Source organism: Thioclava atlantica, from assembly GCF_000737065.1.
Lineage (GTDB): Bacteria > Pseudomonadota > Alphaproteobacteria > Rhodobacterales > Rhodobacteraceae > Thioclava > Thioclava atlantica.
The window spans coordinates 166452-221914 of sequence record NZ_AQRC01000006.1; the positions used below are offsets into that span (position 1 = coordinate 166452).

Sequence of the window (55463 nt, forward strand, 5' to 3'; positions counted from 1 at the left end):
AATCCTGTCGCAGCCGCTCGAGCATCGCGTGGGGCATCCCGCCCGCACCCATGTAATTCTCGGCATGGATCTCGAAAAACCCCAGATCGGGTTTCGTTTCGGCGATCGCGGGGTAATGTTCGGGTTTGAACCCGAGCCCCGGTTTTGCTGGCAGTCGCATCTCGTCTCCTCCCTGAAGAGGCGGGGAGGGCCTGGCCCACCCCGCGCCTGTGATCACATCTCCTTGGGCTTCAGCGACCCCATGCCGTGCGGAGTCTCGATCGACTCGCAGGTGCCGGCGGGAACGAGTTTCCAGGCATTCGCCTGATAGTCCTTCGTCGCGGTCCCCGCGCAGGTCGTGCCCGGACCGGCCGCGCAATCGTTCTGGCCGGCGAGCGCGACGCCGTAGCACTTCTCCATATCCTTCGACATGTCGTCGGCGTGAGCCGCGCTGGCGAGCCCGAGCGCGCAGGTCAGAGCGGTGGCGATGCCAAGGGTGGTTTCGGTCTTCATTCTTGATCTCCCTGATTGGATCGGACCCGGAATGGTCCTGACTGCTCTTCGCAACGGATCGCGAATGCGTTACATGCTCACGGCAGCGTGATCGAAAAAGTTTTTCCCTCGCGCTGTAACGAATGCATGATCGGCGCCGAAAGGAAGGCGATGATGCATGATCGGAAGGCTGACTGGTCGCAGCTCTTGCGGGCTGCCAACGCAGGCGATACCCGCGCCTACGGGCTCTTCCTGCATGCGGTGACCCCGGTCCTGCGCAGTGTCGTCCGGTCCCGGGGGACGGGGCTCGGCGAGGCCGATTGCGAGGATGTTGTGCAAGAGGTGCTGCTCGCCATTCATCTGAAGCGTCACACCTGGCGCGAGGACGAGCCCGCCGCGCCCTGGTGCTACGCGATCGCGCGTCACAAGGTCGTGGATGCGTTCCGGCGGCGCGGCCGGCGCATTCATCTCCCGGTGGAGGATTTCGCCGAGGTCCTGCCCGCCGCGCCCGAGGCCGATCCTACGGAAAAGGCCGATATAGAGAGGTTTATTTCCCATCTCGAGCCGCGCGCCGCGCAATTGGTGCGCGCGATCGGGCTCGATGGGAAGAGCATCGCCGAGACCGGCGAGGAACTTGAAATGAGCGAGGGCGCCGTGCGGGTCATGCTGCATCGCAGCCTGAAGAAACTGGCGGCGCTTCGAGAGAGGCTGATCGAGATATGAAAACGGACGAGTTGCTGACACTTCTGGAACGCGACAAGCTGCGTGAGCCGCAGGCGGGTCAGGCGCTGCGCGTGTGGCTGGGGCCTGCGCTCATCCTCTCGGCCGTGGCGATGATGCTGCTTTTCGGGATCCGTTTTCCGATGCAGAAGACCCTGTTGACGCCGGAAATCGCGCCGAAATTCTATCTTCCGCTCCTCATTGGCCTGATCGCGACGCCGGTCGCATTGCGTCTGGCGCGTCCGCTTGGGCGCGTGCGGCTCGGCTGGATCTGGATTTTCCCGCTGCTCGGGATCGCCTTGCTCGGCTATGCCTATGTGACGACGCCGGCGGATGAGCGGGTGGCGGATTTCACCGGGCAGACGATTCTGCCCTGCCTCCTCTCGGTGCCGCTTTTCTCGGCCCCGATGCTCGGTGCGCTCATTCTGAGCCTGCGCAAGGGCGCGGTGATGGCGCCCGAACGCGCCGGAGCTCTTGCCGGGCTTGCGGCGGGCGGGCTCGGCACGGCGATCTATGCGCTCCATTGCACCGAGGACAGCCCGCTCTTCTATGTCACCTGGTACGGGGCCGGGATCGGGTTGACCGTCCTGATCGGGATGTTTCTGGGGCGTAAATTCCTGCGCTGGTAGGCTCTATCCCGGCCAAGAGGCGAGTTTTTCCAGGAAAGCATCATGCAGCGACGGGTTGGAGACGATCAGCCCGTCGGATTGCGGCAAGGCGCGATTGAAGCGCAGCGGCGCGCCGCGCTGGTCGGTCGCGCGAAGCCCGGCGCGCTCGGCGATGAGGCTGCCCGCGGCGATGTCCCATTCCCAGGCCTTGCGCAGCGAAATCGTCGCGTCGAACTTCCCCTCGGCCACGAGGCAGAGCCGCCAGGCGAGCGAGGGCCGGAAGCTGCGCCGATAGGCTGGCGGTCCGTCGCGCCAATGCGCAGGGTCGTCGGAGAGTTTCGAGGTCAGGACGCTCGCGCCCTCCAAAGCCGCGCGCGTGCCGGGCTGCAGCGGTTTGCCGTTGAGCAGCGCGGGACCGTCGACGGTGGCGCTGTAGGTCAGGCCATGCACCGGGAGATGCACGACGCCGGCGACGATCTCCCCCTCGCGTGCCACCGCCAGCGCATGGGAAAACCCGCCATCGCCATTGAGAAAGGCGCGCGTCCCGTCGATCGGATCAACGATGAAGGTCGCGCTTGCAGCCAGTCGCGCGGGGTCGTCGGCACTTTCCTCCGACAGCCAGCCGTAATCGGGACGGGCGCCGCGCAGCTTGTCCTCGAGGAGCGCATTCACCGCGAGATCGGCCTCCGAGACCGGGCCGGCGCCGCCGCCCTTGTCCCAGGCTTCGGGCGCCTTCTTCCAGAAGGAGAGCGCAAGCTCACCGGCCTTAACGGCGGCCTCGCTCAGCAATTCGAGATCAGTCTCCGGCAAGGGTCATCCCCTCGACGAGAAGTGAGGGCACGACATGGCTCAGATGAAGCCGCGCGTCGTTGGCCGGGCGCAGGCTGCGCAGCATGTCGCGCAGATTTCCCGCGATCGTGCATTCATTGACCGGGTAGACCGGGACGCCGTTCTCGACCCAGAAGCCGGAAGCGCCGCGCGAATAATCCCCGGTATTGGGGTTGATCGTGGCCCCGATGAAGGAGGTCACCAGCAGGCCGGTTCCCATCTCCGCGAGAAGATCGTCGCGGCTCTGCGTGCCCTGGGTGAGACGCACGTTTCCGACACCGGGCGAGGGCGGGGCGGAGGTGCCTCGGCCGGCATTGGCGGTCGATTGCAGCCCGAGCTTGCGGGCGGTGGCGAGATCGAGCGTCCAGCTGCGCAGAACGCCGTTCTCCACGATGGCGCGCGGTGCGGTGCGAAGCCCTTCCGCATCGAAGGGGCGCGAGCCGGAGGTCCGCTTGCGATGCGGCTCCTCGGTGAGCGAGAGCGCTTCGGGCAGCACCTGTTCGTCCATCGCATCGCGCAGCCAGGAGGCCCCGCGCGCGATCGCCTGCCCGTTGATCGCCGCGAGCAGATGGCCGATCAGGCTGCCCGAGACCCGCTCGTCGATCAGCACCGGATAGGCGCCGGTCTTGGGACGGCGCGGGTTCGCGCGGGCCACGGCGCGTTCGCCCGCGAGTTCGCCGACCTCGCGCGCGCTCGGCAGATCGGCCTGGAAGACGCGGCTCTCGGCGGCCCAGTCGCGTTCCATCGACAGGCCCTCGCCGGAGATCGCGACCGCCGAGACCGAGCGCGAACTGCGATCATAGCCGCCCTCGAAACCGTTCGAGGCGGCGAGATGCATTCGGCGGTAGGAATAGGCGGCGGAGGCCGATTGCACCTGCGATACCCCCGAGACGGCGAGCGCGGCGGCCTCGGCTTCGAGCGCATCGCTCTGCAGCTCGGCGGCCGAGGGCTCGCGGCCCGGATCGGCCAGCTCCATGTCGTGAGCGTCGCGGATATCCGAAAGCTGGGCGGGATCGGCGAGCCCGATGAAAGGATCCTCGGGGGCCTCGCGGGCCATCGCCACGGCGCGTTCGGCCATCTCGGTCATCGTGCGCTCCGAGATGTCGGAGGCCGAGACGCAGGCCTGCTTGCCGCCGAAAAGGACGCGCAGGCCCAGCTCGATCCCCTCGGAGCGTTCGGCCTGTTCCAGCTTGCCCTCGCGCACGTCGATCGCGACCGATCTTCCATCCACCGCGATCGCGTCCGCCGCGGGCGCGCCTGCACGCTTGGCCGCCGCCAGCAGGGCCTGCGTGAGATCGGGGAGTGACTGCTCGCTCATGTTCACCTCTTGAGAAAGAGTGAAGCCGCCCGGTCCACCCGGACGGCTTCACGCCCTGTTGGAGCTTTCTTACTGGACGCGCTGGCCGTTGACGAGGATTTCTCCGCCATCCTTGAACTCGACCTTCGATTCATAGGCGTCTTCGCCCGTCGGTTTGGCATAGAGCCCAAGCATCATGCGCGCGAACATGATCTGGTCCTGCGGCACGAGGCCCATCTCGACCAGCTTGTCCATCAACCCGTTCGCGCCGCTGAGGGTCAGGTCGATCACGCCCTTGGGCATCGGGAGCGGGCCGCCATTGCGGATCTCGAGCGAACCGGTACCGTTCAGGTCCGCCCCGACCATCGAGAGCTTGAGCCTGTTGATATCGACCGTCTTCACCTCGATTGGCGGGCTGGGCATCTTCGCCACTTCCGGCGAGAAGAGATCCGCGCCGAGCGTCATCTGGCCGCTCAGGTCGATCGCGAGCGTCGCCGGATCGCGCGGCAGTTTTCCGGTCGGGTCGAACATGTTCCAAAGATCGTCGGTGGCGGTCAGGCCATTCAGCGAGAGCTTCGCCTTGAAGGGCTGCGCCGCCTCATCCTTGGAGACCGGCATCATGAAATCCATATCGGCGGAGTCGATGGCGAGCTTGACCGGGAAGGGAAGCTCCTTCGTCGTCATCTCGAGAGCGCTGCCCTTGCTGGCCCCGGAGAAATGCATGCCCTCCTTGGAGAAGGTCATATCGAGGTTGCCGCCCTCGCCCGAGCTCTTCTGCGAGACCGGTCCGTCGGGACTGTCGATATTCACCGAATGGCTTGAGCTGGCAAATTTGATCGCCATCTCGATCTTCGCCCCGGCATTGAGCGCCTCGTCGAGCTTCTCCATCGGCACGCCGCTCGGCAGGAGGAAATTGCCGTCATAGGTGACGTCGGTGAACTCGCCGTCGAAATTGAACGTGCCGCCGGATTCGGGATCGGCCCCGGAGGCGGAGTATTTCACCAGGCCCGTCTTGACCGAGGACTTCACGCTATCCGCGTCGCCCTTCAGCATCTCGTAGCGCCCGGTCGTGTTCTCCATCGAGAGCCAGATCTTGATCGGCAGGTTCTTGTCCTGCGTGCTCGCCTGATCCATCTCGAGCGTGATCTTCGGCGCGTCGATATCGTAGATCATGTCCTCGGGCGTGCCCGAAACCACCAGCTTGGTGCCGGTCTGGGTCATCACCATGTCGAGCTCCACCGGGGGCTCGTCGGGCACATCGGCGCGGGCGATGCCGGTCATCTTCTCGGAGACGCTCGCCTCGACCGAGCCGTCGCCGCGATCGCGCAGGCGGATCTCGGGGATCGTCATGTCGAAGCTTGACCCTTCGACGGAATTGACGAGCTTCACATCCGAGATCGTGAGCACATCGCCCGCCCGGTCGCTCTTGCCGACGGTGACGTCGTAGCCATAGGTTTCGTAGCCCTTTTCCCAGGCTTGCCAGACCTGTTCGGGCGTCACATCCGCGAAGGCCGCCGTGCCCGAGAGCAATGCCGCGCAGACCGTGCCCGATGCAGCGGTTTTCAACCAAGCCATGACGAAACCTTTCCTCAAACCCGAAATCGCGCTCATCCTCCCCTTGCCATGCGTGATGGTCAAGGGCCCGGAGCGCTGATAGATCGGTTGGGGGATAGCGAATTCGGGAGGGAGACATGATCCGCCACGAGACCAGGGACCGGCTGTGGATCGTCACGATAGACCGGCCCGAGAAGGCCAATTCGCTCACGCGCGAAATGCTGGGTCAGATCGCGGATCTCGCGGACCGCGCGGCCGAAGACGGGGCGCGGGTCTTCGTTCTGACCGGCGCGGGCAAGGTGTTCTCGGCCGGGGCGGATCTCGACGAGGCGCGGGCCGGGCTGGCGACCGATCCGATCTGGGAACGGCTCTCGGGCGCGATCGCCGCGCTGCCCTGCCTGACCATCGCCGCGCTCAACGGCACGCTGGCGGGAGGCGCGATGGGGATGGTCCTCGCCTGCGATCTGCGTATCGCGGTGCCGGGCGCGAAATTCTTCTATCCGGTGATGAAGCTGGGCTTCCTGCCCCAGCCTTCCGATCCTGCGCGCATGGCCGCCCTGATCGGCCCGGCGCGCAGCAAGATGATCCTGATGGCCGGGCAGAAGATCGAGGCCGAGGAGGCGCGTCAGTGGGGCCTGATCGACCGGGTCGTCGCCCCCGAGGCGCTCGCTCAGGCGGTCGAGGATCTCGCGGCCGATGCGCTTGGCGCGACACCCACCCATGTGGCCGGGATCAAGCTTCTGGTGCCCTGACAGGAAAACGGCCCGGCGGGGTGCCGGGCCGAACGGGATTTCGAGGGTGCGTCCGCTCAGGCGTAGACGCTTTCCTTCCCGAAATGCTTGGTCAGCATGTAGTAGACCACCGCGCGATACTTGTTGCGCTCCGAACGGCCGTAGGTCTCGATCACGGAGTCGATCGCGTCCATCAGTTGAGGGCTGTCCGAGAGGCCGAGTTTCTTGACGAGGAAGTTGTTCTTCACCGTTTCAAGCTCGCCCTTGTCCGAGCCCGCCACGGTCGAGGCGTCGGCATCGTAGATCGAAGGGCCGCAGCCGATCGTGACCTTGGTCAGAAGGCCCATATCCGGATCCATGCCACATTTGTTCTTGAGATCATCGGCGTATTTCGCGATCAGCTCGTCTCTTTTTCCCATTTGTCTCACCTGTTGGAAGTCTTGCCGTCCGAAATTGAGGCTCGGGAAGCGTAAGACGAGATAGACAAATTACAAAGACAAAACTCAGCCGCTGCGGCAGGCGACGCATTGGGTGAAGGTCGGGTCGAGTTCGAGGCGCTTGAAGGGGATCGGCTCGCCGCAGCTTTCGCAATAGCCGAACTCACCCTCGGCCATGCGCGCAAGCGCGGCCTCTATCGCGGTGATCCGGCTCTGGCGGCGCGCATCGACGGCGTTCGCCATCGCCTGGTTCTGCATCGCATCCATGCGCGAGAGCCTCCCGACGCTTTGCTGGTCGAGTTCGACCGGACGGCGCGCTTCGGCGGTGCCCGCCGAGTCCGCCCGCAGATGGGCAAGCTCGCGTTCCAGTTCCGGACGGAAGAGTTCGGCCATTTGCTCCGGGTTCATCTCCGCTTCCTCCGTCTGTCGCGTTGGGCGAAGCGTAGCAAGGCAGGAGAGGTCCGACAAATGAAGAACCGCGCCCGAAGGCGCGGTCCCGGATGACGCCTTTTGGCGGGCGTCAGTAGCGGTAGTGCTCGGGCTTGAAGGGCCCTTCGACGGTGACGCCGATATAGTCGGCCTGGTCGGCGCGCAGCTCGGTCAGCTTGGCGCCGATCTTCGCCAGATGCAGCCGTGCGACCTTCTCGTCGAGATGCTTGGGCAGGATATAGACGCCCGGCGCATAGTCGTCGCCCTTGGTCCAGAGCTCAATCTGGGCCAGCACCTGGTTGGTGAAGCTCGCCGACATCACGAAGCTCGGATGGCCGGTGGCGTTGCCGAGGTTCAGCAGGCGCCCTTCGGACAGCAGGATGATCCGCGCGCCCGAGGGCATCTCGATCATGTCCACCTGGTCCTTGATGTTGGTCCATTTGTGGTTCTTGAGGCTGGCGACCTGAATTTCGTTGTCGAAATGGCCGATATTGCCGACAATCGCCATGTCCTTCATCTGGCGCATGTGCTCGATGCGGATGACGTCCTTGTTGCCGGTGGTGGTGATGAAAATGTCGGCGCTGTCGACCACGTCTTCCAGCGTGACCACCTCGAACCCGTCCATCGCCGCCTGCAGCGCGCAGATCGGATCGACCTCGGTCACCTTCACGCGCGCACCCGCGCCACGCAGCGACGCGGCCGAGCCCTTGCCCACATCGCCGTAACCGCAGACGACGGCGACCTTGCCGGCCATCATCACGTCGGTGGCGCGGCGGATGCCGTCGACGAGGCTTTCCTTGCAGCCGTACTTGTTGTCGAATTTCGACTTGGTGACGCTATCGTTCACGTTGATCGCCGGGAAGGGCAGCAGGCCCTTCTTGTGCAGGTCATAGAGACGATGCACGCCGGTCGTGGTCTCTTCCGAGACGCCCTGGATCGCGTCGCGCTGCTTGGTGAACCAGCCGGGGCTCTGGGCGAGGCGTTTCTTGATCTGTGCGAACAGCGCCTCTTCCTCTTCCGAGGTCGGGACGGCGATCAGGTCTTCCTCGCCATTCTCGACGCGCGCGCCGAGCAGGATATAGAGCGTCGCATCCCCGCCATCGTCGAGGATCATGTTGCAGGTGCCTTCCTCGAACTGGAAGATCTTGTCCGTGTAGGACCAGTATTCCTCCAGCGTCTCGCCCTTGATCGCGAAGACCGGGGTGCCGCCCGCGGCGATCGCGGCCGCCGCGTGATCCTGGGTCGAGAAGATGTTGCACGACGCCCAGCGGACATCGGCGCCGAGCGCCTTGAGCGTCTCGATCAGCACGGCGGTCTGCACCGTCATGTGCAGCGAGCCCGCAATGCGCGCGCCCTTGAGCGGCCGGCTTTTCCCGAATTCCTCGCGGCAGGCCATCAGGCCCGGCATCTCTGTTTCGGCAATGTCCAGTTCCTTGCGGCCATAATCGGCGAGCGCAATATCCTTGATGATGTAATCGGCCATGTACGGCTCCCGGATTTGATTTCGGGAGCTATGTAGCACCGGGTCCTTAACGCGGCAACAAAGCGCCAGAATCCGTTACGTCGCGGGAAGGATACCCTCGCGATGGAGCAGAGCGACGGGGTTCTGCCCCTGTTTCCAGCCCATGCCCGAGGACACGACGCAAGACACGCCGTCGGGACGCGTATAGACCGCCGTCCAGGTCCCCATCATCGAGGACGCCCAGAGTTCGACCGACCGCCGGTTGTCGATCGCCTGCTTCACGCGCGGGGATTCCGCGAAATCGTGCTTGAGGACCTCAAGCAGTTTCGGCCGGTGATCGCAAAACGGGGTCTCGGCGTTCTGCGCCTCGCCGATGGTTTCGATCTTGTCGAAGGCCGACAGGTCGCCATAGGGGATGTTCCCGCCGATATCGTCCATCGGCCGGCCGTCACCCTGATAGCCGTCGAGCATGATCTCGCGCGGCGTCCGGTCGAGTGGATTCATATCGTTGCTGACCCGTGCCAGCGAGATCGTGGCCGGGACGCTCATCGCGATAATGCCAGCCGCCAGAATGGTTTTTTTCGAGGCCTTCATCGGAGTCCTCCACGTTTGTCTGTCTTGGGAGGCAAACTCACGCCGGGTTCAAATGTTCCCTCTTGACTGCGCGTTTACACCGGGGGCGGGCTTGGGTAGTGACGTCGCAGCCATGTCCGGCGAGGGCCGCCCGGCCCTGGCGACCCGCATTTTTTCGAGGAAACAGACGGTGATCTCATGAAACGCGCCTGGCAGAGAATGCTTTCGGGACGCAGACTCGACCTGCTGGATCCGACCCCTGTCGATATCGAGATCGAGGATATCGCGCATGGGCTCGCCTTCGTTGCGCGATGGAACGGGCAGACCTTCGGCGACTGGCCCTATTCGGTGGCCGAGCACTCGCTGCTCGTCGAACAGATCTTCTCGCAACAGAACCCGAAAACCGATCCGCGCTGGAAGCTCGCGGCGCTTTTGCACGATGCGCCCGAATATGTGCTGGGGGATATGATCAGCCCGGTCAAGGCGACGATCGGCGAGGGCTATGGCGCGCTCGATGCGAAACTCATCGCGGCGGTGCATATCCGGTTCGGCCTGCCTGCCGCATTGCCCGTGAGGATCAAGCGGGCGATCAAGAAGGCCGATATCGTTTCGGCACGACTCGAGGCGGAACAGATCGCCGGATTTTCCGCCAAGGAAGCGGACAAGATATTCGGCCGGATCGACTCCGAATATGGCGAGAGTTTCAAGATCCGGTTGCGCCCGCCATCCGAAGTGCGCGCGGATTACACGGCGCGGCACGCAGCGCTTCTGACCGAGATCTGAAACGAATTATCCCCGCCAAAAGGGCGGGGATATTCAAATCTTTCGATTTGTCAGATTTTCAGATCGTCGAGCGATTTTCCGCTGTCGAGCGCTTCCTGCACCCAGCGGGGCTTGCGGCCGCGACCGGTCCAGGTCTGGCTCTGATCGTCCGGATTGGCGTATTTCGGCGCGACGATGCGGCGCGGCTTGTTCGATCCGGCGCCGGTCAGTTCCGCCAGAGAAAAGCCCATGTCGCGCGCGGCCTTTTCAAGCTTGTCGAGCGCTTCTTTCTTCTTGCGCTCTTCGAAATTGTCGATCGCCTTGTCAACTTGCTTGCGCAGGGTTTTCAGTTCTTCAAGAGACATATTTTCAAGGTTCATTCGGTCGCTCCTGATGTTTTCAGGAGCTATAATCGCATGTTTTATTAATTTTCAATCAATATTTTTAAATCAGCGCGGACTGCGCTTTGCCAGAATGCGTTGAAGCGTCCGGCGATGCATATTCAGACGGCGGGCCGTTTCCGAGACATTCCGGTCGCACAGTTCGTATACGCGCTGGATATGTTCCCACCGGACGCGGTCGGCGCTCATCGGATTTTCCGGAGGCGGCGGGGCGGTCTCGCCCTTTGCCAGAAGCGCATTGGTCACGTCGGTCGCATCGGCGGGTTTCGAGATGTAATCGGTCGCGCCCATTTTCACCGCGGCCACGGCGGTCGCGATCGCGCCATAGCCGGTCAGCACCACGATGCGCGCATCCTGGCGTTTCTCGCGCAGCGCCTCGACCACGTCGAGACCGTTGCCGTCCTCGAGACGGAGGTCGATCACTGCATAGGCAGGCGGATCGCTCTGCACGATCGCGAGCCCCGCCGCGACGGTCTCGGCGGTCTTGGGCTCGAAGCCGCGCTTTTCCATCGCGCGGGCGAGCCGCGTGAGGAAGGGTACGTCGTCATCGACGAGAAGAAGAGACTTGTCCGGCCCGATATCCGCGCTGCTATCCTCGGCCATGAAAGATCTCCGATCCGTTATTCCCCATGCGTTTTAAGCGCTGGCTTCGCCGTGGTCAAACTCAGCTTGCGCTATCGGCGCCCGCCTCATTCCACGCGTCGATGAAACAGCCGATCCGGTCCGCCATGTCTTCCGGTTTCGCATCGCGGTTGAAGTATTCGACAAAGCCGATCTTCGGAAAGACGAGATAGCTCTGCGTCGAGTGGTCGATCAGCGTGTAGGGGTCGTTCGGGTCCTGAACCTTGAAATAGGTGCGGTATTCCTGCGAGACCTTCTTGACCTGTTCGGGCGTGCCGGTGAGGCCGATCATCTTCGGATGCATCAGGTCGGTGAACTGGCGCAGCAGTTCCGGAGTGTCGCGCGCCGGGTCGATCGAGATGAAGACCGGGGTGATCGAATAGCCGTGATCTTCCAGAAGCGTGACGGCCTCGGCGTTGCGCGCATTGTCGAGCGGGCAGACATCCGGGCAATAGGTATAACCGAAATAGAGAAGGCTGGGCTCGGTGATGACATCCTTATCCGTCACCGTCTTGCCGTTCTCGTCGGTCAGTGTGAACGGCCCGCCGATCGCGCCCGCACCACCGGCCACCACGCTCGAGCGGCATTGCGCAAAGATGTCTTCGCCGGCATGGCGCGTGCTCGCAAACCAGGTGAAACCAAGACCCGCGACCACGGCAAGCGCGGCGCCGATCGCCGAAAATTTCGCGATATTCTTCATTCGTCCCTGAGCTCCCTTGCCGTGCATTGATTGCGCGAAGAGGGACGATTATCAATGATTTCGTGCCGTGCTCGGCCAAATTGTGCGCTTTTGACGCGGAGGTGACATGGCCCGAAGCCTGGAGGTCCGACCGGGACCGGCCGAGATGCATCACGACTGGGTCCGCCTGCGCACGCTGATCTTTCTGCGCTGGACCGCGATTGCGGGGCAGCTCGGCGCGATCTTCGTCACCTATTACGTCTACGATATCGCGCTCGACCTGCCGCTCTGTCTGGCGACGGTCGGGGCGTCGGTCGCGGCCAATATCGTCTCGATCCTTCTGTTTCCGGACACCAAGCGCCTCACCCAGACCGAGGCCGCGGCGATGCTCCTGTTCGACATGGCGCAGCTCGCATTGCTGCTCTCGATAACGGGCGGGATGAACAACCCCTTCGCGCTGCTGATCCTCGTGCCGGTGACGATCGGGGCGACCGCGCTCGAACGCTCCGCCACGATCTTCCTCGGCCTTGCGACAATGGTGATGATCTCGGTCGTGGCACTGGTCTACCTGCCGCTGGTCACGAAGACCGGCGAGGTGATCGCGGTCCCCGTCGTCTTCGAATTCGGCTACTGGCTGGCGATCGTCATCGGCGTGGCCTTTCTCGGGGCCTATGCGCACAAGGTCTCGAGCGAGATCCGTTCGATGGGAGAGGCGCTGAGGGCGACGCAGCTGGCCCTTGCGCGCGAGCAGAAGCTGACCGATCTGGGCGGCGTTGTGGCCGCGGCCGCGCATGAGCTGGGAACGCCGCTCGCCACCATCAAACTGGTCAGCTCGGAACTTGCCGACGAGCTCGACGACGCGCCCGAACTTCGCGAGGACGCGCTGCTGATCCGGCAGCAGGCCGAGCGGTGCCGCGACATCCTCCAGTCGATGGGCCGGGTCGGCAAGGACGACCTGCATATGCGCAGCGCGCCCTTGATCGCGGTGCTGCGCGAGGCGGCCGAACCGCATCTCGCCCGGGGGATCGACGTGCGCTTCGATGCCCATCCCGCCCCCGGCGGGAGCGAACGCCAGCCGACCGTCTATCGCTATCCGGAACTGATCCACGCCCTACGCAACTTCATCCAGAACGCGGTGGATTTCGCCCGCACCACGGTCTGGATCGAGGCCGAATGGCGCGCCGAGACGATCACCGTGAGGGTGAGCGACGACGGCAAGGGCTTTCCCGCGAACGTGCTCAGCCGGATCGGCGACCCGTTCCTGCAGCCGCGCGCCAACGCGTCCGAACGCAAGGAATACGAGGGGATGGGCCTCGGGGTCTTCATCGCGAAGACGCTCCTCGAACGTACCGGTGGCCGGCTCAGATTCGCGAATGGTGCAGGCCCGCGCGCCGTCGATCCCGACAATCCCCGGCCGACGGGGGCGATGGTGGAGGTGACATGGCCCGCCGCGCGGCTTCTTGCACGCAAGGAGGATGCGCTCGGGTTCAACCAGCCCATCGAGCTCTGAGCGGCAGCACCCGCAACGGGCTTAACGGGCCATTAACTGTTTCGAGCGCAGTCTCGGGGCGGAATAGGTTCGAGAGGTCTTGGCTATGGCGAATCCGTGGCTCGAAGCGGCGTTGATCGCGCTCACCTCGGTCGTCGCGGCGATCGTGGGATTGCTCGTCATCTGGTTCGCGATCGGGCGACGCCGGGCGCACCAGCTCGACAGGGGCGAGGCGGCGGCGCTGGAAGAGACGGTGTACCTGTTCGAGGATCAGACGCTGGTGGACGCGACGGCCCCGGCGCGCCAGCTGCTCGAGGCGACCCCGATGGGGCAGAGCGACTGGGCGCGGCTCTCGGCTTTCGTCGCGCCGCGCTTCACGAATTTCGCCGAGCGGATCGCGATGCTCGCGCAAAACGGCCGGATCGAGATGACCGAGACCGTGGACGGGCTCGGGGAGGGACGTTTGCGCCTCATCGCAGAGGATGTCGGCGGGCTGGCGCGCATCACTCTCGTCGATCCGCAGGCGGAGGGGCGCGGTGTACGCGTCGACGGGCTGTCACAACGCGCGCTCGAGGATGAACTGGAACTGATGCGGGTCACGCTCGACCGCTCGCCGGTGCTGATCTGGCGCAGCGATCCCTCGGGGTCGATCAGCTGGGCGAACCGGGCCTATCTGGTGAAATCGGGGGCGTTCGACGCGAATGAGGACGGCTTCGCCTGGCCCCTGCCATGCCTCTTTCAATGTCCAAAAGACATGGGAACGGGCCCGCACCGGCTTCAGCAGGCCGGGATGACGGGGGATGCGGGCTGGTATGAATGCCACTCGCTGCCCGTGAAGGGCGGCGCGCTCCATTTCGCGATCCCCGCAGATGCCACGGTGCGCGCGGAAAAGGCCCTGCGCGATTTCGTGCAGACCCTGACCAAGACTTTCGCCGACCTGCCGATCGGCCTGGCGATCTTCGACCGGGACCGGCAGTTGCGGCTCTTCAATCCCGCGCTGATCGACCTTCTGCAGCTCGGCCCCGAATTTCTCTCCGCGCGGCCCACGCTCTATGCCTTTCTCGACCGTCTGCGCGAAACCCGGATGATGCCCGAGCCGAAGGATTACCGCAGCTGGCGGCTTCGGATGACGGAGCTCGAGCAGGCCGCCGCCTCGGGCTTTCATGCCGAGACCTGGAACCTGTCGGGCGGGCAGACCTATCGCGTGACCGGGCGTCCGCATCCCGACGGCGCGGTGGCGTTCCTGTTCGAGGATATCTCGGCCGAAACGTCTCTGACCCGGCGCTTTCGCGGCGAGATCGAGATGGGGCAGGAGGTTCTCGACCAGATCGACGACGCGATCGCGGTATTCCACCCTTCGGGGGAGTTGGCGATGGCGAACGCGGGCTATTGCGCGCTCTGGGGCGTGGAGCCCGAAACGACGCTGGGCCGGGTGACGCTGCGCGACGCGGTCGCTCAGTGGCGGGCTCAGGCAGAGCCGAGCGTGGTCTGGGACCGGCTGCACGCTCTCACCCAGCAGATCGGGACGCGCGCCGCGCTCGACGCCGAGATCGTGCTGCGCGACGGTCGCTCGCTGCGTTGCCGGCTCTCGACGCTTACGGGCGGGGCCTTCCTTCTGCGCTTCTCCGCGCCGGCGCTGCCGCAGGGTCAGAAGGGCGTCCGCGACGGCAAGAGCCTCATTCCCTCCGGCTAAGCGCTTGCAGCGCCCGCAGGGCAGGGTAAAACTTGCCCCATGCCCGCGCGTCCTCCCTGCCTCGACCTGTCCGATCCGGATGCCACGACCCGCCTCGGCGCGCTGTTCGCGCGCCATGCCGGGCCGGGTGACGTCATCCTGCTCGAAGGGCCGATCGGCGCGGGCAAGACCCATTTCGCCCGGGCGCTGATCCAGGCGCGGCTGGGCCGTGCCGAAGACGTCCCCTCGCCGACCTTCACCCTGGTGCAGACCTACGAGGCCGATTGCGAGATCTGGCATGCCGATCTCTATCGTCTCACCCATCCCGACGAGGTGCTCGAGCTCGGTCTCGATCACGCCTTCGACACCGCGATCTGCCTGATCGAATGGCCCGACCGGCTCGGCTCGGCGGTGCCCGACGGCGCGCTCCGGCTGCGGTTTTTCCAAACCGAAGACGGGGCCGCGCGGCGGGTCTGTTTCGAGACCCTGACCCCATTGGCGGAGGCGGTGCTGGAGACGTGGAATGGCTGATCGCGCCGAAATAGAGACGTTTCTCGCCTCATCGGGCTGGGCCGGCGCCGCGCGGGCGCCGTTGGCCGGGGACGCCTCGTCGCGCAGCTATGACCGGCTTTCGCGCGGCACGGCGCGCGCGGTGCTGATGAAGGCGCCGCCCGGGACCGAGATCGCCCGCTTCGTCCGGATCGGGGCGTGGCTGGCCGAGGCGGGCTATTCGTCCCCGGCCATTCTCGCGCGCGACGATGACAAGGGGCTCCTGCTGCTCGAGGATTTCGGCGATGCGCTGATGGCGCGCCGGCTCGAGACCCATCCCGAGGACGAAGCCGGCCTTTATGCCGCGATCACCGAATTTCTCGCCGATCTGCACCGCCACACGCCGCCCGCCGATCTGTCCCGGCTCGATGGCGAGGGGCTCGCGGCGCTGCTCGATCTCGTGCCGGAGCACTATCCCCGCGCCGATCGCGGCGCGGCCCGCGAGGTCGCGCAGCGGATCGCGGACACTTTCGAGGCGCTCTCGCAAGAGCCCTTCGTGATGTGCCTGCGCGATTTCCATGCCGAGAACATCATCCTGCTCGAGCGGCCCGGCCATGCCCGTCTGGGCCTGCTCGATTTCCAGGACGCGGTGCAGGCCCATCCCGCCTATGATCTCGTCTCGGCCTTGCAGGACGCGCGGCGCGACGTCTCGCCCGAGGTCGAGGCGCGCGAACTCGCCCGCTATGCCGCGCTCTGCGGGATCGACGCGGACCGATTCTCGGCCATCTATGCCCTGATCGGGGTGCAACGCGCGCTGCGCATCATGGGGATCTTCGCGAAACTCGCCCGCGTCGATCGCAAACCGCGCTATCTGGGGTTCATGCCGCGCGTCTGGGGCTATGTTGAGCGCAATCTTGCCCATCCCGAACTGGCCGGTCTCGCGCGATGCGTCGAGGCCGCCTATCCCGCCCCGACACCTGACCTGATCGAGGAGCTTCGCCACGATGCCGACCGCACCTGACGCCCTGATGCTTTTCGCCGCGGGGTTCGGCACGCGGATGGGAGCGCTGACCAAGGACCGGCCCAAGCCGCTGATCGAGGTCGCGGGTCGGCCGCTGATCGACCATGCGCTGAACCTCGCCCGTGCGGGCGGGGCGCGCCGGATCGTGGCGAATGTCCATTACCACGCCGATCAGGTGATCGCGCATCTGGCGCAGGAGGAGGTCGCGATCTCGGACGAGCGCGGCGCGCTCCTCGAGACCGGAGGCGGGTTGCGCGCCGCGTTGCCGATGCTCGGACCGGGACCGGTGATGACCCTCAATACCGATGCGATCTGGCGCGGACCCAACGCGGTGGAGCGTCTGCGCGCGGCCTGGGAACCCGGCCGGATGGGTGCGCTCCTGATGCTCGTGGCGCCCGAAAAGGCGCTCGGGCATGCAGGGCAGGGCGATTTCACCCTCGATCCCGAGGGGCGCCTGATCCGGGGTCCGGGCTATGTCTATACCGGCGCGCAGATCATCGATCCGGCCGGAATAGAGACGATCGAGGAGGATTTCTTCTCGCTCAACCGGCTGTGGGACCGGATGATCTCGGAAGGGCGCCTGTTCGGGATCGTGCATGAGGGCCACTGGTGCGATGTCGGGCGCCCCGAGTCGATTCCGCTGGCCGAGGGGTTGCTCGATGAGCGTTGATCCCGCCTCGGTCTACGCCCTGCCGCCCGGCGTGGATTTCCCGCGCGAGCTGGTTGCGGGTCTGATCGAGCGGTTCGCGCATGAGCCGCCCGAGGCCATGGCGCGGCTGAGGCTTTACCTCAACTCGTCCCGGATGCGGCGGCGGGTGCGCGAGGCGTTCCTGGACAATGGCGCGCGCTACCTGCCGCGGCTTCTGCTGATCAGCGATCTCGGCGCCGACCCGCTCGCGGGGCTGCCGATGCCGGTCCCGGCGCTGCGGCGCAAGCTCGAGCTGACCCGTCTGGTCGAGCATCTCACCCGCGCCCTGCCCGAATTCGAGGCCGGATCGAGCCATTTCGCGCTGGCCGAGAGCCTGATGACGCTGATGGCCGAGATGCAGAGCGAAGGCGCGCATCTCGACGATCTCGACCGGCTCGAGATCGCCGAGACCCATGCGCGGCACTGGCAGGAGAGCTTGACCTTCATTCGCATCATCGCGCGCTATTTCGAAACCGATGCCGGGCTCGACAAGGAGGCCCGCCAGCGCCGTGTCGTCGAGGCGCTGATCGAGACATGGGAGACCGAGCCGCCCGCCGATCCGGTGATCGTGGCGGGCTCGACCGGGTCGCACGGGGCGACGGCCTTGTTCATGCGGGCGGTGGCGCGGCTGTCGAACGGGGCGATCGTGCTGCCGGGCTTCGACCGCGACATGAGCGATGCGGCCTGGAACAGTCTCTATTCCGGCCGATATCCGATCGAGGACCACCCGCAATTCCGCTATCGCGCGCTGCTCGACAAGCTGGAAATGAAACCCGCTTCGGTGCGGCCCTGGCGCGATGTCGCCCCGCCCGATCCCGAGCGCAACCGCCTGGTCTCGCTCGCGCTGCGGCCCGCCCCCGTCACCGATCAATGGCGGCGCGAGGGGGGGAGCCTCGGCGATCTGCGCAAGGCCGTGGCCGGGATCACGCTGATCGAGGCCCGCGATCCGCGCGAGGAGGCGCTTGCCATCGCGCTCGCCCTGCGCGAGGCGGCCGAACGGCAGATCCGGGCGGCGCTGATCACGCCGGATCGTCTGCTCGCGCGGCGGGTGACGGCGGCGCTCGACCGCTGGGGGATCGTTCCCGATGACAGCGCGGGCGAGCCGCTGCAACAGACCGCGACGGGGCGTCTTCTGCGCCATGTCGCCGACCTCTCGGACCGACCGGTGCCGATTTCCGAACTGATGGTGCTGCTCAAGCATCCGCTCGCCGCGACCGGGGCGGGCGGCGAGGCGCGCGGTCGTCACCTTCTCAATACCCGCGAGCTGGAACTGCATCTGCGGCGCAAGGGCCCGGCCTTTCCCGATGCCGCGGCGCTTGACGCCTGGGCGCAACACCGGCCTGACGAACGGGCGGGGTGGGCGGCCTGGCTCGGTGCGCTGCTCGACGCGCTCGCGACACCGCTGCCCGACAGCCTGCCCGAGCGGGTCGCGGCGCATCTGTCGCTTTGCGAACGACTCGCGGCGGGGCCGGGCGGAACCGCGGATCAAAGCACGCTCTGGACCGGCACCGGCGGGCGCGAGGCGTTGCGCCTGATGAGCGATCTTCGCGAAGAGGCCGACCATGCCGGCGCGGTCACCGCCGGGGATTACGCCGATCTGGTCAATCGCCACCTGCAGGCGGGCATGGTGCGCCAGACCGTCGCCGCCCATCCGCTGATCGCGATCTGGGGCACGCTCGAGGCGCGCGCGCAGGGCGCGGAGCTGGTGATCTGCGGCGGCCTGAACGAGGGAAGCTGGCCCGAAGGCCCCGCACCCGATCCGTGGTTCAGCCGCCAGATGCGGCTCGATGCGGGTCTGTTGCTGCCCGAAAGGCAGATCGGGCTTTCGGCGCATGACTTCCAGATGGCGGTGGCGGCGCCCGAAGTGATCCTCAGCCGCGCCGCCCGCGATGCCGAGGCGCAGACGATCCCCTCGCGCTGGCTCAACCGGCTCATGAACCTCGTGAAGGGGCTTCCGGGGCAGGGGGGCGAGGCGGCGCTGGCCGAGATGCAGGCGCGCGGCCGGCAGTGGATCGACATGGCCGCGGTGCTCGAGACGCCCAGGATCGACCTGCCCGCCGCGCAGCGACCGTCGCCGCGCCCGCCGCTCGCCGCGCGGCCGCGCGAATTGCCGGTTACCGCGATCCAGACCCTGATCCGCGATCCTTACGCGGTCTATGCGCGCCGGATCTTGCGGCTCTATCCGCTCGACCCGCTGCATCCCGAGCCCGATCCCGCGCAGCGCGGGCAGGTTCTGCATGCGATCGTCGAACGTTTCGTGAAGGAATACCCCGAAGGTGAGACGCTTGAGGCTGCCCAGGCGCGGCTGCTCGGCGTGGCCCAGGAGGTGCTCGAGGCCGAGATCCCCTGGCCCAGCACGCGCGCGATCTGGCTGGCCCGGATCCGCGGGATCGCCGCGAAATTCTGCGCCGACGAGGCCACGCGCCGGGCGCAGGGCGCGCCGGCCGTCATCGAGAAAAAAGGCTCTGTTTCACTGAAAACCGTGGAATTCACCCTCTCGGCCAAGCCCGACCGGATCGACATTTTGCACGACGGGCGGGCGCAGATCTTCGATTACAAGTCGGGCAGCCCGCCCAGCGAACCCGAGATCCTGTCCTTCGACAAGCAGATGCTGCTCGAGGCCGAGATGGTCGCGCGCGGCGCTTTCGAGGCGATCGGTCCGCGCGAGGTCGCCGCGATGACCTATATCCGGCTCGGCGGCGAGGGCGAGACGCGCGATGTGAAGGGCAAGTCGAAGGATCGCGAAGAGACCCCCGCCGAAAGCTGGGCCAAGCTCGAACGGCTGATCGCCCGATATCTGCGCCCCGATCAGGGCTTCACCGCCCGCCGGGCGATGCAGAAGGCGCGTGCGCGCAGCGATTACGACCAGCTCGCGCGGTTCGGCGAATGGGACATCACCGACCCTGCCTGCCCGGAGGACCTCGAATGACGGCTGATCTTGCAAGTCAAAGGCAGATCCGCGCCTCGGAACCGCATGACTCGGTCTGGCTCGCGGCGAATGCGGGCTCGGGCAAGACCAAGGTGCTCACCGACCGGGTGGCGCGCATGCTGCTCGAGGGGACCGAGCCGCATCGCATCCTGTGTCTGACCTATACCAAGGCCGCCGCCGCCGAGATGCAGAACCGGTTGCTCGCGCTGCTGGGCGGCTGGGCGATGATGGAGGAAGACGCGTTGCGCGCGCGGCTCGATGCGCTCGGGGCGCCCGGTCCGCTTTCCGACGAGCAACTGGCCGAGGCGCGGCGGCTCTTCGCGAAGGCGATCGAGACGCCGGGCGGGCTGAAGATCCAGACGATCCACGCGTTTTGCGCGGCGCTCCTGCGGCGCTTCCCGCTCGAGGCGCGGGTGCCGCATGGCTTCACCGAGATGGATGATCGCGCGGGCGAACTGATGCGCGAGGAGATCCTCGAGGAGATGGCCGACGGGCCGGACCGCGCCACGCTCGACGCACTGCTCGGGGTCTATTCCGGTGAGGATCTGGGCGCGATTTGTGCCGAAATCAGCCGGAATAGAGACGGTTTCGCAGGCAATCTCTGCTTCGACGACCTGCTCGTGGCCTATGGGCTTCCCTCCGGCTTTGACGACGCCCGCCTTTTGGCCGAGGCGTTCCGGCCGGGCGATCTGGCGTTGATGCGCGAACTTGCGCCGCTTTGCCTGGCGAGCGGTGCCAATGACAAGAAACTCGGTGCGGTTCTCGGGGCCATCACCGAACTCGATCTGGCGGCGATGCGGGCGCTCGAAGAGGTGCTGTGCGTCAAGAAACCGAAGGAGGGCCCGCCCTATCAGGCGAAGGGCGAGGCCGTCCTGACCCAGGGCTTGCGCAAGACGGCCGGGGCGGGGCTCGTCGAGGGGATCGCGGATCTCTCCGAGCGGATCGCCGCGGTCCGTCCCGACCGTCTCGCACTGATGGCCGCGAAGCGCACCCAGCTGCTGCATCGCTTCGCGCAGGCCTTCCTGCCGAGGCTCGATGCCTACAAGGCCGCGCGCGGCTGGCTCGATTTCGACGACCTGATCGACCGGGCGGCGGCGCTTCTGGAAGAGCCGTCGGTCGCGCAATGGGTCCTGTTCCGGCTCGATGGCGGGATCGACCACATCCTCGTCGACGAGGCGCAGGATACGAGCCCGCGGCAATGGCGGGTGATCGAGCGCATCGCGGAGGAATTCACCTCCGGGGAGGGCGCGCGCGAGGGGACGCGGACGCTTTTCGTCGTGGGGGATCGCAAGCAGTCGATCTATTCCTTCCAGGGGGCGGATCTGGCCCAGTTCGAGACTGTTCGGGCCCATTTCCGCGAAAAATTCGAGGGGATCGGGCGGGCATTGGTGCCGCTCGAGCTCGAACATTCGTTCCGCTCGGCCGCGGCCGTCCTGCGCGCGGTCGATCAGAGCTTCGCGCTAGGAGCCACCGAGGGCCTGGGCGGCGCGCCCACGCATATCGCCTTTCACGAAGCGCTTCCCGGCCGGGTCGATCTCTGGCCCCCGGTCGCGAAACCCGAGGCCGATCCCGATGGCGACTGGGAGGACCCGGTCGATCACATCAGCGAGGCCTCGGATATTTCGGTGCTCGCGCGCACCATCGCGGACGAGATCAAGGCGATGGTCGCGCAAGGGGTGCAGATCCCCGATCACCGGGTCGAAGGGGGCGCACGTCCCGTCCACGAGGGGGATTTCCTGATCCTCGTGCGTCGCCGCTCGGATCTGTTTTCCGAGATCATCCGGGCCTGCAAGGCCGCCGGGCTCGCGGTTGCGGGTGCCGACCGGCTCAAGCTCGGGGCGGAACTGGCGGTGCGCGATATCCGCTCGCTTCTGGCCTTTCTCGCGACGCCAGAGGACGATCTCGCGCTCGCCGAGGCGCTGCGTTCGCCGCTTCTCGGCTGGTCCGAGGCCGAGCTTTACCGCCTCGCCCAGCCGCGCAAGGGCTTCCTCTGGGAGGCTCTGCGCCATTGCCCCGACCGGCCCGACACGCTCGCGATCCTGCATGATCTGCGCGACCACGCCGATTTTCTGCGCCCCTTTGAGCTGCTCGAGCGGCTTCTGACCCGGCATGGCGGGCGCGAGCGGCTTCTCGCGCGGCTGGGCGCGGAGGCCGAGGACGGGATCGACGAGCTGATCGCGCAGGCGCTTTCCTTCGAGCGCAACGAAGTGCCCAGCCTGACCGGCTTCCTCGGCTGGCTCGATGCCGATGACGTGGAAGTGAAGCGCCAGCTCGAAGGCGGCGGCCGCGCGATCCGGGTGATGACGGTGCACGGGTCGAAAGGGCTCGAGGCGCCGATCGTGATCCTGCCCGATACGGCGAAGAAAAAAGACCCTCCACCGCCGAAATTGCTGCGTTTGGGCGATGGCACGGCGGCCTTCCGCCAGGCTTCGGCAGAGGCGCCGGCGGCGCAACGCGAGGCGGCGGAGGCCGAGACGGCTTCGCGCGAGGAAGAGGCGCTGCGGCTCCTCTATGTCGCGATGACGCGGGCCGAGAAATGGCTGATCGTGGCGGGGGCCGGGGAGGTCGGCACGGGCGACGAAACCTGGTATTCGAGGATGAAATCGGGGCTCGATCGGGCCGGAACAGAGACAGTTTCCGGTCATTCCGAGGCGCTGGGCGCACTCGGCGAGGTGCTGCGGCACGGAAATGGCGACTGGCCCGCCCCGTCGCATAGGGCCGCATCGGCCCCCGAGCGCGAAACCACCCCGCTGCCCGACTGGATCGGGCGTCACGCGCCGGTGCTGCCCGAACGTCTTGCGGTGCTCTCGCCCTCGGATCTCGGCGGAGCCAAGGCGCTGCCGGGCGAGGGGACCGAGCGTGACGAAGAGGCTGCGAAACGGCATGGGCGGAACCTGCACAAGCTGCTCGAACACCTCCCCGACCATCCCCGCGAGAGCTGGTCGGACCTTGCGCAGATCCTGCTCTCGGAAGGCGAGGACGCGCTGCTTCCCGCCGAGATAGAGCCTGTTTTGCACGAAGCGACGCAGGTTCTCGGCGCGCCCGGCATCCTCGATTGGGTCGGGCCCGAGACGCTCGCCGAGGTCGAGATCACCGCCGAACTGCCCGAACTGGGCGGGGCGCGCATCCACGGCTTCATCGACCGGCTGCGCATCGACGCGGCGGGGGTTCATGTGCTCGATTACAAGTCGAACCGCATCGTGCCCGCGCGCCCCGAGGAGGTGCCCGAAGGCATTCTGCGTCAGATGGCCGCCTATCGCTCCGCTCTGCGCCAGATTCATCCCGGTCTGCCAATCCGTTGCGCGATCCTCTGGACCCGCTCCGGCACGATCATGCCGCTCGGCGATGCACAGCTTGATGGCTGCATGCGCGCAGCCACCGTATCTTGACGCGCTGCGGGTCGAGCCATACCTTCGCACCAACCGAATTTTCAGGAGGCTGCCATGGCTACCGTATCTGTCACCGACGCCACTTTCGACGAGGAAGTGCGCAAGTCCGACGTCCCCGTCGTCGTCGATTTCTGGGCCGAATGGTGTGGCCCGTGCCGCATGATCGGCCCGTCGCTGGAGGAAATCTCGGAAGAGATGGCCGGCAAGATCAAGGTCGTGAAGGTGAACGTGGACGAGAACCCCGACAGCCCGGCCACGCTCGGCGTGCGCGGCATCCCGGCGCTCTTCCTCTTCAAGGACGGCGAGGTCGTGTCGAACAAGATCGGCGCCGCGCCCAAGGCGGCGCTGCAGAGCTGGATCAACGAGTCGATCTGATCCGGACCACAGGTTTGACGGAAAAGGCGCCCCGCGGGGCGCCTTTTTCATATCGGCCAGCCGAACTGGCGCAACTGGGCGCGCAGGCGTTCCTCGAATTCGGGCCGCCCGGCATTGAGCGCGTTGAGCTGCAGAAACCAATAGAGGTAGCGCGCGACGGGGGGCGTCTGGCTCAGCCGCGCGAAGGCCGCCTCGATCCCGTCGCGGGGCACCGATCCGGCGATATGGTGGAAATCCGAGAGCGCAAAGAGCACCGCCGGTTTGCGCAGGAAGAACCCTTCGAGCGCGAGGGCGCTGTTTTGCGTCGCGACGAAGCGGCAGCGGCGCAGCAGGTCGGGCGAGCCGCCGGTCTGGAAGCGGAAGCGGGGAAAGCGTGCGGCCAGCGCCTCGAGTGCGGCGATCTCGCCTTCGCTGTAGCTTTCGCGCGGATGCAGCGTCGCGACGACCGGGCCGGAATGGCGCGCGATCACCGCCTCGATCATCTGCACCGGGCTCATCGCCTGGAACGAGCGGTGCTCGGTCAGTCTGCCCTGCAGCGGAATGAAGGCGAGATTGTCCTCGTCGACCGGTTTCACGCCGGGATAGAGCCTGTTCCGGGTGCCAAAGAAGAAATGCGCGGCGTCCTCCCCGTCGATGCTGTCAGCGTCGAAATGGACGCGTGCCACGGGCCAGTCCCAGCGTTCGGCGCTGTCTTCGACATGCCAGAACGCGCCGACATAGGTCCGTCGGCTGGTCAGGGCCCGGTCATGGGTCGGGGCCTCCATCCGGTACAGCGCATAGCCCGGCCGATCCGGCGCGGCGCGGCGCGCCTCGGGGCCGGTTTGGTGCAGGCTCGTGCTCCAGCCCGCCGCCTCCACCGCCCCGATCAGGCGGCGAAAGAAATTGTGGGATCCGTCCCGGACATCCTTCAGGATCCAGTCGTCGAGATAGATCGAAAGATGCCGTTCACTCATGGCGCGAGGCTAGACCTGCCCCCACCGGACGGCAAGCGGGGTTGCAGCACCGGCCCGCGGGCTACATATCTTGGCGCAAACGGAGGATATCATGGCCGAAGAGAAATTCCCGGGCTGGCACGGCACCACGATCATCGGCGTGCGCAAGGGCGGCAAGGTTGTCGTCGCGGGCGACGGGCAGGTGAGCCTGGGCCAGACCGTGATCAAGGGCAGCGCCCGCAAGGTGCGCCGTCTCAGCCCCGGCGGGCACGACATCGTCGCGGGCTTCGCCGGCTCGACCGCGGACGCTTTCACCCTGCTCGAACGGCTCGAGAAGAAGCTCGAGGCCTCGCCCGGCCAGCTCATGCGCGGCTGCGTCGAACTCGCCAAGGACTGGCGGATGGACAAGTATCTGCGCAATCTCGAGGCGATGCTCATCGTCACCGACGGCAAGGATCTCTATGTACTGACCGGGGCGGGCGACGTGCTCGAACCCGAGAACGGCATCGCGGCGATCGGCTCGGGAGGGAATTTCGCCCTCGCCGCGGCGCGCGGGCTGTTCGAGGCCGATCTCGATGCCGAGGAGATCGCGCGCAAGGCGATGGCGATCGCGGCCGATATCTGCGTCTACACCAACGGCAATCTGACCGTGGAGACCATCGGTGGCTGAGCTGACGCGCGACGATCTGCGCGCGGCGGTCGCGGCCGGTCACATCACCGAGGCGCAGGCGGCGAGCGTGATCTCGCTTGCGGGTCAGCGCCTCTCGGGCCGGGATGCCCTGCCGCCCGAGGACGAGCCCTTCGAGCTGTTCAAGGGCTTCGCCGAGATCTTCGTCAGCGTCGGCCTCGCGATCCTGATCGTGGGCATCTTCGGGATGATCTGGTTCGCGGGCGGGCGCACCGCCTTCGTGCTGCTGATCCCGACCGCGGCGGTTCTGGCCGAGTATTTCACCCTGCGCCGCCGGATGGTCCTGCCCTCGATCCTGCTGACCCTGACGCTTGCGGGCGCGGTGATGGCGAGTTTCCTCGGAATTCCGCTGATCGGGCTGCGCTTCGTCAGCGAGGCGCCGAATTTCGATCTCGCGCTCGGGGCGACGGCGGTGGCGCTGATCGCGTGGTTCCTGCGCTACCGGGTGCCGTTCTCGATGTTCCTGGTGGGGCTGTGCGGTCTGGGGCTCCTGATGTCTCTGGCCAAGGGGCTCAGCCCCGACAGCTCGATCTCCCAGACCGTGGACATGTTCAACCTCGCGAGCGGCTCTGCCGCTTCGCTCGCGATGCTGGTCTTCGGCCTGCTCGCGCTGGCGGGCGGGATCTGGTTCGACATGCGCGACCCGCACCGCCTGGGCCGGCAATCGGCCTCCGGTTTCTGGCTGCATGTTCTGGCCGCGCCGGCTCTGGTGAACACGGTCGCGCTCACTTTCTACAAGATGGGCCCCGGCTCCGGCTACGTGCTGCTCACGCTCGTGCTGATCGCCGCCGCGGCGCTGGCGCTGATCATCGACCGCCGCTCCTTCTTCACCGCGGGCATCGGCTACATGATCTTTCTCAGCTTCTACGCCTTCGGCGACGCTACCGATCCGCGCTCGTGGTGGACGGTGCTGATCCTGATCGGCCTCGCGCTGACCGGGCTCGGCGCGTTCTGGACCGAGCTGCGCACCCGCCTGATGCGGGCCCTTCCCGACTTTCCCGGCAAGCGCCGCTTGCCGCCCTATTCCACGGAGTGATCCATGACCGATCTGACCCCCCGCGAAATCGTCTCGGAACTCGATCGTTTCATCATCGGCCAGAAGGACGCCAAGCGCGCCGTGGCGGTGGCCCTGCGCAACCGCTGGCGCCGTCAGCAGCTGCCCGACGATCTGCGTGAAGAGGTCTATCCGAAGAACATCCTGATGATCGGCCCGACCGGGGTCGGCAAGACCGAGATCTCGCGCCGCCTCGCCAAGCTCGCGAAGGCGCCCTTCCTCAAGGTCGAGGCCACCAAGTTCACCGAGGTCGGCTATGTCGGGCGCGATGTCGAGCAGATCATCCGCGACCTGATGGATGTCGCGATGGTCCAGACCCGCGACTACATGCGCGAGGAGGTCAAGGCGAAGGCCCACAAGGCCGCCGAGGATCGCGTGATCGCCGCGCTTGCGGGCACCGATGCGCGCGCCAGCACCCGCGAGATGTTCCGCACCAAGCTGCGCAATGGCGAGCTCGACGACAAGATGATCGAGGTCGACGTGGCCGAGCCCTCGGGCGGGATGCCGATCGGGATGATGGGCGGCCAGCCGGGCATGGAGCAGCAGATGCAGGGGCTTCAGGACCTGTTCAAGGCCTTCGGCGGCAACCGCACCAAGCGGGTCAAGTTGAGCGTCGCGGAAAGCTACGAGGTGCTGATCTCGGAAGAGGCCGACAAGCTTCTCGACGACGAGACGGTGAAAAACGCCGCCCTCGAGTCGGTGCAGAATTCGGGAATCGTCTTCATCGACGAGATCGACAAGGTCACCGCGCGCGCCGAGACCCGCGGCGCCGATGTCTCCCGCGAGGGCGTGCAGCGCGACCTCCTGCCGCTGATCGAGGGCACGAGCGTGTCCACGAAATACGGGCCGGTGAAGACCGACCATATCCTCTTCATCGCGTCCGGGGCGTTCCACATCGCGAAACCCTCCGACCTGCTGCCCGAATTGCAGGGCCGCCTGCCGATCCGGGTGGAGTTGCAGGCGCTGACGGAAGACGATTTCACCCGCATCCTGTCGGAGACCGACAATGCGCTCACCCGCCAGTATCAGGCGCTGATGAAGACCGAGGAAGTCTCGGTCGAATTCACCGAAGACGGGATCGCGGCGCTCGCGCGGATCGCGGCGGAGGTCAACCGCTCGGTCGAGAATATCGGCGCGCGCAGGCTCTATACCGTCATGGAACGCGTCTTCGAGGAACTGTCCTTCACCGCGCCGGACCGCTCGGGCGAGACCTTCACGCTCGATGCGGAATTCGTCGAGAAGGAACTGGGCGATCTCACCCGCGATACCGACCTGAGCCGCTACGTGCTCTGAGTGCTGGCGCCGCGCGGGCGCTCTGTTATCCTCGGCCCCGGTAACTCCGGGGCCGGCATGGTTCGCATCCTTCTCATCGTCTGTCTGATCGCCGTGACGGGCTGCGCCCCGCGCGGGCGGCTGGCCTATCTTGCCCAGCCCGACCCGCAGGCGAGCACGATCTGGGTGGGCACGACGCGCGCGCGCGATCCCGCGACAGGCGAGGCTTTCGGCTTCGCGCGCAGTCACGCCCTGCGCCTCGCGCGGTTCGACGTGGCCACGCCTGCCGCGCATGAAACCGGAATGCTCGACCTGCCCAAGACCGGGATTCCCGCCGATCCGCGCACGCAATTCATGATTTCGCAGGTGCGCATCGACATGCCGCGCGCGAGTTTCCTTTCGGGGCTACGTGCGGCGCTGCGGGCGCAGGATGGCGAGGCGGTGGTCTTCGTGCACGGCTTCAACAACAACTTTGCCGAAGGGCTCTACCGGTCCGCGCAGCTCGCGACGGATTTCGACCTGCCCGGAGTCCTGGTGCATTATTCATGGCCGTCGCGCTCGAACGTGCTGGGCTATGCCTATGACCGGGATTCGGTGCTGTTCGCGCGCGACGGGTTGGTGGATCTGCTGGGCGATCTGCAGGCCGCGGGGGCAAGGAAGATCCTTCTGATCGGCCATTCGCTGGGCGCCGAACTGGTGATGGAGGCGCTGCGGCAGGCGGCGATTGCGCAGAAACAGGCTCTGTTTTCGGATATTTCCGGCGTCGTCCTGATCTCGCCGGATATCGCGGTGGATGTCTTCGCGACGCAGGCCGACGCGATCGGCCCGCTTCCCCAGCCCTTCGTTATCTTCACCTCCGAGCGCGACCGCGCCCTGCGTCTCTCGGCGCGGCTGACCGGGCAGAGCGACCGGCTCGGAAACCTGCAAAGCGCCGCGCCGCTCGCGCCCTATCGCGTCACGCTTGTCGATGTCGCGGCCTACAGCACCGGCGTGGGGCATTTCGACGTGGCCAATTCGCCCGCGCTGATCCGGCTGCTGGTGCGGACGGGGCAGGTGGCCAAGGTGCTCGAGGGCGACCAGGCGGGGCGGACCAGCCTCGCCTCGGGGGTGATCCTCACGGTCGAGAACGCCACCCAGATCGTGCTCGCGCCGCTGTCGGGCGGCTAGCGCGCCCTGCGCAGATAGACGTAATAGGCACCCGATCCGCCATGTTTGAGATGCGCCTCGCTCACCTGCATGACGGCGGGCGCGAGCGGCATCATCCGCAGCCATTGCGGGACCTGGTGACGCAGAACCCCGACCCGGCGGGGGATCGGTCCGTCATCGTCCGAGCGCTTGCCCTTGCCGGTGATGACCAGCACGAGCCGCCTGCCATGGCTTTGGGAATTGAGGATGAAGCGGATCAGTTCGGGATGGGCCTCGGCCAGCGTCATCCCGTGCAGATCGAGCGTGGCCTCGGGTTTCAGCTTGCCCCGCGTCATCGCCTTGTGGGCCTTGCGGTCCATCGTGACCGGCTGCCGCGCGAGATCCTCGCCCGGCTCGGGCACGAGATCGAACCGGGTCGGGGAGGGCTTTGCGTGCTGCCCCAGATTGAAGCCCCGTAACGCCTCGCGCTGAGGCTTGGATTTCGGCTGCGGGGCCGAAAAAGGCTCTGTTTCGGCCGGATCCGTCTTTTTCGGCCGATAACCCTGCGTGCTCGCCGCGACGCGGTCCCAGAGCGCACGTTCCTCGGGCGAGAGCTTCCGGCGCCGGCTCATGCGCGCCTCCGCATGCCGATCATCCGGCCCTTCGCATTGATCGCACCCGCCACCCGTCCGGCCTCCGGGCCCGAGCCGATGAAGATATCCCCGCGCCCCGCGCCCCGGATCGCCGAGCCCACATCCTGAGCCACCATCAGCCGCGCGCCGAAACCCGGGCAATCGATCCAGACCGGGCTGCCGAGCGGGACGATCTCGGGATCGACCGCAAGACTGCGCCCGGGCGTCACCGGTCGCCCCGTCGCGCCGAGCGGCCCGGTTTCTTCGGGCAGATCGAGCGGCTTGAAGAACACGAAGGAAGGGTTGTGATTGAGAAGCTCCTGCACCGCGGCGGGGTTTTCCGCCCCCCAGCGGCGGATCAGATCGGGCGTCATCTCGTCGGCCGGGGCGACGCCGCGGCGCACCAGTTCCGCGCCGATCGAGCGGTAGGGGTGCCCGTTCTTGCCGTCGAAGCCCAGACGCAGGCTCTCCCCGCCTTCGAGACGGATCCGGACCGAGCCCTGAACCTGCGCCAGAAACGCCTCGATCGGGCTGTCGAGCCAGACCAGCTCCTGGCCCGCCAGCAAATCGCCCGAGACGATCTCGGCGCGGGTGAACCACGGTTCATTCGACCCTATTCCGGCCGGTCTCGCGTAAAGCGGATGCGAAAACCGCGCCGATCTCTCGCGCGCGCCGGGCAGCTCGGGTTCGTAATATCCGGTGAAATGCGCCGCGCCGGCGGGCGCGATCTCGACCGGCTCGAACAGGGCCTCGAAAGCCGCGCGCGGATCCTGCGCGGGCTCGGGCTTCGCCCCGATCAGATCCGCAGTGACGCAAAACGCCGCCCAGGCGGCGGCGTGATCGTCCCGATCCCAGCCGGGAATATCGCTGAAGGCCAGCGCCACCGGCTCAGCCGCCCGTGGCGACGAGCTGCCAGTTCGGGTCGGAACTGCCCATGATGCGCGCGAAGGTCCAGACGTCGCGCTGGCGGCGCGGGGTCTTCGGATCGCCCTCGACCACCTCCCCGTTCGCATCGCGGGCCACCGAGATCAGCTCGGCCCCGAAGCGGACCGTCACTTCGGCCTCGTTGGTGGAATGGTTGAAATCGGCATCGCTCAGGACAAGCTCGCGCAGGCCGAGGAACTCCGCCTGGATGTCGAGCCCCTGCTCCTTGCGGGCGTTCACCGCGCCTTCGAACGCCTCGTAGACGTCGGCCGAGAGGAAAGGCTTCACCTTTTCCAGATCGCCGGTTTCGAAAGCCATCACGATCATCTCATAGGCCCCGCGCGCGCCTTGCAGGAATTGCGAGACCGAGAAGCTCGGCTCGATCCGCTTCATCGCGGAGAGCGCGGCCGCCGAGGTCGAGTTTTCGGGCACATGGTCGGTGATGTCATGGTCGGGCCCGCCCTCGATCACCTCGAAATCGGGTTTCGGCGGCGTCTCGGGGCGTTCGGCCGGCGTGATCGGCTTTTCATAGCCGTCGCGGGTTCCAAGCACGCTTTTCAGCTTGAAAATCAGGAAGATCGCGATGGCCGCGAGAACGATTAGCTGGATGACGGCACCGGACATCGTGACCCCTGTGAACTTGCTTGGTTTGTGTATTGGTCGCTGGCTACTTATGTAAGGGCTCGACAGGTTCAAGTCTACCGGCGCGCAACGCGTTCGGGACACGGACGAAAGAGGATGAGATGTGGATCTTTCTGGCCTTTCTGGCTGTGCCGCTGATCGAGATCGGGCTGTTCATCAAGGTGGGTGGGCTGATCGGGCTCTGGCCGACACTGGGCATCGTGCTGCTCACCGCGATCGTCGGCACGGCACTGGTGCAGCGCGAGGGCGCGCGCGCGCTCGATGATCTGCGCGGCTCGCTCAACGAGCTGCGCGATCCCTCGCGACCGCTGGCGCATGGCGCGATGATCCTCGTCGCGGGCGTTCTGCTGCTCACCCCTGGCTTCTTCACCGATACGGTCGGTCTCCTGCTGCTGATCCCCGGCACCCGCGACTGGATCATGAAGACGCTGGGGCGGCATGTGAAAGTCTCCCGCTTCGAGATGGGCGGCGCCTATCGAACCGGCCCCCATGACGGGCGCCGCTCCAACGATCCCGAGATCCTCGATGCGGAGGAGGCGGAACAGATGACCCATCGCCACCCGCCTTCCGACGGCCCCTCCGGCTGGACGCGTCATTGAGAATTGAGACGCGCGCGAGGGGGTGCTACACCCGGCGCAGACAATTTCGGAGAGGTCCATGACGGAAGAAACCAACGGCGCCGCCGCGCCCGACCAGCAGCAGCTTCGGATGAGCATCCTCGCGCAGTTCGTGCGTGACATGTCCTTCGAGAACAATGTCGCGCTCAAGGGTGTCCAGAGCAGCGACATCCAGCCCGAGATGCAGGTGCAGGTCAGCCTCGACGCCAAGAAGCGCAATGTCGAGAACCAGTACGAGGTGATCACCAAATACAAGATCACCGCGACCAACAAATCCGACAAATCGACCCTTTATCTGCTCGAGATCGATTATGGCGGGATCTTCCATGTCGAAGGCATCCCGGAAGATCAGCTCCATCCCTTCCTGCTGATCGAATGCCCGCGCCAGCTCTTCCCCTTCGTGCGCCGGATAGTCTCGGACGTGACGCGCGATGGCGGCTTCCCGCCCTTCAACCTCGAAATCGTCGATTTCGTCGCGCTCTACCGCGCCGAGCTCGAGCGCCGTCAGACCAGCGAAGCCGCCCCGCAGGTGAGCTGATCCGCCCGCGCGGCGGATCCTGACACGATCGTGATCTCCCTGAGGCGCGTCATGCTGCCTCAGGGACAAGCTGTCGCCGTGACTCCGAACACCATTGACCCAATTAAGCGCCGGTGCCCGGAATGGTCCGGGCATCCGATGGAACATGGTGCAGATGGGAAAGATTCAGGCCTGGATCGGCGAAGAGATGGCGCCGGTCGAACTCGTGGAAGCGCATCGACAGGGGCTCCGCCACCGGGCGGTGTCGATCTTCGTCATGGATGGCGAGAAGATCCTGCTGTGCCGTCGCGCCGCGCCGGGGCAGGACGCGCCCTGGGAAAGCACCTGCTGCACCCATCCCGAATGGGGAGAAAGCGCCGAGGCCTGCGCGCTGCGTCGCCTGCGCAACGAGCTCGGGATCGAGGGCCTTTATCCGGCCCATGCCGACCGCGTCGATCACCGCGCGGAGCTTGGCGACGGTCTGGTCGAGGATGAACTGCTCGACGTCTATATCGCCTTCGCGCGCCCCGGCATGCGCGTCACCCCCGACCCCGAAACGATCCGCGCCACCCGCTGGGTCGGGCTTTACGACCTCGCGGCGGAGATCCGGCGCCACCCCGAGCGCTTCGCGCCGCGCCTGCGGTTCTACATGCAGCATCACATCGACCGGATCCTTCCCGCCCTGATCCGCTGAAGGGTGGAGGATTCCCGCCGATCCGGCCGCTTTGGATGCGCACGATCCCGCGCGCGCTCTGGTGTTTTTCCAGCAGAACTGCGAGGTTGAGAGCACCGATCCGGGGGTGCGAAAGATGGGATTATACCACACGAGGATTCTTGCATTGAGCGTCGCGCTGGCGGGGGTCGCAGCCCCGGCCTCCGAGGCCTATCAGCTCGATCTTCGGATGCCCGGCGCCTCCTCCGATCTGCAATCCGTGCTCAAGGGCGCCTCGCTCCTGGTGCAGGAGGCTTCCGCCGAGGGCAAGGACGGACAGGACGTGCTCGCGAGTGCGCGCGCCGATTACAACCGGATCGTCTCGGCGCTGTTTTCCGAAGGGTATTATTCCGGCGTCGTCTCGATCCGGCTCGACGGGCGCGAGGCCGCTTCGATCCCGCCGCTCGACGCGCCCGCCTCGGTCTCGAGGGTGACCGTCTCGATCCAATCCGGTCCGAAATTCCATTTCTCCCGCGCGGCGGTCGCCCCGGTCGCGCCGGGCACCAAGCTGCCGGAGGGTTACGCCAAGGGCGCGGTCGCGAAATCGGGCGTCATCGTCGAGGCGGCGGATGCCGCGACCTCCGGCTGGCAGGATGTGGGCCACGCCAAGGCGCAGGTCGCCTCGCAGAACATCGTCGCCGATCACCGGGCGAGCGTGCTGTCCTCGGAGATCGGGATCGATCCGGGCCCGCTCGTCACCTTCGGCAGGCTCGAGACCGAGGGCAACAAGCGTCTGCGCACCAAGCGTCTGCGCGAGATGGCGGGTTTTCCCGCGGGCGAACGCTACGATCCGAAGAAGCTCGACAAGATGCAGGCGCGCCTGCGCCGCACCGGGATCTTCAGCTCGGTTTCGGTGACCGAGGCGCAGGCCGTCAATCCCGATGACAGCCTCGACTTCACCCTCTCCGTGGTCGAGCAGAAGCCGCGCAAGATCGGCTTCGGCGCGGAACTGAGCAGCGATGCCGGGCTGGGCCTGTCGGGCTACTGGCTGCATCGCAACCTGCTCGGCGGCGGCGAGCGGCTGCGCGTCGACAGCGCGGTGAGCGGCATCGGCGGCACGACCGGCGGGGTGGATTATTCGCTCGGGGCGCGGCTCGAACGCCCGGCCACCTTCAATCCCGACACGTCCGCCTATCTCGAGACCGAGCTGAGCCGGAAGGACGAGGTCGATTACGAGCAGAACGCCTTCGATATCGGCTTCGGCGTGAGCCGGATCTTCTCCGACAAGCTGACCGCCGATCTCGCGATCAAATACGGCGTCTCGCGGGTGACCGACAGTTCGGGCACGACCTTCTTCCGCCAGGTCTACCTGCCGGGCACCGTCACCTGGGACGGTCGCGACAACAAGCTCGACGCGACCGACGGATATTACGCGCAGGTCGGGTTCACGCCCTTCGTGGGCCTGGGCGGCGATACCGGGACCGGGGCGCAGCTGACCGGCGATCTGCGCGCCTATCGCGGCTTCGGGGCGAATGACCGTTTCGTTCTCGCCGGGCGGCTGCAACTGGGGCGGGTCTTCGGCTCCACGCTGGAGGAGACGCCGCGCGACTATCTGTTCTATTCGGGCGGCGGCGGCACGGTGCGCGGCCAGCCCTATCAGTCGCTCGGGGTTCAGGTGCTCAATGGCGGCACGCTGAAGACCGGCGGCACGGAATTCGTCGGCCTCTCGGGCGAGGCTCGCTTCGGCATCACCGACACGATCGGCGCGGTGGCCTTCTACGATTACGGCTATGTCGCGGGCGGCGGCGAGAGCGGTTCGCAGGCGGGCGCCGGTCTGGGGCTGCGCTACAAGACCGGGATCGGCCCGATCCGGCTCGATGTCGGCTTCCCGGTCAAGGGCGATACCGGCAGCGGCGCGCAGATCTATCTCGGTATCGGGCAGGCTTTCTGATGAAACGTATCGCGATCCTTCTTGCCTTCTGCCTGACGCCGCTGATCGCGAGCGCGCAGGACAGCTCCGTTCCCGCGCAGACCGGCGCCGGTGCCGCGACGACCGCGCAGAGCGAGCGCGACCGCTCCTATCTGACGGGGCTGATCGAGGATAACCTCTCGGGGGCGGGCCGCACGGTGCGGCTCGACGGTTTCGCGGGGGCCCTGAGTTCGCGCGCGACCTTCACCCAGCTCACCATCGCTGACGACCAGGGCGCCTGGCTCACGATCAAGAACGGCGCGATCAAGTGGAACCGCGCCGCGCTTCTGACCGGCAAGATCGAGATCGACGAGCTTTCGGCGGAGGAGATCGACCTGCCGCGCCTGCCCTCGGCGCAGGCCAGCGCGGGCGCGCCCAGCCCCGAGGCGAAACCCTTCTCGCTGCCCGAGCTGCCGGTTTCGGTGAATATCGGGAAGATCGAGGCGAAGACCGTCAGGCTCGGCGCTCCGATCCTCGGCGAGGCGGCCGTGGTCAAGGTCTCGGGCTCGATGTCGCTCGCGGGCGGGGAGGGCAAGGCCAAGCTCGCCATCACCCGCACCGATGGCAAGAAGGGGACCTTCTCGCTCAACGCCTCCTATGCGAACAGCACCAAGCAGCTTGCGCTCGACCTGCTCGTCGACGAGGGCAAGGACGGGATCATCGTCAAGCGCATCGGGCTGCCCGGCAATCCCGCGATGACCCTCGCGGTCTCGGGCAGCGGCCCGATCAGCGATTTCACCGCCGATGTCGTCCTGAGCACCGATGGCGCGCAGCGCCTCGCCGGTCAGGTCGCGGTGATGGAGAAGGCGCCGAAGGGGTCGCCCGAAGGCACGCCGCCGCAGACGACGTTCTCGGCGGCGCTGGGCGGGGACGTGACGCCGCTCCTGCCGCCCGAATATCGCGAGTTCTTCGGCAAGGAAGTGGCCTTCGTCGCCGAGGGCTCCCGCACCGCCTCGGGTCAGACGATCCTGAAATCGCTCGACCTGAGATCGCGCGCGCTGCAGCTTTCGGGCTCGGCCGAGATCGGCGCGGCGGGGCTTCCCACCAAGTTCGACCTGACCGGGCAACTCGGTCTGGGCGACGGGCAGGAGGTTCTGCTGCCGGTATCCGGGCCGAAGACCTGGGTCACCTCGGGCACGATCAAGCTCGCCTATGACCAGAGCACCGGCGACGGATGGAAACTCGACGGCACGCTCGACGGGCTGCGCCGCGAGGACGGAACGAAACTGCTCACCGCGAACCTGTTGGGGTCGGGCCGGATCCGGCAGGGCTCCCCGCCCGGACTCGGCGGCACGGTCGTTCTGGGGCTGAACGGTCTCGAACTGGCCGATCCCGCGCTTTCGGAGGCGGTCGGTCCCTTCGCCACCGCGAAGGCGGTCTTCTCCTGGCAGAAGGACCAGCCGCTGCGGCTGTCGCAGCTCTCGCTTGTCGGGCGCGATTACCGTGCCGACGCCAACCTCACGCTCGACGACCTGACCAAGGGCGTGACGATCCGCGGCGACGCGAAAGTCGCGCAGTCGGATCTGACGCGGATCTCGGGGCTCGTGGGGCGCGCGCTTTCGGGCCAGGCCCAGGCGCAGGTCTCGGGGCGCTACACGATCCTCACCGGCGCCTTCGACGCCAAGCTCGCGGTGACCGGACAGGATATCACGCTCGATCAGCCGCAGGCCGATGCCGCGCTCAAGGGGCGTTCCGAGATCAAGCTCGCGGCGCGGCGCGACGAAACCGGGCTGACGATCGACGCGCTCGACGTGGCGACGCGCGCGGGTACCGCCCATGCCGAGGGCACGCTGTCGAGCGATAACGGCACGCTCACCGCCGATCTCTCGGCGAAGGATCTCTCGATCCTCGGCGGCGGCTATCGCGGATCGCTCGACGCCAAGGCCAAGCTGACCCGTGCGGGAGACAGCTACGCGCTGCAACTCGACGGGACCGGGCGGTCGCTCGGGATCGGCCAGGCCGAGGCCGACCGGGTGCTGGCGGGCAAGACCGATCTTTCGCTCCTGGCCGATTACGTCGATGGCAAGGTGCGGCTGCAGGATCTGAGCCTGAAGAACCCGCAGCTCGACGTCTCCGCGAAAGGCGAGGCGGAAGGGGAGAGCCGCAAGATCAGTCTCGATGCGCGCCTTGCCAACGCCGCGCTGATCGCGCCGGGTTTCCCCGGTCCGGTCACGGTGTCGGGCACGGTGAGCGATGACGGCAAGGGTTACATGCTCGATCTCGCGGGCAGCGGGCCGGGCGGCACCGATGCGAAGGTCACGGGCCGTGTCGCGCCCGATTTCGGCGATACCGATCTCGCGATCACCGGCAGCGCGCAGACCGCGCTCGTCAACGCCTTCATCGCGCCGCGCTCGCTGCAGGGGCCGCTGAGCTTCGATCTGCGGATGCAGGGCACGCCGGGGCTCGCGGCGCTCTCGGGCACGGTGCGCGCGCAGGGCACCAGGATCGTCGCGCCCAATCTCGGGATGGTGCTGGAGAATGTCGATACGCAGGTGCAGCTCGCCTCCGGCACCGCGCAGCTTTCGCTCACGGGGCAGCTCGGTTCGGGGGGCACGGTTTCGGTGAGCGGACCGGTCGCCCTGAGCACGCCCTATAACGGGACCCTGACGGTGCAGCTCGACCGGGCGCGGCTGCGCGATCCCGAGCTCTATGACACCCGCGCCTCCGGCACGATCACGATGGACGGGCCGCTTGCGGGCGGGGCGACGATTTCGGGGCGGATCACGCTCGCCGATACCGAACTGCGCGTGCCCTCCAGCGGGGTCGGCGGCGGAGCCTCGGTGCCCGACGGCATCCAGCATGTGGGCGAGAGCGCCGCGGTGCACGAGACCCTCAAGCGCGCCAGCCTGCTCTCGAACGGAAGCACGAACGGGGCGCCTGCGACGGCGGGCCCGGCCTATCCGCTCGACCTGACCATCGCGTCCGAACGCGGGATCTTCGTGCGCGGCCGCGGCCTCGACGCGGAGCTGGGCGGCAGCCTGCGCGTCGCCGGCACCACCGCCAACGTGATCCCGATCGGCCAGTTCAATCTGGTGCGCGGTCGGCTCGACATCCTCGGCCAGCGCTTCACCCTCGATCGCGGGCAGATCGCGCTGCAGGGCGCGCTGACCCCGTGGATCTCCTTCGCGGCGACGACGACGCAGGGCGAGTACACGATCACGATCGGCATCGAGGGCCGCGCGAGCGAACCGCAGGTGACCTTCTCCTCGGCGCCGGACCTGCCGCAGGACGAGGTGATCTCGCGGCTGATCTTCGGGCGTAGCCTCGACAAGCTCTCGCCGTTCCAGGCGGCGCAGCTCGCCTCGGCGGTCGCGACGCTCGCGGGCAAGGGCGGCGAGGGGATCATCGGCAATCTGCGGAAGAATTTCGGCCTCGACGATCTCGACGTCACGACCGACGCCTCGGGACAGACCCAGCTCAAGGCGGGGAAATATCTGTCGGAAAACCTCTATACCGACGTGACGGTGAGCGGCGACGGGACCTCGAAGATCGATCTCAATCTCGACCTGAACAAGAACCTCACCGCGCGCGGCTCGGTGAGTTCGGACGGCAAGAGCGGGATCGGCCTCTTCTACGAGCGCAATTATTGATTAGCTGCGCTTATCTGCGTCGCGGGCAGATAAGCGTGGCTTATTCGGTGACGGGGCGGCGGCGGCGTCCGCGGCGGTGGGCGGCGATCTCGGCATTGAAGGCGGCGCCCAGAAGCACCGAGAAGGCGCTCACATACAGCCAGAACAACAGCGCGATCACGGCCCCGATCGAGCCGTAGACCTTGTTGTAGTTTCCGAAATTCGCGAGGTAGTAGGTCAGCGCGAGCGAGCTCAGCCCCCAGACCGCCGCGGCGAGCACTGCGCCGAGGGTGAAGATCGGATCGCGATGCGGCGCGGTGTTGGGCCCGTATCGGTAGAGGATCCCGAGCGCGGTCAGCATCAGCAACAGCATCGCGCCCCAGGGCAGGCCCGAAAGCAGGATGCTGGTATATTCGTGGAAGGGCAGGAAATTGACCGCGATCGGTACGATCACGATCGTCGCCAGCGCGGCGAGCATCACGCCCACCAGCGCGATCGTCATCAGGTAACCCATCACGAAGCTCCAGATCGTCGCGCGGGGCTGCGTGCCGTGGATCACGTTCAGGCTGAGAACGAGCGCGGCCACGCCCGCGCGCGCCGAAAGCAGCGTCACCAGCGCCGAGATGAAGACGCCGAGTCCGATCGAGGGACGCGGGCCGATCAGCCAGCCCTGGATCTGGTCGTTGAGAAGCGCATAGGCCGAGGGCGGGATGAAATTGGCCGCGACATTGAGGTATTCGCGGATCACGGCGGGATCGGCAAAGGCGCTCCAGATCGCGATGGTGGCGGAGACGCCGGGAAAGATCGCGAGCATCGCGTAGAAGGCCACGCCGGCCGAGGCGAGGGAAATGTTCGATTCCACCAGGCGCCCGAACAGCCCGATGCCGAATTTGAAGGTTCCGTTCACGCAAGATCTCCTTTGCGTCACCATCGCTCAGAGACCGGCCCCGCGCAACTTGCGCGTGGCGTGGGCTTGTGCTCTGTTCCCGCTAACATCAAGGAGGTGAGCATGTCCTATCAACCGGCCGCGGACCGTTATTCGCGGATGACCTATCGCTATTGCGGACGCTCGGGACTCAAGCTGCCCGCGGTCTCGCTGGGGCTTTGGCACAATTTCGGCCATGACACGCCGCATCAGGTGAAGCGCGACATCTGCCGCACCGCCTTCGATCACGGCATCACGCATTTCGACCTGGCCAACAATTACGGCCCGCCCCCCGGATCGGCGGAAGAGGCTTTCGGCGAGATCCTCCGCACCGATTTCGCGGGCTATCGCGACGAGCTGATCATCTCGTCCAAGGCCGGCTACGACATGTGGCCGGGGCCCTATGGCGAGTGGGGCAGCCGGAAATACCTGATCGCGTCCTGTGACCAGTCGCTCAAGCGGATGGGGCTCGATTACGTCGATATCTTCTATTCGCACCGTTTCGATCCGGAAACGCCGCTGGAGGAGACGATGGGGGCGCTCGAGCATATCTGGCGTTCGGGCAAGGCGCTCTATATCGGCATCTCGAGCTACAATTCCGAGCGCACCCGCGAGGCGGCGGCGATCCTCAAGGAGATGGGCGTGCCGCTTCTGATCCACCAGCCGAGCTACAACATGCTCAACCGCTGGGTCGAACGCGACGGGCTGAAGGAGACGCTCGCCGAGTTGGGCGTCGGTTCGATCGCCTTCACGCCGCTGGCGCAGGGGCTGCTGACGAAGAAATACCTGGGCGGTATCCCCGAAGGCTCGCGCGCGACGCAGGGCAAGTCGCTCGATCCGAACACGCTGACCGATGCGGCGATCGCGAAGATCCGCGCGCTCGACGCGATCGCGCAGAAACGGGGTCAGACGCTGGCGCAGATGGCGATCGCCTGGGTGCTGCGCAATGGCGGGATCACGACCGCGCTGATCGGGGCCTCGAAGCCCGAGCAGGTCGTCGATTGCGCCGGTGCGGTGGCCAATCTCGATTTCACCGACGAGGAACTGGCCGAGATCGACAGCCACGCGCAGGACGAGGCGATCAATCTCTGGGCGCGGTCGTCCGAAACCGAGTGACGGCCTCGAAGCGGAAAAGAAAAAAGCCCCGGCGACCAAATGGCGCCGGGGCTTTTGCGTGACGGGCGCCGGGCTCAGGCCGCGAGCGTCTCGGTCGAGGAGAAGAACATCGCCTGGCTGACCGCCGATTGCACCTGGCTCTCGGTATAGGGTTTGGTGATCAGGAAGGCGGGTTCGGGCCGCTCGCCGGTCAGGAGCCGCTCGGGGAAGGCGGTGATGAAGACCACGGGCAGGTCGTTGCCGAACTGCGCGAGAATGTCGTTCACCGCGTCGATGCCCGAGGAATTGTCGGCCAGCTGGATGTCGGCGAGAATCAGGTCGGGCTTGTCCTTCGCGGCCAGCTCGACCGCCTCGGCACGGGTGCGCGCCACGCCGGTGATGGTGTGGCCCATATCCTCGACGATGTTGCGGATATCCATCGCGATGATGGCCTCGTCCTCGATGATCATGATCTTGCCCGCGACCGAGGTCTCCATCTCGCGGATCGCGATGTCGATGAGTTCCTTCGCCTCTTCGGGGTCGACCTGCATGATCGCGCCGATCTCCTCGATGCGGAACCCTTCGATCGAATGGAGAAGCAGCGCCTCGCGCGTATTGGGCGTCAGGGCCGACATGTGGTCCTGCGCGCGGGCGGAAAGACGGTTGTCGGGTTCTCCCAGCGGAGATCCCGCGGAGGCCCAGACCAGGTGGAAGGCATGGAACAGAGCGACCTTGGGATCGTTGTTCTCGAAAGGTGTCGTATCTTCGAGGATCGCCTCGAGCGTCGCGGCCGCATAGCGGTCACCGCTGTCCTGATTGCCGGTCAGGGCGCGCGCGTAGCGGCGCAGGTATGGTAGGTTGGCCCCAATGGTGCCGGCGATGTCTTCGGACATGAAAACCCCCTTTTGACGTTTTTTCGGGAACCAAACGATCTGGTCCCGCGTTTGGTTCCGTGCAAAATACATGGGATCGGAAACCGGAATGTATAGTGACATGGCTGACGAAAAGTCCAAGGCCAGCATCCGAGAGCAGATCAACGAAAACCTCAAGCGGGTTTACGAACAGGCGCTTCAGGAAGAGGTCCCCGATCGGTTCAAGGAGCTTCTGGCTCAACTCAAAGAGAAGGAGGGCGGCAAATGACGACGCCCTCCGTCTCCAAACCCGTGCGCGACCCGCGCGAGGAGCTGCCCGAGCATCTGGGCGCTTTGCGGGCCTTCGCACTGTCGCTGACCCGGAATTCGGCTTCGGCCGATGATCTGGTGCAGGACACGATCGTCAAAGCCTGGTCGAATATCGAGAAGTTCGAGCGCGGGACCAACCTGCGCGCCTGGCTGTTCACGATCCTGCGCAACACATTCTATTCCGATCGCCGAAAACGGAAACGTGAAGTGGCCGATCCCGACGGGATCCACGCCGCGACGCTTTACGAGAAGCCGGCCCATGACGGGCGCCTCGCGATGTCCGACTTCGTGCGGGCCTTCGATCGCCTCAGCCCCGAACACCGCGAAGTGCTCACGCTGGTCGGCGCCTCGGGCTTCTCCTACGAGGAAGCCGCCGAGACGATGGGCGTCGCCGTCGGTACGGTGAAGAGCCGGGCGAACCGCGCACGGGCGCGTCTGGCGGAGATGCTCGGTTTGGAAGAGGGTGAGGACATCCTCGCCGGGGCGGACCGGAACTCGCTCGCTGTCATGGGCAAGTCCGGAGTCGCCGCCGCATGAATTCAGAGCCCGCGAAGGCGGCGGAAACCGAGACGGACGATCCGATGCCTCCGCCGCGTTCGCGGCGGGGCATTCTCGTCACGTTCCTTGATGGTCTTGGAGCGCGGCTCGCGGTGATGCTTGCGGTCGCGCTCTTTCCTTTGCTTCTGATCGCGATCCTGCAATCGGCGTCGGTGGTGCGCGAGGCGCAGGCCCGGTCCGAAGCCGCGCTGATGGGCGAGACGATGCGCGCGGTGGCGGGCGAGACCCGGGTGATCCAGCATGCGCAGGACGCCGCGCGGGTGCTCGCCAACACGGTGCAGCCGCTCGTCGTCAATTCCGATGCCTGCGCGGCCTGGATGAAGCAGATCGCCGGCGCGTTTCCCTATTTCTCGCTCGTCGCCTTCATTCCCGACAGCGGCAAGATGACCTGCTCGAACACGGGCAAGGCCTATGATTTCAGCGGCGAGGACATCTTCAAGCGGATCTCCGACTCGAAGACGATGACGTTCTTCGTCAATCGCGACGCGCCGGTCTCGGGGACATCGGTGCTCGGGATCGCGGAGCCGGTCTACAACAATCGCGGCATCCATATCGGCGTGATCTCGATCTCGATCCCGCATACCCAGTTGTCGCTGGCCGAAGACGGTCCGAAAGTGGCCGCCGACCGTCCGCTCGTGATCATGACCTTCGACAACGAGGGAACGATCCTCACCTCCTCCGACGGGCTGGGCAACACGCAGGCGCATCTGCCCGCGGACCGGTCCCTCAAGCTGCTTGCAGGCGCGGGGGCGGTGACCTTCTCGGGGATGTCGAACAGCGGCAATGACCGGGTCTATTCGGTGGTCGAACTGGTGCCCGACGAGCTTTACGCGCTCGGGAGCTGGCCCGCGCAGGAAGCCTCTGCGCTCAGCCCCTTCGCGGATGTCTCGCCGATCCTCTTCCCCGCGCTGATGTGGGCGGCGAGCCTGCTGGTCGCCTATTTCGCGATGCGCAAACTGGTGATCGGGCATGTGCGCAAGCTGTCGCGGGCCATCACGAGTTTCGCCACCGGCAGCCGGATCGTCGGCACGTTCGAATTCGCCGCCGCGCCGCGCGAGATCCGCGATCTCGCCGAGGCCTATGACCGGATGACCGAGACGATCCTGCATGACGAGGCGGAACTGGAGGATATGGTTCATCACAAGGAGGTGCTGCTGCGCGAGGTGCATCACCGGGTGAAGAACAACCTCCAGCTCATCGCGTCGATCATCAACATGCAGATGCGGCAGGCGCGCACGCCCGAGGCCAAGGGCTTGATGAAGAGCCTCCAGGAGCGGGTGATCAGTCTCGCGACCATCCACCGCGGCCTGTACCAGACCTCGGGCCTGACCGATATTCGCGCCCGCGAACTGTTGCCCGACATCGTGCGCCAGATCACGCGGCTCGCGACCGGGCCCGGGCGCCATATCGCGGTGGATTGCCATGTCGACGACATCCATCTGACCCCGGATCAGGCGGTGCCGCTGTCGCTCCTGCTGACCGAGGCGATGACCAATGCGATGAAATACGCCTCCGCGCGGGACGGCGCGCCGAAACTCGAGATCAGCCTGCGGGCGCTCGAGGGGATGCAGGCGCGGCTCCATGTGACCAACACCGTCGACCCGGACGCGCCGCGCTCGGATGCGGCGGTGGACGGGACGGGACTCGGCTCTCAGCTGGTGAATGCCTTCGTGCAACAGCTCAGCGGACAACTCACGATTGACGCTCAGGAAACCGAATACAGCCTGCAGGCGGACTTTGTCCTACGACCGCTCGTCGAGAGCGAATTGCGCCACGAGGAGAGGTTGAAATCGCAACAAAGAGAAACAGTTTCCAGAGGATAACGCTTTGCACTTCGTCGCCGTGACGGGGCGCGGGAGGAACAGAAACACTTGACGATGCAGGCCGTATGGAACGGTTGAAAAGAGCAGGAATTCGCGCGGAGAGCAGGGTCAGATCGCTACTGACAGCCGCAGAGGCCTACCCTGCGCTCGAGAATGCATTTCTCGACGCGCGACAGAGTATCCATGCCTCGTTCCGGATCTTCGATCCGCAAACGAAGCTGCGTTCGCCGCGTGGGCGGGAGATCGGTCGGACCTGGTTCGACCTGCTCCTGCATGTGCTCAAGCGCGGCGTCGAGGTCCGGATCGACCTGTGCGATTTCGACCCCTGCGCGCGGCCCGAGATGCATCGTCAGACGTGGTCCTCGATCCGGATGCTCTGCGCGGCGCGCGAACTGGCTGGGCCGAAGGCGCGGCTCCGGTCGCGGGCCCTGATGCATCCGGCGCAATCGGGTCTGGTTCCGCGGATCGGTTTCTGGCCGCTCGTCTGGCGCAAGCTCGGGTCTCACGCGCAATGGCTCAACGACATGACGGAAGCGCAGCGCCGTGCGGCGTTGCGCGACATGCCCGGGCTCGCCGAGTATCTCGAGCTGCGCGGGGATGGAGCGGTGGGGCGCAAGTTCGGGCGGCTGCCGCGGCTCTTCCCCGCGACCCATCACCAGAAGCTCGCGGTCTTCGACGGCAAGCAGCTCTATATCGGCGGACTCGATCTGGACGAGCGGCGCTACGACACCCCGCGTCACGAGCGCGACAGCAGCGAGACCTGGCACGATCTGCAACTGATGATCACCGGGCCGATCGTGCGCGAGGCCAAGGCCCATCTGGAGAATTTCCACGAATGCTGCGCGGGGACGGCCGAGGCCGAACCGCCGCGCAGGCTGTTGCGTACGCTGTCGCGCGCCCGTCCGGTCGCCGGTTTTCATATCGGGCCGAGGGCCTACCGCTCCGAAATCGAGAGCGCCCATGAGATGCTGATCGCGCGCGCGCGGCAGATGATCTATCTCGAGACGCAGTATTTCCGGTCGCGCTCGCTGGCGCGCCATCTCGCACGGGCGGCGCAGGCGAATCCGCGTCTGGGGCTGATCCTGATGCTGCCCTCGTCGCCCGAGGAACTGGCCTTCGCCGACAAGATCACGCCGGAAGTGCGCTATGGCGAATTTCTTCAGGCCCGCGCGATCGAGACGCTGATGGAAGGGTTCGGCAGCCGGCTCTTCGTGGGATGCCCGGCCCAGCCGCGGTCTTTGCGCCCCGCCGAGGATGGCGATGGCCGGACCCGTGGCGCGCCGCTGGTCTATGTCCATGCGAAGGTTTCGATCTTCGATGACGAGGCGGCGCTGGTGAGCTCGGCCAATCTCAACGGACGGTCGCTGCGCTGGGACAGCGAGGCGGGGGTCTATCTGCGCCGGACCGACGGGATCGAGGCGTTGCGCCACCGGGTGATGCGGCACTGGCTGCCCGACGAGGCGGAGGAAGCGTTCTTCGATCCGACGCGCGCGGTCTCGGCCTGGGCGGAACTGGCGCGCGCTAATGCGAGCCAGCCCCCCGAGGAGCGGCGCGGCTTCATCATGCCCTATCCGCTCGAGGCGTCGAAAAAGGTGGGGCGGCGTCTGCCGTTCATCCCGGAAGAGATGGTCTGAACCTCAATCCGTGTCCGTGCGCGGCTTGCGCTCGGGCAGGCTGTCGGTCAGGACCAGCGCCCAGAGCAGCAGCGGGATCGCGACCACGCCACCGAGCGGCCCCCAGAGCCAGATCCCGAAAGTCAGCGACAGGAAGACCAGAAGCGGGTTGAGACGCATCTGCCGACCGATCGCGGCGGGGGTGACGAACTGCCCCTCGGTGCTGTTGAGCGCGACATAGATCAGCGGCGGCAGGATCACCCGGACCCCGTCGAAGGCGGCCACACCGGCGAAGGTGAGGGCAACCACGAGCACCGCCGGTCCGAGATAGAGAATGTAGTTGATCAGGAAGGCAACCACGCCCCAGAGCGGCGCATTGGGCAGCCCGATCACCTGCATGGCGACCCCCACGAGGAAGCCGAGCCCTGCATTGACCACGGTGATCGTCAGGAAATAATGCGACACCCGCGTCTCGGCATGGCGCAGCCGGTTCGCCGTCGCGCCGCGTTGCGAGGGTTCGGCGAGATGCTTGGCGATCCAGCTGTAGATCTCGGGCCGCGAGAGCTGGAAGAAGAACAGCGTGCCGATGAAGATCAGCGCCTGCGCGATCAGGGCAGGCGCGAGCATCACGATATCGGTCGCATCGGGCATCGCGTTCTTGTCGGAGGTTTTTTCCTTCGCGACATCGGCAGCGGGGGTGATCGCCTTGCTAACCTGATCGGAAGCGTCCTGGATGCCCTGGATCATGTGGCGCATCTCGACCACGGTCGAGCGCATGTCCTGGATGGCCTTGGGCGCCTGCCGGGCGAGTTCGCTCACGACAGGCTGGACCACGAGGACCACCAATGCGGCCACCATCAGAGAAATGAGAAGTGAGGTAAGCGCCCCCCAGACAGGCGCGTACCCGCGTTTCTCCCAAGCATCGGATATTGGCGAAAGCACGATGCCGACCACCAGCGCAAGCGTGACGGGGGCGAAGAGGCTTTCCACCTGCTCGAGCGCGGCGACGACGACGACGGTTGCGATCACGATCACCGCGGCGCGCGAGAGGGTCTCCAGGCGTTGCATTGTGAGAAATCAGTCTCCCGATGGTATCCGCCCAACAACGTCAGCCAGGATGCTTTGTTCCGGCGCGCGGCGCAGTTTATGCGTGGTGGTGTCGCTTTTTCGCGGCGACCGGATCGGGTCGCGCCACAGGATGCTTTTCGGCTAGATGCACAAAGGCCGGGCGCGTTGCCCGGCCTTTGCAGCTTTCCTTCAGGGACCGCGTCAGTGCGGGAAGGCACCGTTCGGGTCGCGCTGCGGCTTGGTCGGGGTGTCCCGCTCGCGCAGGCGCGTTCCGACATCCTTGAGCGCGCGATTGGCCTCGTCGGCAAGCTGCCGGGCGAGCCGTTCAGCCAGATCCTGTCCCGCCGACATCGCCTGATCGGAGATGTCGCGCGCGGTGTTGCGCGCCTCGTCACGCGCGGTCTGGGCGACCGAACGGGCAGTGCGCTTCACCTCGTCGGAGACCTCGCCCGCCATTTTCCGGGCGCGGCCCTTCTCTTCGGCATAGAGGCTGCGCGCCTCGTCGAGCAGGCGGTTCGCCCGCGGGCCCAACCGGCTGCGATTGAGCTCGGGTTTGGGCAGCGCGTTGACCAGCGCGGCGCCGATAGCGATGCCGAGCGCGGTGGCGATCAGCGGGTGATCCTTGATCATCTGGCTGCCGCTGGCGCTCGCCTTGGCGGCCTGATCCTGGATCCTCATGCGCGCCGAATAGGCGGCTTCGCGGGCGCGGACGATCCGCTCGCGGGCTTCCTCGTTCAGCTCGCCCAGCCCCGAGGCCAGCGAGGTGCGCATGTCCGAGACGAAGCGCGACATCACGTCGGCGCGCTCCTTCACGAAATCGCGCGAGCTGTCGGTCTGCTCGGCGGCGTCGATCTCGAGGCGATTGAGTTCGTCGGTCGCGGTCTCGCGCAGCTCGTCGATCTCGTCGATCCACTCGTCGGACACCGCGTCCTCGGTCATCAGCAGCGGATCGCTCGCACCGGCTTCGGGTTGGGCCTCCGGCTCGGAGGAGCGACGGCTCCCGAGCACCAGCCAGGCAAGCCCCGCCCCGGCGAGGGCAAAGGCGACCGGGTTCGCGCGCACGGCTTCCTCGGCGCGCTTGGCGGCGGGGCGTGCATATTCCTTGAGCAGCTGCGACACCTGGTCGGACAGGTAGTCGGGTGCGATCCGACCGGTGAGATCGGCGAGCGTGGAGGCGAGATCGGCTCGATCCGCACGCAGACGGTTTTCGATTTCCTTGATCGTCGTCTTCTCGGTCATTTCAAGCTCTCCTTGAGGGTCCGCGCATCGGCGGACAGGTTTTCCTTGATCCTGCTCGGGGGGCGGGACACCCGGCGCACCAGCGAAATCGCCACCAGTGCAAGGATGATGCCGAGGATCGCCAGCACGCCGCCGACGATCAGCGTCGCGGGGCCCTGTGCGATCCCGGCCCATTCGAGCCCGAGAACCGCCGATTGCGTCAGCGGCCCGATCGCGCCGAGGCCGAGGATGAGCGCCAGACCGGCGAGGATCACCGCGTTGCGCAGGAGCGCCGCGCGATGCAACGCCTCGGCGCGCAGAAGATCGGCCTCGGCACGGGCGATTTCGCGAGCGTGATCCACCACCTTGCTCAGCAGGTCGGTGACCGTCCCGTGGTGGTCACGGGCATGGTCGTGGGTGGAATCGTCCTCGCTCATCATCTTCTCCCGAAGCAAGATGCGGCAGGTGCCGCACGTCTGTCCCCTCAACGCGGCCGGGAGGCGGCGGTTCCTCCCCGCGCCCCGGCCGTTCGCTCTCCCTGATCGCTACCGTTTCACCGCGCGCGGCCCCGCGATCAGCCAGATCAGGAAGCCGAGCAGCGGCAGCAGGAAGACCAGAAGCACCCAGAGCACTTTCGACCCGGTCTCCCGGTCGGAATTCACGATCGAGACCAGCGCCCAGATATCGAGCGCCAGCAGGATGAGGCCCCAGAAGCCGTTCAGCCCAAACATCCCAGAATGCATCATGTTACCCTCTCCGAATCCGTTCGAATATGCTCGCGGTCAACGTTACGCCCGCAAGGGGCGTCCGGCCAATGGCCCAATTGGAAGCGCGTATTTCCGCCGGGTCAAGGAACCACGCGACGCGCTGCGACGTTTCATGGTCAGAAGGCGCAGGAAGCTGCGCAGTTGTCGTAAACCAGATTCGAAGGAGATAGCCATGCTCGGTTGGGCTCTTACGTTCCTCATCATCGCGCTCATCGCTGCGGCGCTCGGCTTCGGCGGTATCGCGGGCGCTTCGGCCGGGATCGCGCAGATCCTGTTCGTGGTCTTCCTGATCCTGTTCGTGATCGCCATGGTGGCGCGCGCCGTTCGCGGCAAGCCGCCGGTCTGATCGCCGGACACCGACGAGATAATCTTCAGCGGGCCGCTCCTTCGGGGGCGGCCCGTTTTCAATCCAGGGTGCGCCGGAAGCGGCTCAGCGCGAGAAGCGCGAAGATCAGCACGAAGACCGCCATCATCCAGAGCGGCCCCGCCACATCGGCCGGTCCCGCCCCCTTCAGCATCACGCCGCGGATCATCCGCAGGAAATGCGTCAGCGGCAGCGTCTCGCCGAGATATTGCGCCCAGCCCGGCATCCCGCGGAAGGGAAACATGAACCCCGAGAGCAGGATCGAGGGCAGGAAGTAGAATATCGTCACCTGCATCGCCTGCATCTGCGTGCGCACGACGCTGGAGATCAGGTAACCGAGGATGACGAGCGACATCACGAAGAGCAGGATCCCGGCGAAGAGCAGCCAGATGCTGCCCACGAAGGGGACGTGAAAGATCACCCGCGCGGCGCCCAGCACGACCAGAACCTGCACCGCGCCGACGCCGAAATAGGGCAGCACCTTGGCCAGCATGATCTCGAGCGGCGAGACCGGCATCGAAAGCAGGTTCTCCATCGTGCCGCGTTCGGTCTCGCGCGTGAGCGCCATCGCGGTCATCATCACCATCGTCATCTGCAAGATCACCCCAAGGAGCCCCGGCACGATATTGAACTGCGTCAGGCCTTCGGGGTTGTAGCGCTTGTGCACGACCACCTGAAGCTCGCGCGCGGCGCGGGCCTTGGCGTCCCATTCCTGCCCGGTGGCGCGCAGGACCGCGTCCGAGGCGACCGCTCCGAGCGTCGAGATCGCGCCCGAGGCCGCGGCCGGGTCGGTCGCGTCGGCCTCGATCAGGATCTGCGGATGATCGCCGCGCTCGATGCGCTCGCCCAGATCGGAGGGCACGGTGACGACGAAAACCACCTTGCCCGAGGCGATCAGCCGGGCCGCCTCGCCGGGCGTCGCATCGGGATAGGTGAAATCGTAATAGCCCGTCATCTCGAGCGCGGTGACCATCGCGCGGGTATATTTGTCCTGATCGGCGGCGACGAGGGCGGCGGGCAGGTGTTTCGGATCGCTGTTGATCGCGAAGCCGAAGAGCAGCAGTTGCATCAGCGGCACGCCGAGCATCATCGCGAAGGTGAGCCGGTCGCGGCGCATCTGGATCGCTTCCTTGCGGATCAGGGTCAGCAGCCGGCCGAGGGAGAAGATGCGTCTCATTCCATGTTGTCCTGCGCTTCGCCCATGAGCTGGATGAACACGTCCTCGAGGCTCGTCTCGGCCGGGCAGGCCTCGCTGCCGGTGGCGTGGGCGGCCTCGGTGACGGAGGCCTCCAGTTCGACCCTGTTCCGGCCGATCACGTGCAGATCGACGCCATAGGGCGCGACCTGATCGACGCCCGGTTTGCCGCGCAGGAGGCGCTGCGCCTCGGCGAGGCGGGGCCCCTTGAGCACGAAGGTCGAAAGCCCCGCATCGCGCACCACCTCGGGCACGGTGCCGCGGGTGATCAGCTTGCCATAGGCGATGTAGTTGATCCGGTGGCAGCGCTCGGCCTCGTCCATGTAATGGGTCGAGACGAGCACGGTGAGCCCGTCGGCCGCGCGCTGGTGGATCTCGTCCCAGAACTCGCGGCGGGCCTTGGGATCGACCCCGGCGGTCGGCTCGTCGAGCATCAGGAGCTGGGGGCGGTGCATGATGCAGGCGGCGAGCGCGAGGCGCTGTTTCCAGCCGCCCGAGAGCGAGCCTGCGAGCTGGCGCCGCCGCGAGGTCAGCCCCAGATCGGCCAGCGTGTCGCGCACCGCCTTGCGGCCGAGCCCGTAGATGCCCGCGACGAAGGCCAGGTTCTCCTCGATGCTCAGATCCTCGTAGAAACTGAAGCGCTGGGTCATGTAGCCGACCTCGCGCTTGATCGCGGGGCCTTCGTGGCGGATGTCGTGGCCGAGCACGCGGCCCTCGCCGTCATCGACGCGCAGCAAGCCGCACATCATCCGGATCGTCGTCGTCTTGCCCGAGCCGTTCGGGCCGAGAAAGCCCGCGATCTCGCCGCGCTTCACCTCGAGCGAGACGTGATCGACCACCATCTTGTCGCCGAAGCTCTTGGTGAGGTTGGTGACCTCGATCGCGTTTTCCTCAGCCATCGTTGCCCGCCCGGCTCACGTCCACGATCTGCCCCGGCTTGAGCGATCCGGCGCGGTCGGGGCGGGCTTCGACGAGATAGACGAGCTTTTGCCGGTTCTGCAGCGAATAGATCACCGGCGGGGTGAATTCGGGCCCGTCGGCGATATAGGTGACGGTCGCGGTCAACCCGTCGCCGCAGCCGTCGCAATTCACCGCGAGCTTGTCGCCGATCTCGAGGCTGGAAAGGCTCTGTTCCGGCAGGAACAGGCTCAGTTTCACCGCATCGTCGGGCAGGATCGAGAGCACGGGCGCGGACGGCGAGGCGATCTCGCCGGCACGGTGGATGACGTTCGAGACGATCCCGTCCGCGGGGGCATGCAGGTCGCGTTTCTCGAGGACCCAGCGGGCCTTTTCGAGATCGGCCTCGCCCGAGCGTACCGTGGCCTGCGCGGCGGCGATCTGCTGGGGGCGGGCGGGGAGTTTCGCGACGTCGAGATTGGCTTTCGCTTCCGCCACCCGCGCCTGCGCGACCTCGAGGGCGGTGCGCGCGTCGTCGAGCTGGGTCGGGGTCGCGGCCCCGCGCTCGACCAGTTTTGCGGTGCGTTCCACCGCGCGCTGCGCTTCGTCGGCCTGCGCGCGGGCGGAGGCGAGCGTCGCCTCGATCACCGCGATTTCTTCCGGGCGCTTGCCTTCACGCAGGTTCGCCAACTCGCTCTGGGCCCGGGCTACGGCCGCCTCGGCCTGGGCCACGGCGATCTTCGCGTCTCTCTTCTCGAGTGTCGCGACGATCTCGCCGGCGGTGACACGATCGCCACGTTTCACGCCGAGCGTCTCGATCTGGGCGGTGGTGACGGGCGAGATCAGGACGTAGTCCCCCTCGACATAACCCGTGGCGAGCGGGGCGGGTGCGGCGCAGGCGGCGAGCAGTCCGGAGAGGATCGGGATCGCGCACAGGATCATGGGACAGCCCTCCGGGCCTGGGCGAGCATCGCATCGAGGTTGCCCGCAAGTGTCTGGTAGATTTCCTCGGCCTCTCGCGGACCGAGCTCGGTCCAGCCCATGCGCCGCGAGACGATATCGGCGCCGAGGCGAAAATAGAGAAGCTGGCCGAACACGGAGAAGACGCGCAGCTTCGTCGCGCCGTCCTCTGCCGGTTCCCCGGTGGCGATCGACCAGAGGCGGCAGAGGCGTTGATGCATATGCGCCAGGAACGTGTCGTAGAAAGCGGCGCTGATCTCGGTGTTCTCGGTGATTTCCCGCACCATGAAATTCACCATCGGCCGCGATTTCGCGTCGGCGAGGACGCGCAGGACCATCGCGCGCAGGATCGCTTTCATCGCCTCTCTCGCGGCGTCGGGGGAGAGCGCGTCGGGATCGGGAAGCGTCCCGATCGCCGCGCGCAGCCGGCGCACGAATTCCTCGGCGCAGGCGCGCCGCAACGCCTCCTTGCCGCCGAAATGATAGGAGATCGAGGCGACATTGGTGCCCGCCCGCTCGGCCAGTTCGCGCGTCGAGGTGGCCGCGAAGCCCTTGGTGCCGAACAGCGCCATGCCGGCATCGATGAGCGCCAGCGCAGTGCCTTCGGGGGCGGGGGGATCCTGAGTCGTCATGCAAAAAATATTCAAACAAACGTTTGATTGAGTCAAGGCCCCGCGCGCTGAACTTCGCCTTGCAAAGACGGCGGGCTTGGCGGAAGACTTGAAAGGATTGGAAAAAGGCGAGGTTGGCGTGAGCGAAGCGGGCGACGCGACAGGGGACACGGGCGAGAACGACGATCCCATAGATCTGCGGATCATGGCCGTCTTCCCCGAACTGACCCCGAGCGAGAAACGGCTCGCCGAGGTCGTTCTGGAGGCGCAATCCTCGCTCTCGAGCTACACCGCCTCGGAACTGGCGGAACGGGCGGGGATCTCTTCGGCCACCGCCGCGCGGTTCTTCAAGCGGCTCGGTTACCGCAATTACAACGAGGCGCGGCTTCGCTCGCGCCGGACCCGGAGCTGGGGCTCTCCCCTGAGCGAGCTGAGCGGGGAGGGGGGCGCGGTCGCGGCCACCGGCAAGCTCGCCGATCACTTCGCGCAGGATGTCGAGAACTTCAATCGCAGCGCCGAGGTCCTGAGCGAGGCGGCGCTGGCCGAAGCGGTGAGACTACTCGCGCGGGCGGACCGGATCTGGGTTCTGGGCTATCGCAATTCGCGCGCGGTGGCGCTTTATGCGCGCGCGCTGCTGCTCAATCTCAAGCCCGAGGTGCAGCTTCTGCCGCATGAGGGCGTGTCGCTGGGCGAGGACGTGGCGGGGTTCGCGCCCGGAGATGTGCTCCTCGCGATCGGGTTGCGGCGGCGGCCGCGGGTTCTGGGGGAGGTTCTGGCGGTCGCGGCGGAGGTCGGCGTGCCCTCGATCCTGATCGGCGACCCGACGGTGGCGCAGACCGCGCGCCCGGCGAGCCTCGTGCTGCGCTGTCACAATCGCGGCCACGGGATCTTCGACAGCACCGTCGTGGCGATGAGCCTGGTGAACTACCTGTGCTCGAATCTGGTCGAGGCATTGGGGCCCGAAGTGCGCGAGCGCCTGGCCCGGATCGAGGATCTTCACACCCGATTCGACGATCTCGGACCGCCGCCCGAGGGAATCGAAGCGCTCGCGAATTCCGCAAAGTCCCGGAAATAACGCCGGAAAAATGGGCATTTCAGGAGTGAAAGAAAAATTTCATTGATTAGAGTTTCGTGAAAGGTATCTTTCCCGTGAGGGTGGTGTGCGCCATCTCATGCAGCGAAAGGAAATGCCATGGATCGCCGACTCTTCCTGAAATCTGCGCTCGCGGGCACCGCTCTGGGCGCTTTCGGCCCGGCCGGGCGGGCACTGGCCGCGACGGATCTTCTCTGGATGACCTGGGAGAACCTCGCCAAGGACGACTACCTTCAGCCCTTCCTCGACGGGTCCGACGTCGCACTGACCAAGACCTTCATCGGCACCGATGACGAGCAATTCGCGAAACTGCGCGCGGGCGGGGCCTCTTCGGTCGACCTGATCACGCCCGGTCTCGACAAGGTCTCCTATTACACCGCCTCGGACCTGCTTCAGCCGATCGACTTCGAGAAGGTGCCGAACGCCAATCTCCTCTACGACACGTTCAAGAAGACCGGCCTCGGCAAGGTGGACGGCCAGACCTACGGCATTCCCTTCTACTGGGGCATCAACCCGATCGTCTATCGCGCCGACCTGATGGACGAGGAGCCCGACTGGTCGGTCTTCTTCGAGGGCGACAAGTACAACGGCAAGCTCGCGATGCGCGACTATGCGCTCGAAGGGATCATGATCGCCGCGATGTATCTCGGGATCCCCCGCGACGAGATGTTCCAGATGGACGACAAGCAGCTCGCCGAGGTCAAGAAGGTCCTGATGATCCAGAAGAGCAAGCTGCGCACCTACTGGAACTCGATCGGGGATCTGACCAACCTGTTCGCGACCGGCGAGGTGGTCTGCGCCTTCTCCTGGGTGCCGCCCTATTACGACCTGAAGGAAAAGGGTCTCGACATGGGCATGGCCAAGCCCAAGCAGGGCGTGATCGGCTGGTGCGACACGATCGCGGTGCCCAAGGGCGTCGAGGGCGCGCGCCGCGACGCGGTGTTCGAACTGGTGAACTACCTGCTGGGCCCGACCTACGGCAAGAAGCTGGCCTATGGCGGCCCCTATGCGCAATCGACCTCGGCCGCGCGCGACGAGATCGACGCCGAGCAGCAGGAAAAGATCTTCATCAAGGATCTCTCGGTGATGGACAGCTTCGTCTGGAAGGAAAACCCGCCGCGCTACAACGACTGGGTCGCGCTGTGGAACGAAGTGAAGGCCAGCTGATCATGACAGAGGCAGGTTCGGGGCCGACAGGTGGGCAGGGGCGGCCGATGCCGCTCCTGCGCGCCCGCGCCCTGTGCAAGACTTACGGCACGGTGCAGGCGGTGCGGGGCGTGAATTTCCGGCTCGACGAGAATTCCTATGTCACGCTGCTCGGGCCCTCGGGCTGCGGAAAGACCTCGATCCTGCGGATGATCGGCGGGTTCGAGGAGGTCAGCTCCGGCCTGCTCGAACTGGACGGGGCGAAGCTCAACGATGTGGCGGCCAGCGCACGCCCGGTGAACACGGTGTTCCAGAGCTACGCGCTTTTCCCGCATCTGAGCGTGCTGGAAAATGTGGGCTTCGGTCTGCGTTACAAGGGGGTGGGCAGGGCTGCGATCCGCGAGAAGGCGCGCGCGGCGCTCGAGACCGTGCAGATGGGCGCGATGGCCGATCGCCGTCCGCGCCAGTTGTCGGGCGGGCAGCAGCAGCGCGTGGCGCTGGCCCGTGCGATCGTCAACGAACCGCGGCTTTTGTTGCTCGACGAGCCGCTTTCCGCGCTCGACCGGCGGATGCGCAAGGACATGCAGATCGAGCTGAAGGACCTGCAGCGCCGGCTGAAGATGACCTTCCTGCATGTCACCCACGATCAGGAGGAAGCCTTCGCGCTGTCGGACCGGATCGTCGTGATGCGCGACGGGATCATCGAACAGCAGGGTGCGCCGGATGCGATC

56 protein-coding genes (2 of these 56 cut by a window edge) are annotated in these 55463 nt (G+C 66.3%); 30 read left to right on the plus strand and 26 right to left on the minus strand.

The genetic code is table 11. The features are described from left to right. A protein-coding gene (gene bufB / locus DW2_RS09525) for an MNIO family bufferin maturase (RefSeq protein ID WP_038145760.1) crosses the window boundary here: on the minus strand, positions 1 to 160 show its beginning. Its footprint begins 683 nt before the window's first position; the window shows 160 of its 843 coding nt (coding positions 1-160); it begins with the start codon at positions 158 to 160; its stop codon lies off the left edge, out of view. A gap of 53 nt (positions 161 to 213) precedes the next feature. Continuing rightward, positions 214 to 492, minus strand: a complete 279-nt coding sequence (locus tag DW2_RS09530; protein WP_051855782.1) for a BufA1 family periplasmic bufferin-type metallophore — start codon at positions 490 to 492, stop codon at positions 214 to 216. A 153-nt stretch (positions 493 to 645) separates the two neighbouring features. On the opposite strand from DW2_RS09530, the gene DW2_RS09535 reads away from it, so the two are divergent. Next, positions 646 to 1194, plus strand: a complete 549-nt coding sequence (locus tag DW2_RS09535; RefSeq protein ID WP_038145916.1) for a sigma-70 family RNA polymerase sigma factor — start codon at positions 646 to 648, stop codon at positions 1192 to 1194. Next, positions 1191 to 1820 carry an NrsF family protein gene (locus tag DW2_RS09540; RefSeq protein ID WP_038145763.1) on the plus strand — a complete coding sequence of 210 codons (630 nt, stop codon included), beginning with the start codon at positions 1191 to 1193 and terminating at the stop codon, positions 1818 to 1820. Before DW2_RS09535 ends, DW2_RS09540 begins: the two co-directional genes overlap by 4 nt. A 3-nt stretch (positions 1821 to 1823) precedes the next feature. On the opposite strand, the gene DW2_RS09545 is transcribed toward DW2_RS09540, so the two are convergent. The 3 genes from DW2_RS09545 to DW2_RS09555 form a co-directional block, all read right to left on the minus strand. After that, positions 1824 to 2609 carry a 3'(2'),5'-bisphosphate nucleotidase CysQ gene (locus tag DW2_RS09545; RefSeq protein ID WP_038145765.1) on the minus strand — a complete coding sequence of 262 codons (786 nt, stop codon included), beginning with the start codon at positions 2607 to 2609 and terminating at the stop codon, positions 1824 to 1826. Further along, on the minus strand, positions 2596 to 3945 hold the full coding sequence (locus tag DW2_RS09550; RefSeq protein ID WP_038145767.1) for a TldD/PmbA family protein: 1350 nt from the start codon (positions 3943 to 3945) through the stop codon (positions 2596 to 2598). The genes DW2_RS09545 and DW2_RS09550 overlap by 14 nt, the downstream gene beginning before the upstream one ends. A gap of 69 nt (positions 3946 to 4014) precedes the next feature. Beyond that, positions 4015 to 5499, minus strand: a complete 1485-nt coding sequence (locus DW2_RS09555; protein WP_162178894.1) for a DUF2125 domain-containing protein — start codon at positions 5497 to 5499, stop codon at positions 4015 to 4017. Positions 5500 to 5615: 116 nt separating this feature from the next. Here DW2_RS09555 and DW2_RS09560 point away from each other — a divergent pair, with 116 nt between their 5' ends. Beyond that, positions 5616 to 6230, plus strand: coding sequence for an enoyl-CoA hydratase/isomerase family protein (locus DW2_RS09560; protein WP_038145772.1), 615 nt, complete (start codon positions 5616 to 5618; stop codon positions 6228 to 6230). Between the two features lie 56 nt (positions 6231 to 6286). Here the strand turns inward: DW2_RS09560 and DW2_RS09565 are convergent, their stop codons facing one another. From DW2_RS09565 to DW2_RS19060, 4 genes are all read right to left on the minus strand, one after another. Next, the gene (locus tag DW2_RS09565) at positions 6287 to 6628 is read right to left on the minus strand and encodes a DUF2853 family protein (protein WP_038145774.1); all 342 of its coding nucleotides are present in this window, start codon (positions 6626 to 6628) and stop codon (positions 6287 to 6289) included. An 84-nt stretch (positions 6629 to 6712) separates the two neighbouring features. Beyond that, entirely contained in the window at positions 6713 to 7054 is a 342-nt protein-coding gene (locus DW2_RS09570; protein WP_038145775.1) for a TraR/DksA family transcriptional regulator, read from the minus strand. Between the two features lie 112 nt (positions 7055 to 7166). Continuing rightward, a complete protein-coding gene (gene ahcY, locus DW2_RS09575; protein ID WP_038145776.1) occupies positions 7167 to 8558 on the minus strand; it encodes an adenosylhomocysteinase in 1392 nt (463 codons plus the stop codon). Between the two features lie 75 nt (positions 8559 to 8633). Next, on the minus strand, positions 8634 to 9131 hold the full coding sequence (locus DW2_RS19060; protein ID WP_051855784.1) for a hypothetical protein: 498 nt from the start codon (positions 9129 to 9131) through the stop codon (positions 8634 to 8636). Positions 9132 to 9308: 177 nt separating this feature from the next. Here DW2_RS19060 and DW2_RS09585 point away from each other — a divergent pair, with 177 nt between their 5' ends. Then, complete coding sequence (locus tag DW2_RS09585) at positions 9309 to 9893, plus strand: HD domain-containing protein (RefSeq protein ID WP_038145777.1); 585 nt, start codon at positions 9309 to 9311, stop codon at positions 9891 to 9893. Between the two features lie 50 nt (positions 9894 to 9943). Here the strand turns inward: DW2_RS09585 and DW2_RS09590 are convergent, their stop codons facing one another. The 3 genes from DW2_RS09590 to DW2_RS09600 form a co-directional block, all read right to left on the minus strand. Next, complete coding sequence (locus DW2_RS09590; RefSeq protein ID WP_038145778.1) at positions 9944 to 10252, minus strand: H-NS histone family protein; 309 nt, start codon at positions 10250 to 10252, stop codon at positions 9944 to 9946. Between the two features lie 69 nt (positions 10253 to 10321). Further along, positions 10322 to 10876, minus strand: a complete 555-nt coding sequence (locus DW2_RS09595; protein WP_038145781.1) for an ActR/PrrA/RegA family redox response regulator transcription factor — start codon at positions 10874 to 10876, stop codon at positions 10322 to 10324. 61 nt (positions 10877 to 10937) lie between these two features. Then, entirely contained in the window at positions 10938 to 11594 is a 657-nt protein-coding gene (locus DW2_RS09600; RefSeq protein WP_038145783.1) for an SCO family protein, read from the minus strand. Positions 11595 to 11700: 106 nt separating this feature from the next. Between DW2_RS09600 and regB the strand changes: the two genes are divergently transcribed. From regB to trxA, 8 genes are all read left to right on the plus strand, one after another. Continuing rightward, positions 11701 to 13083 carry a sensor histidine kinase RegB gene (gene regB / locus DW2_RS09605; protein ID WP_038145785.1) on the plus strand — a complete coding sequence of 461 codons (1383 nt, stop codon included), beginning with the start codon at positions 11701 to 11703 and terminating at the stop codon, positions 13081 to 13083. 85 nt (positions 13084 to 13168) lie between these two features. Continuing rightward, positions 13169 to 14755, plus strand: coding sequence for a PAS-domain containing protein (locus DW2_RS09610; RefSeq protein WP_038145788.1), 1587 nt, complete (start codon positions 13169 to 13171; stop codon positions 14753 to 14755). A gap of 39 nt (positions 14756 to 14794) precedes the next feature. Then, a complete protein-coding gene (tsaE, locus tag DW2_RS09615) occupies positions 14795 to 15265 on the plus strand; it encodes a tRNA (adenosine(37)-N6)-threonylcarbamoyltransferase complex ATPase subunit type 1 TsaE (protein WP_081874930.1) in 471 nt (156 codons plus the stop codon). Then, complete coding sequence (locus tag DW2_RS09620; protein WP_038145790.1) at positions 15258 to 16244, plus strand: aminoglycoside phosphotransferase family protein; 987 nt, start codon at positions 15258 to 15260, stop codon at positions 16242 to 16244. Before tsaE ends, DW2_RS09620 begins: the two co-directional genes overlap by 8 nt. Next, positions 16228 to 16914 (plus strand): nucleotidyltransferase family protein, encoded by a 687-nt coding sequence (locus DW2_RS09625; RefSeq protein WP_038145793.1) that lies wholly within the window; start codon positions 16228 to 16230, stop codon positions 16912 to 16914. The genes DW2_RS09620 and DW2_RS09625 overlap by 17 nt, the downstream gene beginning before the upstream one ends. After that, a complete protein-coding gene (addB, locus tag DW2_RS09630) occupies positions 16904 to 19861 on the plus strand; it encodes a double-strand break repair protein AddB (RefSeq protein ID WP_038145795.1) in 2958 nt (985 codons plus the stop codon). Before DW2_RS09625 ends, addB begins: the two co-directional genes overlap by 11 nt. Further along, entirely contained in the window at positions 19858 to 23250 is a 3393-nt protein-coding gene (gene addA / locus DW2_RS09635; protein ID WP_038145797.1) for a double-strand break repair helicase AddA, read from the plus strand. Before addB ends, addA begins: the two co-directional genes overlap by 4 nt. A gap of 54 nt (positions 23251 to 23304) precedes the next feature. Continuing rightward, complete coding sequence (gene trxA / locus DW2_RS09640) at positions 23305 to 23625, plus strand: thioredoxin (protein WP_038145799.1); 321 nt, start codon at positions 23305 to 23307, stop codon at positions 23623 to 23625. A gap of 47 nt (positions 23626 to 23672) precedes the next feature. Here the strand turns inward: trxA and DW2_RS09645 are convergent, their stop codons facing one another. Next, positions 23673 to 24578, minus strand: a complete 906-nt coding sequence (locus DW2_RS09645; protein WP_038145802.1) for a hypothetical protein — start codon at positions 24576 to 24578, stop codon at positions 23673 to 23675. 91 nt (positions 24579 to 24669) lie between these two features. Here DW2_RS09645 and hslV point away from each other — a divergent pair, with 91 nt between their 5' ends. Genes hslV through DW2_RS09665 form a run of 4 tightly spaced genes read left to right on the plus strand, consistent with a single transcriptional unit; the run spans position 24670 to position 28738 of the window. Further along, entirely contained in the window at positions 24670 to 25227 is a 558-nt protein-coding gene (hslV, locus tag DW2_RS09650; protein ID WP_038145804.1) for an ATP-dependent protease subunit HslV, read from the plus strand. Beyond that, positions 25220 to 26281: a hypothetical protein gene (locus tag DW2_RS09655; protein ID WP_038145805.1), complete on the plus strand. Its 1062-nt coding sequence runs from the start codon at positions 25220 to 25222 to the stop codon at positions 26279 to 26281. The genes hslV and DW2_RS09655 overlap by 8 nt, the downstream gene beginning before the upstream one ends. 3 nt (positions 26282 to 26284) lie before the next feature. Beyond that, positions 26285 to 27592, plus strand: a complete 1308-nt coding sequence (gene hslU, locus DW2_RS09660) for an ATP-dependent protease ATPase subunit HslU (RefSeq protein ID WP_038145806.1) — start codon at positions 26285 to 26287, stop codon at positions 27590 to 27592. A gap of 57 nt (positions 27593 to 27649) precedes the next feature. Then, complete coding sequence (locus DW2_RS09665; RefSeq protein WP_038145807.1) at positions 27650 to 28738, plus strand: alpha/beta hydrolase; 1089 nt, start codon at positions 27650 to 27652, stop codon at positions 28736 to 28738. On the opposite strand, the gene DW2_RS09670 is transcribed toward DW2_RS09665, so the two are convergent. Genes DW2_RS09670 through DW2_RS09680 form a run of 3 tightly spaced genes read right to left on the minus strand, consistent with a single transcriptional unit; the run spans position 28735 to position 30876 of the window. After that, complete coding sequence (locus tag DW2_RS09670) at positions 28735 to 29328, minus strand: Smr/MutS family protein (RefSeq protein WP_038145809.1); 594 nt, start codon at positions 29326 to 29328, stop codon at positions 28735 to 28737. The genes DW2_RS09665 and DW2_RS09670 overlap by 4 nt on opposite strands. Further along, a complete protein-coding gene (gene mltA, locus DW2_RS09675) occupies positions 29325 to 30212 on the minus strand; it encodes a murein transglycosylase A (protein ID WP_038145810.1) in 888 nt (295 codons plus the stop codon). The genes DW2_RS09670 and mltA overlap by 4 nt, the downstream gene beginning before the upstream one ends. A 4-nt stretch (positions 30213 to 30216) precedes the next feature. Continuing rightward, positions 30217 to 30876 (minus strand): Tim44/TimA family putative adaptor protein, encoded by a 660-nt coding sequence (locus DW2_RS09680; RefSeq protein ID WP_038145811.1) that lies wholly within the window; start codon positions 30874 to 30876, stop codon positions 30217 to 30219. A 119-nt stretch (positions 30877 to 30995) separates the two neighbouring features. Here DW2_RS09680 and DW2_RS09685 point away from each other — a divergent pair, with 119 nt between their 5' ends. From DW2_RS09685 to DW2_RS09705, 5 genes are all read left to right on the plus strand, one after another. Beyond that, complete coding sequence (locus DW2_RS09685) at positions 30996 to 31493, plus strand: FxsA family protein (RefSeq protein WP_038145814.1); 498 nt, start codon at positions 30996 to 30998, stop codon at positions 31491 to 31493. Positions 31494 to 31551: 58 nt separating this feature from the next. Then, a complete protein-coding gene (gene secB / locus DW2_RS09690) occupies positions 31552 to 32049 on the plus strand; it encodes a protein-export chaperone SecB (protein WP_038145815.1) in 498 nt (165 codons plus the stop codon). A gap of 154 nt (positions 32050 to 32203) precedes the next feature. Continuing rightward, the gene (locus tag DW2_RS09695) at positions 32204 to 32722 is read left to right on the plus strand and encodes an NUDIX domain-containing protein (protein ID WP_420340835.1); all 519 of its coding nucleotides are present in this window, start codon (positions 32204 to 32206) and stop codon (positions 32720 to 32722) included. A gap of 145 nt (positions 32723 to 32867) precedes the next feature. Beyond that, positions 32868 to 34631, plus strand: coding sequence for an autotransporter assembly complex protein TamA (locus tag DW2_RS09700; RefSeq protein WP_238321302.1), 1764 nt, complete (start codon positions 32868 to 32870; stop codon positions 34629 to 34631). Then, positions 34631 to 38239: a translocation/assembly module TamB domain-containing protein gene (locus tag DW2_RS09705; RefSeq protein ID WP_038145819.1), complete on the plus strand. Its 3609-nt coding sequence runs from the start codon at positions 34631 to 34633 to the stop codon at positions 38237 to 38239. The genes DW2_RS09700 and DW2_RS09705 overlap by 1 nt, the downstream gene beginning before the upstream one ends. Positions 38240 to 38279: 40 nt before the next feature. Here DW2_RS09705 and DW2_RS09710 read toward each other — a convergent pair whose 3' ends face one another. After that, positions 38280 to 39125, minus strand: coding sequence for a YihY/virulence factor BrkB family protein (locus tag DW2_RS09710; protein ID WP_038145820.1), 846 nt, complete (start codon positions 39123 to 39125; stop codon positions 38280 to 38282). 102 nt (positions 39126 to 39227) lie between these two features. Here DW2_RS09710 and mgrA point away from each other — a divergent pair, with 102 nt between their 5' ends. Further along, positions 39228 to 40259 carry an L-glyceraldehyde 3-phosphate reductase gene (gene mgrA / locus DW2_RS09715; protein WP_038145821.1) on the plus strand — a complete coding sequence of 344 codons (1032 nt, stop codon included), beginning with the start codon at positions 39228 to 39230 and terminating at the stop codon, positions 40257 to 40259. A 74-nt stretch (positions 40260 to 40333) separates the two neighbouring features. On the opposite strand, the gene DW2_RS09720 is transcribed toward mgrA, so the two are convergent. Then, positions 40334 to 41131 (minus strand): response regulator, encoded by a 798-nt coding sequence (locus DW2_RS09720; RefSeq protein ID WP_038145823.1) that lies wholly within the window; start codon positions 41129 to 41131, stop codon positions 40334 to 40336. A gap of 100 nt (positions 41132 to 41231) precedes the next feature. Here DW2_RS09720 and DW2_RS09725 point away from each other — a divergent pair, with 100 nt between their 5' ends. The 4 genes from DW2_RS09725 to DW2_RS09740 all read left to right on the plus strand — a co-directional run bounded on the left by DW2_RS09725 (position 41232) and on the right by DW2_RS09740 (position 45434). Beyond that, entirely contained in the window at positions 41232 to 41378 is a 147-nt protein-coding gene (locus DW2_RS09725; RefSeq protein WP_038145921.1) for a NepR family anti-sigma factor, read from the plus strand. Then, a complete protein-coding gene (locus DW2_RS09730; protein WP_038145824.1) occupies positions 41375 to 41956 on the plus strand; it encodes an RNA polymerase sigma factor in 582 nt (193 codons plus the stop codon). Before DW2_RS09725 ends, DW2_RS09730 begins: the two co-directional genes overlap by 4 nt. Next, positions 41953 to 43800, plus strand: a complete 1848-nt coding sequence (locus tag DW2_RS09735; protein WP_238321303.1) for a sensor histidine kinase — start codon at positions 41953 to 41955, stop codon at positions 43798 to 43800. Before DW2_RS09730 ends, DW2_RS09735 begins: the two co-directional genes overlap by 4 nt. 65 nt (positions 43801 to 43865) lie before the next feature. Further along, a complete protein-coding gene (locus DW2_RS09740) occupies positions 43866 to 45434 on the plus strand; it encodes a phospholipase D family protein (RefSeq protein ID WP_051855788.1) in 1569 nt (522 codons plus the stop codon). Positions 45435 to 45437: 3 nt separating this feature from the next. Here the strand turns inward: DW2_RS09740 and DW2_RS09745 are convergent, their stop codons facing one another. The 4 genes from DW2_RS09745 to DW2_RS09760 form a co-directional block, all read right to left on the minus strand. Then, the gene (locus tag DW2_RS09745; RefSeq protein ID WP_051855789.1) at positions 45438 to 46481 is read right to left on the minus strand and encodes an AI-2E family transporter; all 1044 of its coding nucleotides are present in this window, start codon (positions 46479 to 46481) and stop codon (positions 45438 to 45440) included. Between the two features lie 201 nt (positions 46482 to 46682). Next, entirely contained in the window at positions 46683 to 47720 is a 1038-nt protein-coding gene (locus tag DW2_RS09750) for a hypothetical protein (RefSeq protein ID WP_038145826.1), read from the minus strand. Then, positions 47717 to 48136, minus strand: coding sequence for a phage holin family protein (locus tag DW2_RS09755; RefSeq protein ID WP_038145829.1), 420 nt, complete (start codon positions 48134 to 48136; stop codon positions 47717 to 47719). Before DW2_RS09755 ends, DW2_RS09750 begins: the two co-directional genes overlap by 4 nt. 108 nt (positions 48137 to 48244) lie before the next feature. Beyond that, positions 48245 to 48442, minus strand: coding sequence for a PLDc N-terminal domain-containing protein (locus tag DW2_RS09760; RefSeq protein ID WP_038145929.1), 198 nt, complete (start codon positions 48440 to 48442; stop codon positions 48245 to 48247). A 196-nt stretch (positions 48443 to 48638) separates the two neighbouring features. Between DW2_RS09760 and DW2_RS19370 the strand changes: the two genes are divergently transcribed. Further along, positions 48639 to 48812, plus strand: a complete 174-nt coding sequence (locus tag DW2_RS19370) for a DUF1328 domain-containing protein (RefSeq protein WP_038145831.1) — start codon at positions 48639 to 48641, stop codon at positions 48810 to 48812. A 58-nt stretch (positions 48813 to 48870) separates the two neighbouring features. On the opposite strand, the gene DW2_RS09770 is transcribed toward DW2_RS19370, so the two are convergent. Genes DW2_RS09770 through DW2_RS09785 form a run of 4 tightly spaced genes read right to left on the minus strand, consistent with a single transcriptional unit; the run spans position 48871 to position 52514 of the window. Further along, positions 48871 to 50007, minus strand: a complete 1137-nt coding sequence (locus tag DW2_RS09770) for an ABC transporter permease (RefSeq protein ID WP_038145832.1) — start codon at positions 50005 to 50007, stop codon at positions 48871 to 48873. Next, entirely contained in the window at positions 50004 to 50924 is a 921-nt protein-coding gene (locus DW2_RS09775) for an ABC transporter ATP-binding protein (protein WP_038145835.1), read from the minus strand. Before DW2_RS09775 ends, DW2_RS09770 begins: the two co-directional genes overlap by 4 nt. Continuing rightward, on the minus strand, positions 50917 to 51864 hold the full coding sequence (locus tag DW2_RS09780; RefSeq protein ID WP_038145837.1) for an HlyD family secretion protein: 948 nt from the start codon (positions 51862 to 51864) through the stop codon (positions 50917 to 50919). The genes DW2_RS09775 and DW2_RS09780 overlap by 8 nt, the downstream gene beginning before the upstream one ends. Then, positions 51861 to 52514 (minus strand): CerR family C-terminal domain-containing protein, encoded by a 654-nt coding sequence (locus DW2_RS09785; protein WP_038145839.1) that lies wholly within the window; start codon positions 52512 to 52514, stop codon positions 51861 to 51863. Before DW2_RS09785 ends, DW2_RS09780 begins: the two co-directional genes overlap by 4 nt. Positions 52515 to 52632: 118 nt before the next feature. Between DW2_RS09785 and DW2_RS09790 the strand changes: the two genes are divergently transcribed. From DW2_RS09790 to DW2_RS09800, 3 genes are all read left to right on the plus strand, one after another. Further along, a complete protein-coding gene (locus DW2_RS09790; RefSeq protein WP_162178895.1) occupies positions 52633 to 53568 on the plus strand; it encodes a MurR/RpiR family transcriptional regulator in 936 nt (311 codons plus the stop codon). Positions 53569 to 53685: 117 nt separating this feature from the next. Continuing rightward, entirely contained in the window at positions 53686 to 54753 is a 1068-nt protein-coding gene (locus tag DW2_RS09795; protein ID WP_038145841.1) for an extracellular solute-binding protein, read from the plus strand. Between the two features lie 47 nt (positions 54754 to 54800). After that, positions 54801 to 55463, plus strand: partial view of an ABC transporter ATP-binding protein gene (locus DW2_RS09800; RefSeq protein ID WP_038145842.1) — the 5' portion only. The gene runs 402 nt beyond the window's last position; the window shows 663 of its 1065 coding nt (coding positions 1-663); its start codon is at positions 54801 to 54803; its stop codon lies off the right edge, out of view.

Bases quoted from the DNA above. Each gene is read 5' to 3' on its own strand.
- DW2_RS09620 (WP_038145790.1), top strand. From the start codon at position 15,258: ATGGCTGATCGCGCCGAAATAGAGACGTTTCTCGCCTCATCGGGCTGG.
- DW2_RS09785 (WP_038145839.1), bottom strand. From the start codon at position 52,514: ATGACGACTCAGGATCCCCCCGCCCCCGAAGGCACTGCGCTGGCGCTC.
- addB (WP_038145795.1), top strand. From the start codon at position 16,904: ATGAGCGTTGATCCCGCCTCGGTCTACGCCCTGCCGCCCGGCGTGGAT.
- DW2_RS09750 (WP_038145826.1), bottom strand. From the start codon at position 47,720: ATGACCGAGAAGACGACGATCAAGGAAATCGAAAACCGTCTGCGTGCG.
- DW2_RS09695 (WP_420340835.1), top strand. From the start codon at position 32,204: ATGGGAAAGATTCAGGCCTGGATCGGCGAAGAGATGGCGCCGGTCGAA.
- DW2_RS09610 (WP_038145788.1), top strand. From the start codon at position 13,169: ATGGCGAATCCGTGGCTCGAAGCGGCGTTGATCGCGCTCACCTCGGTC.
- DW2_RS09625 (WP_038145793.1), top strand. From the start codon at position 16,228: ATGCCGACCGCACCTGACGCCCTGATGCTTTTCGCCGCGGGGTTCGGC.
- ahcY (WP_038145776.1), bottom strand. From the start codon at position 8,558: ATGGCCGATTACATCATCAAGGATATTGCGCTCGCCGATTATGGCCGC.
- DW2_RS19060 (WP_051855784.1), bottom strand. From the start codon at position 9,131: ATGAAGGCCTCGAAAAAAACCATTCTGGCGGCTGGCATTATCGCGATG.
- DW2_RS09550 (WP_038145767.1), bottom strand. From the start codon at position 3,945: ATGAGCGAGCAGTCACTCCCCGATCTCACGCAGGCCCTGCTGGCGGCG.
- hslU (WP_038145806.1), top strand. From the start codon at position 26,285: ATGACCGATCTGACCCCCCGCGAAATCGTCTCGGAACTCGATCGTTTC.
- DW2_RS09665 (WP_038145807.1), top strand. From the start codon at position 27,650: ATGGTTCGCATCCTTCTCATCGTCTGTCTGATCGCCGTGACGGGCTGC.
- DW2_RS09535 (WP_038145916.1), top strand. From the start codon at position 646: ATGCATGATCGGAAGGCTGACTGGTCGCAGCTCTTGCGGGCTGCCAAC.
- DW2_RS09600 (WP_038145783.1), bottom strand. From the start codon at position 11,594: ATGAAGAATATCGCGAAATTTTCGGCGATCGGCGCCGCGCTTGCCGTG.
- DW2_RS09595 (WP_038145781.1), bottom strand. From the start codon at position 10,876: ATGGCCGAGGATAGCAGCGCGGATATCGGGCCGGACAAGTCTCTTCTT.
- addA (WP_038145797.1), top strand. From the start codon at position 19,858: ATGACGGCTGATCTTGCAAGTCAAAGGCAGATCCGCGCCTCGGAACCG.
- DW2_RS09780 (WP_038145837.1), bottom strand. From the start codon at position 51,864: ATGATCCTGTGCGCGATCCCGATCCTCTCCGGACTGCTCGCCGCCTGC.
- DW2_RS09760 (WP_038145929.1), bottom strand. From the start codon at position 48,442: ATGCATTCTGGGATGTTTGGGCTGAACGGCTTCTGGGGCCTCATCCTG.
- DW2_RS09770 (WP_038145832.1), bottom strand. From the start codon at position 50,007: ATGAGACGCATCTTCTCCCTCGGCCGGCTGCTGACCCTGATCCGCAAG.
- DW2_RS09565 (WP_038145774.1), bottom strand. From the start codon at position 6,628: ATGGGAAAAAGAGACGAGCTGATCGCGAAATACGCCGATGATCTCAAG.
- DW2_RS09755 (WP_038145829.1), bottom strand. From the start codon at position 48,136: ATGAGCGAGGACGATTCCACCCACGACCATGCCCGTGACCACCACGGG.
- mgrA (WP_038145821.1), top strand. From the start codon at position 39,228: ATGTCCTATCAACCGGCCGCGGACCGTTATTCGCGGATGACCTATCGC.
- tsaE (WP_081874930.1), top strand. From the start codon at position 14,795: ATGCCCGCGCGTCCTCCCTGCCTCGACCTGTCCGATCCGGATGCCACG.
- DW2_RS19370 (WP_038145831.1), top strand. From the start codon at position 48,639: ATGCTCGGTTGGGCTCTTACGTTCCTCATCATCGCGCTCATCGCTGCG.
- DW2_RS09735 (WP_238321303.1), top strand. From the start codon at position 41,953: ATGAATTCAGAGCCCGCGAAGGCGGCGGAAACCGAGACGGACGATCCG.
- DW2_RS09720 (WP_038145823.1), bottom strand. From the start codon at position 41,131: ATGTCCGAAGACATCGCCGGCACCATTGGGGCCAACCTACCATACCTG.
- DW2_RS09740 (WP_051855788.1), top strand. From the start codon at position 43,866: ATGGAACGGTTGAAAAGAGCAGGAATTCGCGCGGAGAGCAGGGTCAGA.
- DW2_RS09685 (WP_038145814.1), top strand. From the start codon at position 30,996: ATGTGGATCTTTCTGGCCTTTCTGGCTGTGCCGCTGATCGAGATCGGG.
- secB (WP_038145815.1), top strand. From the start codon at position 31,552: ATGACGGAAGAAACCAACGGCGCCGCCGCGCCCGACCAGCAGCAGCTT.
- hslV (WP_038145804.1), top strand. From the start codon at position 24,670: ATGGCCGAAGAGAAATTCCCGGGCTGGCACGGCACCACGATCATCGGC.
- DW2_RS09585 (WP_038145777.1), top strand. From the start codon at position 9,309: ATGAAACGCGCCTGGCAGAGAATGCTTTCGGGACGCAGACTCGACCTG.
- DW2_RS09680 (WP_038145811.1), bottom strand. From the start codon at position 30,876: ATGTCCGGTGCCGTCATCCAGCTAATCGTTCTCGCGGCCATCGCGATC.
- trxA (WP_038145799.1), top strand. From the start codon at position 23,305: ATGGCTACCGTATCTGTCACCGACGCCACTTTCGACGAGGAAGTGCGC.
- DW2_RS09795 (WP_038145841.1), top strand. From the start codon at position 53,686: ATGGATCGCCGACTCTTCCTGAAATCTGCGCTCGCGGGCACCGCTCTG.
- DW2_RS09530 (WP_051855782.1), bottom strand. From the start codon at position 492: ATGAAGACCGAAACCACCCTTGGCATCGCCACCGCTCTGACCTGCGCG.
- DW2_RS09555 (WP_162178894.1), bottom strand. From the start codon at position 5,499: ATGGCTTGGTTGAAAACCGCTGCATCGGGCACGGTCTGCGCGGCATTG.
- DW2_RS09730 (WP_038145824.1), top strand. From the start codon at position 41,375: ATGACGACGCCCTCCGTCTCCAAACCCGTGCGCGACCCGCGCGAGGAG.
- DW2_RS09645 (WP_038145802.1), bottom strand. From the start codon at position 24,578: ATGAGTGAACGGCATCTTTCGATCTATCTCGACGACTGGATCCTGAAG.
- DW2_RS09745 (WP_051855789.1), bottom strand. From the start codon at position 46,481: ATGCAACGCCTGGAGACCCTCTCGCGCGCCGCGGTGATCGTGATCGCA.
- DW2_RS09670 (WP_038145809.1), bottom strand. From the start codon at position 29,328: ATGAGCCGGCGCCGGAAGCTCTCGCCCGAGGAACGTGCGCTCTGGGAC.
- DW2_RS09775 (WP_038145835.1), bottom strand. From the start codon at position 50,924: ATGGCTGAGGAAAACGCGATCGAGGTCACCAACCTCACCAAGAGCTTC.
- DW2_RS09570 (WP_038145775.1), bottom strand. From the start codon at position 7,054: ATGAACCCGGAGCAAATGGCCGAACTCTTCCGTCCGGAACTGGAACGC.
- regB (WP_038145785.1), top strand. From the start codon at position 11,701: ATGGCCCGAAGCCTGGAGGTCCGACCGGGACCGGCCGAGATGCATCAC.
- DW2_RS09540 (WP_038145763.1), top strand. From the start codon at position 1,191: ATGAAAACGGACGAGTTGCTGACACTTCTGGAACGCGACAAGCTGCGT.
- DW2_RS09590 (WP_038145778.1), bottom strand. From the start codon at position 10,252: ATGAACCTTGAAAATATGTCTCTTGAAGAACTGAAAACCCTGCGCAAG.
- DW2_RS09725 (WP_038145921.1), top strand. From the start codon at position 41,232: ATGGCTGACGAAAAGTCCAAGGCCAGCATCCGAGAGCAGATCAACGAA.
- DW2_RS09705 (WP_038145819.1), top strand. From the start codon at position 34,631: ATGAAACGTATCGCGATCCTTCTTGCCTTCTGCCTGACGCCGCTGATC.
- DW2_RS09560 (WP_038145772.1), top strand. From the start codon at position 5,616: ATGATCCGCCACGAGACCAGGGACCGGCTGTGGATCGTCACGATAGAC.